This window comes from uncultured Salinibacterium sp. (assembly GCF_963974405.1).
Taxonomy (GTDB): domain Bacteria; phylum Actinomycetota; class Actinomycetes; order Actinomycetales; family Microbacteriaceae; genus Rhodoglobus.
The window spans coordinates 229694-285977 of record NZ_CAXBBH010000001.1; the positions used below are offsets into that span (position 1 = coordinate 229694).

Consider the following 56284-nt stretch of genomic DNA (forward strand, 5'->3'; position numbering starts at 1 on the left):
GCCTTTGATGGCACGAACGTCGCTCTTAATACTTTCAATCGTGTCGGTGGGCGCTGGTGGGGTTCCCTTTTTGACGAGGGTGACACCCACTGCAACGAGAATCGCCACAATAACCAGCAGGATGCCGGCAACGATGAGTGCTGCCGCCCACGCGGGCACTATTTCCGCAAAACCAAGAACCGCGGCGGCGATGAGAACCATGAGTGCGAAGAGTGCAAAGAATGCAGCCCCCACAAACAGCCCGATGCCGATTCCAGCGTTCTTGAGCTTGCCGACCATTTCGTTCTTGAGCGATTCAATCTCGCCGCGGATGAGTTCGCCGAGAAGGCGCGGCACATCGGCGATGAGTGCAGCAAGCGAACGTTTCGGTTCGCGCTGAGGGTCTGTTTTCGGTGATTCACCGTGCATGGCAGCCCTACTTAGAGTTGGTGGACTTCGTCGCTGATGCCGATGACGAAGACTTCTTGGCGGCAGGCTTCTTCTTCGCGGCGCTCGACGTCGATGACTTCGACGCGGTACTGCTCGCTGTAGTGCGACTGTTGCTTGAGTTGCTCGCAACCTGCTTGACAACCTTCTTGGCACCGTCTGCGAGGAACTCCGCGACCTCAGGGGCCTTGTCTTTCACATAGTCTTCAGCGTTGTGGCGCTGTTGCGTGATGCGCGGATCATTCCACAGCTTGCTGGCGGTGGCCTTGATCTTTTCGTACTTTTCGCGGCCAGCGCGGGTGCCCAGCACGTAGCCGATGCCGAGTCCTACGACGAGGAGGATCTTGCCCTTCATGGTGAACTCCGATTCCTGTTGGCGTTTAGTTCTTCCAACATACTCGGGATAGCTGCACTTCGTGGTCAGGGTTTTCTGCTAACCCCCCGCTAATTACTGGGGCGCGGATGCCGCAGCAGCGGCCTTTGCGGCGGCCGGAAGCGCCTCGACAATCTTCGAAACCACGCCATCGTCGTGGGCTGCCGAGACGAACCACGCCTCAAACACACTCGGAGGCAACGAGACTCCCGACTCCAGCATCGAGTGGAAGAACGGTGCGTAGCGGTAGCCCTCTTGAGCTTTGACCTCCGCAAAGTTCAGCGGAGCATCCGCCGTGAACGCGAAGGAGAACAGGTTGCCCGCGTGCTGCACAACGTGCTCAACGCCCTCGGCGGAAAGTGCGGCCGATGTTTCGGCGGAAAGCGTTTCGGCAACCTGATTGAGTCGCGAATACACGGCGTCGTCTGCGAGCCGAAGCGTAGCGAGGCCGGCTGCGACAGCGACGGGGTTTCCGCTCAGGGTGCCCGCTTGATAAACCGGGCCGAGAGGCGCAAGCAGTTCCATGATGCGAGCCGAACCGCCCAGGGCAGCCAAGGGCATCCCGCCGCCGATGACTTTGCCGAAGGTGAAGAGGTCGGGAACCCAGCGTGCACTGGTGTCACCGGTTGTAGCCGTGGCGGCGGCACGAGCATCCAAGCCCCAGTAGCCGGCGGGGTCAACGCGGAAGCCCGTGAGAACCTCGTCACTGATGGCAAGAGCGCCGTGTTCGTGGGCGATGCGCACGATGGTTTCATTGAAGCCGGGCTGCGGGGCGAGAACGCCCATGTTCGCGGCGGCGGCTTCGAAGATGATGCCGGCAATGTCGTGACCGTGTTCGGCGAAGACCTGCTCGAGGGCGGCGACGTTGTTGTACTCGATCACGAGCGTCTGAGCTGCGGTCTCGGCGGTCACGCCAGCAGAGCCCGGCATCGAAAGCGTCGCGAGGCCAGAACCGGCTTCGGCGAGAAGCCCATCGGAGTGACCGTGGTAGTGACCGGCGAACTTCACGAGCAGGCGACGACCAGTAGCACCACGGGCCAAGCGGATCGCCGTCATGGTCGCTTCGGTGCCGGTCGAGACGAGGCGCAAGCGCTCGATCGGGCTCACTGAACCGACGCTAATGCGAGCACGCACGAGTTCGGCGAGTTCAGTCTCGGCGGGAGTGGACGCTCCAAAGCCGAGGCCGCGTGACGCTGCTTGCTGAACGGCGTCGATCACTTCGGGATGAGCGTGGCCAAGGATGGCAGGACCCCAGGAGTTGACGAGGTCGATGTACGACCGGCCCTCAACATCCGTCACATATGAGCCGGAGGCTTTCACGTAGAAGCGGGGCGTTCCGCCGACCGAGCCGAACGCGCGCACGGGCGAGTTGACACCGCCCGGAAGCACGCCGCGGGCGCGCTCGAAGGACTGCTGGTTGGTAGCGGGGGCGGCGGTCGAGGTCGTGTCGCTCATCGGCGTAGCCATTCTGCAAGCTCTGCTGCGTAGTAGGTGAGAACCGCTTCGGCGCCGGCTCGTTGGATGCTGAGCACTGATTCTTCGATAGCGCGGCGGCGGTCGATCCAGCCGTTCGCTGCGGCGGCCTCGATCATGGCGTATTCGCCGGAGACTTGGTAGGCCCACACGGGCACGCTGCTGATGGCGCTCGCATCGGCGAGCACGTCGAGGAAGCTCATGGCGGGCTTGACCATGACGATGTCTGCGCCCTCCTCGATGTCGAGCTCGACTTCACGAATGCCTTCGCGGCGGTTCGCGGGGTTCTGCTGATAGGCGCGACGGTCGCCCTCGAGCGAGGACTGCACTGCTTCGCGGAATGGGCCATAGAACGCCGACGCATACTTCGCGGCGTAACCGAGCAAGGGGGTGTCAGTGTGACCGGCGTCGTCGAGCGCCTCGCGCACGGCGGCAACCTGGCCATCCATCATTCCGCTGAGGCCGAGCAATTGCGACCCGGCTTCGGCCTGAGCGACACCCATTTCGCGGTAGCGCTCGAGTGAAGCATCGTTGTCGACGATCAGCTCAGTCTCACCGGTCGCGAGATTGGTGCGCTTGCGCAGAACCCCGCAGTGACCGTGGTCGGTGAATTCGTCCAAGCAGAGATCGGTTTGCACCACGAGGGCGTCACCGGCCTCGGCGACAGCCGCGCGCGTGGCGACGTTGAGGATTCCGTTCGGATCAATCGCGCCTGAACCTTCGGCATCCTTGTGCTCGGGAACACCAAACAGCATGACGCCACCGACACCCAACTCAGCGGCTTCAGCAATCGCGCGCCGCATCGAGTCGAGCGAATGCTGCTGCACTCCCGGCATCGAACTAATCGCTGTGGGCTCGCTGAGTCCTTCGCGCACGAACATCGGCAGAATCAGTTGGCTGGGGTGGGTGCGGGTTTCGGCGACCAAGCGACGCATCGCCGGGGTCGACCGCAAACGGCGGGGGCGGATGATCACGCCCGGGCCCCCGTGAGATCCCCGGCACCCTGTGCCAGAAGTTCGTCGGCGACCCGCTGTGCTGCCTCGCGCGCTGGGTCTTCGACATCGTTGACGTACAGCGCGTGGGAGCTCGTGAGATACCGCGAACCATCGAGGGCGTAGACCCGGGCATCCAAGAACAGGAGGCCGTCGTCGATGATGGCGTGGGCTCCGAGGGGAGCCGAGCATCCGGCATCGAGTAGGGCCAGAACGTAGCGCTCGGCTTCGGTCTTGGTGCGGCTGGGCTTGTGGTCGAGCACGCTGACGAGTTTTTCGTCGCCGTCGCGCACCTCAATGGCGAGCGCTCCTTGGCCGGGAGCGGTTGGCCAGCCCGCGATGCCGAGGTATTCGGTGATGGCAGCGGCACGACCGGCGCGGGCGAGGCCGGCGGCGGCAAGGATGACGGCATCCAGTTCACCGTTGGGCACCTTGGCGAGTCGTGAATCGATGTTGCCGCGAATGTCGACGACCTCAAGATCGGGGCGACGCGAACGCAACTGTGCTTGGCGACGCGGTGAACCGGTGCCAACGCGAGCACCGACGGGAAGAGTGTCGAGAGTGAGTTCATCGCGCGCACACAGAACGTCGCGCTCATCGGCACGCTTCGGTACTGCCGCGATCGTAAGGCCGGGCACGTTGGCGGTCGGCAAGTCTTTCAAGGAGTGAACAACAACATCGCATTCGCCCGCGAGCAGCGCTTCACGAAGCGCATTCGCGAACACACCCTGGCCGCCGATCGTGGAGAGCGACTCGGTCGATCGGTCGCCCTGCGTCGAGATCGGAATGATCTCTGTCTCCACGCCGGTTTTGCTTTCGAGCGCGCGCGCCACGGTCGTGGTTTGCGCCATCGCGAGAGTGCTCCCTCGCGTGCCAATACGAATCACGGTCACGGTGCTACCCCCGCGGCTGCAGGCTTAAAGCCGAGCCGCACATTCTCACAGCACCCGGGACGACACACGTCGTACCAGGGACCGAGCTTGGTCAGTGCGGGGCGATCTGCCACCGGCACTCCATCCCGACGCTCCAACACGAGGTCGACAAGACCCGTGACGAAGGCCGGATGCACGCCTGGCGTCGGAACGCGCACGGCAAACATGTTGTGGCCGCCCGCCGTTTCGAGCGCCTCGGTGTCGAGATCCCACTTCACTTCCATGTGGTCAGAAATGAAGCCGACCGGAACAATCACTACAGCTTCGATGCCATCGGCGGCGAGCGCATCAATCGCATCGTTGATGTCGGGCTCGAGCCACGGCATCGAGGGCGGCCCACTGCGCGACTGGTACACGAGACTGTGCGCCGGCAGCGTTGCGCCCGGATTCTCGCTCGATTGCGCCGCCATGACTACTTCTGAGACAGCGAGGTGCTGGGCGGCATACGCGCCACCCTCACCGAAACCACGCGATTCTGGCCCGCTCTTGGCGGCATCCGTCGACGGGATTGAGTGCGTGGCAAAAAGAACGTGGGTCTTCTCGGGGGCAATGCCCTGAGCGGCGACCTTCGCGAGGCCCTCCCGAACACCGTCGATGAACGGCTGAACAAAACCGGGGTGGTCGAAGAACTGGCGAACCTTGTCAATCTGGATCGTGCCTTCGAGGCCGGTCTGCTCGAGCGCGATTGCGTAGTCTTCGCGGTACTGGCGGCAGCTTGAGTAGGAGCTGTAGGCGCTCGTGCCGACGGCGATGAGCTTCTTATAGCCGCGCTCATTGGCCTCGGTGAGTGCATCACTGAGGTAGGGGTTCCAGTTGCGGTTTCCCCACAGCACCGGCAGATCGATTCCGCGGCGAGCGAGCTCCGCTTCGAGAGCAGCCTTCAGCTCACGGTTCTGGTCATTGATCGGGCTGACGCCACCGAATGCACGGTAGTGATGAGCGACCTCTTCGAGACGCTCCTCGGGGATTCCGCGGCCGCGCGTGACGTTGCGCAAGAACGGAATGACATCGTCTTGACCCTCGGGCCCACCAAAACTGGCGAGCAGAATGGCATCGTAGGCGACGGCTTCTTCAACGTGTTCAGGGCCGGATGCCGCGGCATCCGTTGCGCCCAGAATGCGAGTCACGACAGCACCTCGGCAATCTCATCGAGGGCAATGCGACGACCTGTGTAGAACGGGATCTCTTCACGCACATGACGACGAGCTTCTGTCTGACGCAAGTGACGCATGAGGTCGACAAGGTCAACGAGTTCGGGAGCCTCGAGCGCGAGCATCCACTCGTAGTCTCCGAGCGCAAAGCTCGCGACGGTATTGGCGAGAACCTGAGGCATCTCGGAACCCTTGATGCCGTGGTCGCGCAGCATCTTGCCGCGTTCGGCGTCGGGCAGCAGGTACCACTCGTAGCTACGCACGAAGGGGTAAACCGTGAGCCACGCTTCGGGCTCTTTGCCGCGCATGAACGCGGGCATGTGGCTCTTCGAGAACTCAGCGTCGCGGTGCACGCCCATGGCGTTCCAAGTGGGAAGCAACGAGGTGAGCGGCTCGCTGCGACGCAATTCGCGCAGGGCCCACTGGATGTTCTCGGGGTTGTCGCCGTGCAACCAGATCATGATGTCGGCGTCGGCACGCATGCCGGAGACATCATAGAAGCCACGCACGGTGACTCCGCGGGCTTCAACCGCGGCAACGGCAGGAGCGAGGTCGCCGGCACCAGCCGGACGGTGCGGATCACGACGGAACACCGCCCACAGTGCGTAGCCCAAAACTTCGGTGGTGGTGTCGACGTCAGTCATGTCTTCCATTCTCTCCCGGGCCTTCTGGGCAAACTGGGAGAATACCTGTGAGTTAGGTGAACCTAACTAGTTTACCTCTTTGGCTGTGCGGTCCGGCTCGTCGTCAGCGGGTGCGTGATCGTCGTCGCCCGCGTCGTCATCGGCGAGAGCAAGCAATCGATCGACGGCAGCGTTGGCGTGCGTGACGATACCAGCCAGCCCGCTTCCCCCCACAGTTTCGCCGACGACGACCACACCATCCGTGCGTTCGGCGGCGGCTAGCGGGGCAGGGCGAATCCACTCGCGGCGGGCGAAATCGATGACCGCCTCTGCGGGAAGCGAGACGCCCAAGAGCACTTCGGCATCGCGGCGAGCGACCTCGGCAAGGTCACCAGCCGGCACTTCGTTGTAGGAGAGGCGCACGACGTGGCGCCCCTCCGCCTGCTCCTTGAGCCACTGCCATTTCGCCGTTGCGTGCGTGAGTGCGCGAGCGGAAACCTTGGTGCAGCCGGGAGCGACGAGCACCCCCGATCCGCGCGGTTCGGCATCCAGTTCTGGTGCGTCGAGCACAAGAGTGGCGAGCGTCACGGTGCGACCGCGAACCGGAGCGAGAATGCCGGGGGCAGCCACGATCACTGTTCCATCGAGTTCCGCGAGCGCCTCTGCACTCTCGATCCGGCGCCCGAATTCGATAACGACGCCGTAGGTCGTGAGGTCGGCGGCGAGCTCAGTGACAAGACGGTTGATTCCACCACGGATGCCCTGAACTGCCGTTCCGGCGGGCATCGACTCGCGCATCGATCGCACCGCTGCCGCCAGCGAACCGTGCAGCGCGAGGCGTTCCTTGAGCGTTGCGACGCGCACAAGCGGCACGTCGTTCGGGTGCAGCGAGTACACGCCATGCACGACAGGGGCGACAAGCTTCTCCACGACGGCCTTACCCATGCGTCGACGCACAAGCGCGCCGAGAGAAACGTCAGTGCGTTTGCCGAACCACGGAATCAGCGAATCGAGCTGAGCGCGAAAAGCGCCGCCCATACCAATGACCGCGATGGTGTCCTTGTCGAGCGGCGTCGCCGGGATGCCAAGAATGCCGGTGGCGGGCAAGGGCAGGGCCGCGCCATCCACGGGCTGAAGCCACGCACCTTCGTCGCTCGGCGACACAATGTCATCGCCGAGGCCCAACTCGCGAGCGAGGTCGGCAACAGTATTGCTGCGGGTGGCGAAGCTTTCGGCTCCGACATCCAGATTGATTCCACCGACGAGGTGGGATGCGACGGTGCCGCCGAGATGGTCGCTTGCCTCAATGAGGCGCACTGTCCGCCCCGCCATCGCGAGTCGACGCGCAGCAACAAGCCCTGCGATGCCACCACCGACGACGGTGAATTCTGTCGTGCTCACGCGCACTACCCTTCCTGGTGAACGAGCTCCACGATCTTCGTGAGCACATCCGGATCAGTGTCGGGGCCGACTCCATGGCCGAGATTCACGACGTGAGAGGGAGCGACGCGACCGCGGCTCATAACGTCGCGCACGTGAGCTTCGAGCACATGCCAAGGGGCACCGAGCAAGGCAGGGTCAATGTTGCCCTGAAGGGGAACGCCACCACCCAGACGACGATCGGCCTCATCGAGCGGGATGCGCCAGTCGACACCCATCACGTCGGCACCGATCGAATGCATCGCCTTCAGCACCTCACCGCTGCCGACACCAAAATGAACCTTCGGCACGTCATACCCGCGCAAGTGCGACAGCGCGCGCTTAGAGTGCGGGGCAACCCGACGCACATACTGCTGCTCCGAGAGCGAACCAACCCACGAATCAAAGAGCTGAGCGGCCGAAGCGCCCGCCTCAATCTGGGCCTTCAAAAACTCGCCAGCGATGTCGGCACACCAGTTGAGCAGCGTCGCCCACGTCTGGGGGTCGGAGTACATGAGCGTGCGGGCACGCTGCTGGTCTTTGCTCGGGCCGCCCTCAACCATGTACGACGCGAGAGTGAATGGTGCTCCAGCGAAACCAATGAGCGGAGTGTTTCCGAGCTGAGCAACAGTTTGCGCGACAGCCTCACGGATGGGGGCAAACGCGGCAGGGTCAATGGGGTGCAGCTTGGCGACATCCGCAGCGGTGCGCACGGGGCTAGCAAAGACGGGCCCACGACCGGGAACAATCTCAACCTCAACACCGGCGAGCTTCGCGGGGATGACGATGTCGCTAAAGAATATGGCGGCATCAACTTTGTGTCGACGCACAGGCTGCATCGTGATCTCGCTGGCAAGATCGGGCGTCAAACACGCCTCAAGCATCTCGTTGCCTTCGCGCAGTTTGCGGTACTCGGGAAGCGAGCGGCCGGCTTGGCGCATAAACCAGACGGGGGTGGTTTCGGGGCGATCACCGCGGTAGGCCCGGATGATAGGCGAGTTAGCTGTGCGGCCGTCGAGAAGAGGATGGTCAGTATTCAGGGTCACGGGGTTAACATTAGGTTGTGCTCCTGTGTCTTAGCTCGAATCATCGCAACGCGAGCTTAGACGTACTCGAAAGTCTGTCTGAGGTCGCCGCTGCGGCTACTAATGACCTCGTTTCGACCAATGATTTCGTTGCCGGAGCGGTTCTCGTGGCCACGTGCAACCGCTTCGAGGCCTACCTCGACGTCGAAGAACCCCTCACCGCTGGTTCGGCCATCACCGTCTGCTCGCTGCTCGAATCACTGAGTGAGCGCACCGGCCTTAGCGTCGACACCCTCCATTCCTCTATCGCCGTTCATGAGGGGGCGGATGCCGCAGCTCACCTCTTTGCGGTGACCTCGGGTCTTGAGTCCGTCGTGATCGGTGAAGCTGAAATCTCTGGCCAGGTCAGCCGTGCTCTCGATCAGGCTCGCAAGGATGGCACCACTACCCGCGACCTCGAGCGCCTCTTTCAGCGCGCAACGCACACGAGTCGCGGCATCAAGAACAACACCGCCATCGGCGGGGCAGGCAAGTCCCTCGTGCGCCTTGCGCTCGAACTGGCCTCAAGCCGTGTTGCCGACTGGTCGACCGCGAGCGTTCTTGTCGTCGGCACCGGCCGTTACGCCGTCACCACCGTCAACGCGCTACGCGACAAGGGCGCCCTCGATCTGCGCGTCTTCTCCCCCTCGGGCCGCGACGCTGCGTTCGCCCTCAAGCACGGCCTCACCCCCAGCGAAGACTTCGACGTTGACGTCATCGTCACGTGTACCGCGAGCGCCGTTCTCGGCACCGAACGATTCTCGGCCGCCAGCAAGTGCCTCGTGCTCGACCTCGGCCTCCCCCGCAACGTTGACCCCGCCGTGGGCCAGCTCGACGGCGTTGACCTGCTCGACCTCGAAACCATCAGCCTGCACGCACCACTCGAAGAGCTGAACGCGCATGCGGATGCTCGCGACCTGGTTCGCACGGCCGCCCACGAATTCGCTGCCGAAAGCCAGGCGGAGCCAGCCATCGTTGCTCTTCGCAAGCACCACTTCGCCCTCCTTGAGGCGGAGATCGCTCGCGCCACCGCGCGCGGAGCTGGCGAAGAAACTATTTCTGCCCTCCGACACTTGGGCGGGGTGCTGCTGCACGGGCCGTCGGTGCGAGCGCGCGAGTTTGCGGCTGAAGGCCGAGTCGCTGAGTTCGATGCTGCTCTTTCTGCTTTGTACAACATCCCTGTCGAACGTTCGTCGAAGTCGGCGGATGCTCGGGCACGGCCGCACACGGCCTAGCCTGAGCTTTACCGGGCTCCGCCCGTCGCATCTCCCTCTGAGCTAAGGGTCACTGATGAAACCGTTCGAGTTCCGAAGTCCGATTCACACCGAGCGCCTCATTCTTCGCTCGTTGACGCTCAGCGATCACGACATTGATGACCTGTATGCGCAGCAGTCGAACGCAGAACTCACGCAGTACATGCTCTACGAGCCCCGCGACCGTGACACCGTTATCGAAAAAGTCACGGAGTGGACAGAACGCGAAGTGCTGGCCGAGAGCGGCGATTACCTTCAATTGGCCATTGAGCTCGCGGATGCACTGCCTCCGCTCCCCGATTCAGACGCTATCCGGCGCCCGGTCATGATCGGCACGCTGTATTTCAAGATCGAGAGCGCCGAGGATTCGAATGCTGAGATCGGCTGGGCGCTACATCCCCATTTTCAAGGGAAGGGCTTTGCCAAGGAGGCGGCGTCTGCGCTGCTCGATCTCGCCTTTGGTGAGTTAGAGCTTCATCGCGTCTTCGCGAATCTCGATCCCCGCAACGACGATTCGGTTCGACTGTGCCTGGCACTCGGAATGAGCCATGAGGCACATCATGTCGAAGACATGTGGTTCAAGGGTGCGTGGGCCGACACGGGAATCTACGCGATTCTTGATCGCGAATGGCGAGCTCGCGCCGCCGAATAGTCGCTCTCACGCTCCGCACTAGAGGCTCGTTCGCGTTGCGGTTTTTTTGTGCCCACCGTTAAACGGTTTGGCTCCGAACACCTCAATGAACCAACACAACCACACGAAAGCGAACTATGGCTGAGCACGTCGTACTTTTTGCTGGGCCCATGGGCTCCGGTAAAACGACCGCAATTCGCAGTCTCAGCGAAATCGATGTCGTGTCCACAGAGGCTACCAACACCGATCGCGCTACCGCCGATAAAGAGACCACTACTGTCGCGCTCGACTACGGCGAGATCACCATTGATGACGTGACGAAGGTGCGACTTTATGGAGTTCCGGGGCAGAAACGCTTCGACTTCATGTGGTCGATTTTGGCGGGCCGCGCACGTGGTCTACTGCTTCTCATCAACAACGATGCCCCCGACTCTGTCGCACTGCTCATCGAATACCTCAACGACTTCCGCGAATTACACGCCCGCGGCGCAGTCGTGATCGGCGTCACCAAGTCTGATGTCTCGGAAACTCCCAGCGTTGCCGAGTACTCAGCCGCCCTCACCGCCGCCGTGCCCGAACAACTCATTCCCGTTTTCACCGTCGACCCGCGCAATACAGAAGAGATGCGCACGCTGCTCTTGAGCCTGGTTGCCAGCGTAGAAATGCGCGAACTCCTTGCCCCCGCACCTGAAAAGATCTGATGAACCACCCCATCGCACCAGCCGCACCCACCGTCGTTCCTTCCCACCTCAACCCTGCCCATATCGAGGCAGGAAACCGCACTCTCGCGGAGATGCAAGATCTCGCGAGTTCGCTGACTTTCGCCGCCATGCTTACCGACGACGGCTTCGAAATTGTTCACCTCAAAGGTTCCCAAGCCGATGGTGGGCGCTTCGCCAGCATGTCCAGCTCAGTGCAGGCCCTCAGCGACGCTGTCGCCCACGAACTCAAAATCGGCACGAACGAGTACGTGATCATCGCGTCTGAGCTCGGCCACGTCATCCAGCTACGAGTCCAAGGGCACCCCATCGTGCTCGCGGCGCTATTCGACACTCATGAAACTTTGGGCAAGGGCCTTTCGATCGCACGCATTGCCGCGCGTCGGATGGCCGCGCTCATTGCGTAACCACGCACCACACACAGCAGCACTCAACCCGAAACCTAAACGGAGAACACCATGTCAAACATCAACGAAATCCTCGCAAACCTTCTTGAGACCGACGGCGCTATGGCAGCTGCACTCGTCGATAGCGGCTCGGGAATGCTCCTCGGCAGCGCCGGCAGCGGCATTGACCTCGATGCCGCAGCAGCCGGCAACACCGAAGTTGTTCGCGCCAAGCTCAAGACCATGAAGGCGCTGGGCCTCAACGACACGATCGATGACATCCTCATCACGCTGTCGAGCCAGTACCACATCATCCGCCCCTTGGCTTCAAACCCCGAGGTCTTCATCTACTTCGTACTCGACAAGGCGAAGTCGAACCTCGCCCTCGCCCGCATCAACGTCAAGACCGCCGACTCAAACCTCGGCCTCTAACAATGACACGTGCTGTGGCGGTCAACCCTGACCGCCACAGCGCGCTCACTCCCCAGAAAGACTCACTATGACCGACGGCTTCGAGGTTCCCGCGGGGTGGTATCGCGACCCCTTAGGTGGCGCTCACCTCCGCTGGTGGAATGCGAAATCGTGGACCGAGCACACCGCCCAACTCGATAGCTCACCCCTACCGCCATCGGGCGCCGTCAACAACGCTGCCCACGATGTTGGGGCCGCTACGACTGCACGCGAGCCCGAGGTCATCGTGCTCCACCCGTCATCGATCAAGCGCACCACTCGAGGCGCCGAAGCCGCGTCTGTCGAGTCGTCGACAACGAACACTCGCGGGTCGGATGACACGACGACCGTCACGAAGGAACCAACGCGGGCCAGCCTTCGAGCGGCAGCCGCGGCCGCAGAACCTCGCCAATCGGGTTTCTCCGATATCGCGCTGACGGCCGATACCTGGAACAAACTCAATAGAGCCATCACGGATGCGACCAACTCCGCCAACGAACCGCTCGTCGAACTTCGCTTCTCTGACGCCCCCACTCTGGTTATTGACCCTCGCGGTAGTGCTTATTGGTGGGCGGATTCCATCGACAGTCTGGCGACCGCGTCTATTGATGGCGACGTCAAGACCGTTGCCCGCCCTTTCGGCATTCCCCAGAACGAGGCAGGTCGCGACTGGGAGCCTCTCGTGTGGCTCATCGGCACTCATGCCGAGCCCGAATCTTTTGATCCGTTGAGTTTGTCTGGCGCGCGGTTCAAATTGCGGCGCTGGCCTAACCTGACGACGCTGAGCCACAGCAGTGAGCAGATGGCGATGACGGCCATGCTCGGTGCCGCGTACTTGACCGTCACTGAACTTTCTTCTCTCGCGAAGGTCGACGTTGATGACGCCCGTCGTCTCATTTCAACGTTCGAGCTGATGGGTCTTTTGACCCACACCATTGACACCATTGCCGATGAGGCGCGCCAACCAATCGCTATGGACCCGGCAAAAGAGAGCATCTTCTCTCGTTTGAAGTCACGCTTCAGCCGCTAACGGTTCGACACTGGGCGACTAGTGCACGTACTCCATGAGGTCGTAGCCGAAGGTTCGCAGCGCATCGATGACGTGCAAGCGAGAGTGCATGCTTGAGTCGTCGAATTGAATGGATGCCGCATAGGCGACCGCTCGCTTGTTACCTCTCAGCGCGCCGGCCTCCGCTCGCACGCCCCGATCGATGCCTGTTTTGTTGACCAGCAGAGTGTTGTGGTCGGCTCCCCGATGAGCGAGAGGGTCGAGCCCGAACGCGCTCGACACTAGTGAGAGGTCTGTATTGAGCGAGAGCCAACCGAGCACACGCTGGCTCGCGATGGAGCTGACGATCTCGCCGCGTGCCAGGGCTCCGAAAAGCCAGCTCAGTTCGACGGCCGAGCCGACAGAGAGCTGGGGTGCGTCGTCGGGTCCGCGGGTGTCTCGCACGAGATCGAGTAGTGCTGTCTTGGTGAGCCCGAGGGATTCGGTGCGAGCTCGCACGGCATCCAGCCCGATGAGACGCAACAGCATGTTGGTTGCGAGGTTGTCGCTCGTCGCGCCGACGAGAGCAGCGAGGTCGGCGACGGGGAGCGAGGGCGCTTGCAAGTGCTGCCACAGCCCGGCGGCACCAACGGAGGAGCCCGGTACTTTGTCGAGGATGCCGTAGGGGGCGAAGTCGCGGTTGTCGAAGCGAGCGGACACTTCGATGAGCAGCAAAATCTTGCCGATGCTCGCGGTGGGCAGCGCCACCCGGTCGTCAATGCTGAGCAGCGTACGGCCGCTGTTGATGTCGACGGCACTGGCGGAAACGTGCACGCTGCGGTTAGAAAGCTTGAGCTTTCCGAGCGCAGCGAAGGTGCTGGTGAAGTTGGGTTCTTCGCCAGCTCCGGCGTGCTTCGCGACTCGGGGGGTGCGAATGCGACTCCGGCGTTCTCGGGTTTGCTCGATCTCTACCAAATAGTGACGCGATCTTTCGGGTCAAGCCACAGTGAATCAGATTCAGTCACACCAAATGTCTCATAGAACGCATCGATGTTGCGAACAATCTGGTTGCAGCGGAACTCGTTGGGCGAGTGGGGGTCGATCGCGAGCAGACGAATCACTTCTTCATCGCGGCCCTTCTGCTGCCACGATTGCGCCCACGACATGAAGAACCGTTGCGCGCCGGTAAGGCCATCGACGACGGGTGCTTCTGCTCCGTCAAGCGAGATTTGGTAGGCCTTCCACGCAATCGCGAGCCCACCAAGGTCTCCGATGTTTTCGCCGATCGTGAGCGAACCATTGACGTGGTGTTCTGGCACTTGAGCCGGGGCGAGAGCGTTGTACTGATCAATCAGGGATTTTGTGCGCTCTTCGAATGCGGCTTTGTCTTCTGGCGTCCACCAGTCGATCAACCGTCCATCACCGTCGTACTTGGCGCCCTGGTCATCGAAGCCGTGACCGATCTCGTGGCCGATAACGGCACCAATGGCACCGTAGTTCGCTGCGTCATCCCGCGACTCGTCAAAGAACGGGTACTGCAGAATGGCGGCGGGGAACACGATCTCGTTGAAACCGGGGTTGTAATAGGCGTTGATGGTTTGCGGAGTCATGAACCACTCGTCGCGGTCGAGTTCTTTGCCGATCTTGCCCAGTTCGCGCTGAAATTCGAACTCATTGGCGGCACGCACGTTGCCAGCCAGGTCGTCGGCGCTGATCTCCAGGCTGGAGTAGTCGCGCCACTTCACGGGAAAACCGATCTTGGGCGTGAACTTGTCGAGCTTCTCGAGCGCGCGCTGCTGAGTGGTTGGCGTCATCCACGCCAAGCCGGTGATCGACTGGCGGTAGGCCTCAACGAGGTTGGCGACCAGCACATCCATTGCCGACTTCGCGGTTGGCGGGAAGTGACGATCGACGTAGATCTTGCCGACGGCTTCGCCGAGCACGCCCTCGACCAGTGACACTCCTCGCTTCCACCGCGCGCGTAGTTGAGGGGTGCCCGAGAGGGTGCGACCGTAAAAGTCAAAGTTGGCTTCGACAAAGTCGCCCGAGAGGTAGGCGGCGTTGGTGCGGATTACTTGCCACGCAAGCCAGTCGCGCCAGGCCTGCAGGTGGTCGTCACTCAATACCGACTCGAGTCCTTGAGCAAAGCTGGGTTGGCGCACAACGACCTCGTCGAAGGCGTGGGCGGGGACATCAATCGCGTCGAGCCACACTGAGAGGTCCACCGCGCCGGCGAGGTCGTTCGCTGCCTGCCACGTCATGGGGTTGTACGTCTTTTCGCTATCGCGGTTAGCGACGTTGTCCCAGTGCTTCGACGCGATCTCGGTTTCGAGAGCGACAATGCGGGCGGCACGCTCAGCGGGAGCATCGAGGTCGGCGAGCGTGAGCATCCGCTCAATGAAAGTGCCGTACTTGCTGAGCACGTCGGCGAACTTCTCATCGCGATAGTACGACTCGTCGGGAAGGCCGAGGCCGCCCTGTTCGAGAAAGACGAGGTAGCGCTCGGGGTTGCCGGGGTCGTTATCGACGAAGAGTTGGAAGAATCCACTCGTGCCACCGCGCTCAAGGCGGCCGAGCGTGCTCAGGAGGGTGGAGATCGAGTCGACAGCAGCTGCTTCAGCCAGTTGCGCTGTAATGGGGGTTGCGCCCAATTCATCGGCGCGCGCTTCATCGAGGAAGCTGGCGTAGAGGTCGCCAACCTTGCGCTCTTCGGTGCCGGGCTGCGCCGACTGCGATTCGATAATGATGTCGCGAACAGCCTCTTCAGCCTCTTCAGCAAGCACCATGAACGATCCGTAGCGGGCTTTGTCGGAAGGGATTTCGGTGCGGTCGATCCACGCGCCGTTCACATGACGATAAAGGTCGTCTTGAGGGCGCACCTTCGGGTCGAGATCGTTGACGGCAATTCCGGATGACAATGAAGATTCGGCACTCATGCACCCCAGCCTAGAGCTTTCTTCACAAGGATTAGCTGCGAATCTGAGACCAGTGGAGAGACCTACTATTAAGCGATGACCGCCCACCACTCGGCCTCCAACGCTGCGCAGTATCCGCATGGCCTCAGCCATCGGCAGGTGCTGTCGTGGCGCAACGCGATCGCAATCCTCTTCACGCTCGCGGGATTCTCTTTCGCCAGTTGGGTCGGTCGCATCCCGACAGTGCGCGACGCCTTTGACGCCAGTCATTCAGAAATTGGTGTGCTGCTTTTTGGTCTCGCGATTGGCTCGATTCTCGGCTTGCTCGTTGCCGGCCGACTGGTCGACCGGTTCGGCGCACGCGCCGTAGTGAGCGTGTGCGTGCTGCTTTTCTTCGGGGCTCTTGCCGCAACCGCAATCATCATCGGCGTCTTCGGCAGCTTCATCGGCGCGGTATTTTCACTCGCAGTACTTGGGCTCTCCTTTAGCACCTATGACGTTGCTATCAATCTTTCCGGTGCCGCGAACGAACGACTTCTCGGCCGTTCAACAATGCCAACGCTGCACGGCTTCTACAGCCTCGGAACGATGGCTGGCGCAGGATTCGGCGCGGGGGCCGAAGCGCTCCACATTCCTCTCGCCCTCCATCTCTCGGTGGTTGCCGGGATCGCTTTCATCACCGCCATGATCGTCTTGCGATTCGTGCTGCCCGAAACCCTTGCGGATGCCCCACTCAACACTCAAGAGATCAAAATCGCTTCGGGTGAGCTGGCTGCGCCGAAACTGCGCAGCGTGTGGCGAGAACCACGCACGATCATGATTGGCGTCATCGTGTTGGGAATGGCCTTCGCGGAAGGCACAGCTGTGGACTGGCTCGCGCTGGCCATGGTCGATGGCTACGAGCTCGATAATGCTTTCGGCACCCTCATCTTCGGTGTGTTCGTCACGGCGATGACCGTTACGCGTTTCCTGGGAGTGCGTGCCCTTGACCGTTTCGGACGCGTTCCGGTGCTGCGGGCATCCGCTGGGCTCGCCGGTGTAGGGCTGCTGCTCGTCATCTTTTCGCCCGTCGTTGTGCTCGCTGTAATCGGTACCGCACTGTGGGGTGCCGGTGCTGCACTCGGCTTCCCGGTGGGCATTTCAGCCGCCGCCGACGAACCCAAACGAGCCACTGCGCGAGTGACCGCCGTGGCCACGATCGCCTACGGCGCGACGCTCATCGGCCCGCCCATGATCGGCGTGCTCAGCGATCAGGTCGGCGTTCTCAACGCACTACTCGTGATCGTGGTACTTACATTTGTGTCGGGAATCCTCTCGCCCGCCGCCCGCGAGCTAGCGGGGCGGCACGCACGGATCCTGATCGATTTTGCGTCGCCGGGCACAACATCCGCTGCGGTGAGCATCGCCACGACCGAAGTGGAGATCATTTCGCTCGACGACGAGACACCGCCGCCTCCCCTGCACCGTTAGGCTCGACGGGTGCGACTTGTCATAGCCAAATGTTCCGTTGATTACGCGGGCCGTCTTAGCGCCCACCTTCCCCTCGCCACCCGGCTGTTGTTGCTGAAGGCTGACGGCAGTGTTCTCGTGCACTCCGATGCGCTCTCCTACAAGCCGCTCAACTGGATGAGCCCGCCCTGTGTGCTTTCCACTCTTGAGCCCGAAGCCGAGCAGTCGGATGCCGGAGTCACCGAAATTTGGAAAGTCGCCCACACCAAGTCGGCCGACATGCTCATCGTCTCGATCCACGAAATCCTGCACGATTCCAGCCACGAGCTGGGCGTCGACCCCGGACTGCAAAAGGATGGCGTCGAGGCTCACTTGCAGAAGCTGCTTGCCGAACACATCGATATTCTGGGTGACGGCTACCGTCTTGTGCGCCGCGAATACATGACGGCCATCGGACCGGTCGATATTCTTGCGACCGATGAGAACGGCGCGAGCGTTGCCGTTGAGCTCAAGCGCCGCGGCGATATCGATGGCGTTGAGCAGTTGACGCGCTACCTCGAGCTGATGAACCGTGACCCGCTGCTGGCTCCCGTCACCGGCATTTTTGCGGCCCAAGAAATCAAGCCGCAGGCACGCACCCTGGCGAAGGATCGCGGCATCCGCTGTGTGCTGTTGGATTACGACGAGATGCGCGGACTCGACGACCCCAACATGCGATTGTTCTAGTCTTCAGGCACACGCCCTAGGCTGGTAGCGATGGCTACTCACTGGACTTGCATTCTCGTTGACCTTGACGGCACGATCGCTGACTCGGCGCCCGGAATTACGGCGTCGCTCTCCTATATGTTCGAGGAGATGGGCCACCCGGTTCCCTCAGCAGAAGAGCTGCGCGCCTACGTTGGCCCACCCATTGTTGACTCGTTTCGCGACCGCGCTGGATTCACTCCCGTGGAGGCAGCTCAGGCACTCTCTATCTATCGTCGGCACTATATGGAGGGAAACAACGCCCACGGCAGCGACATCTTCCCCGGCATGCCCGAGGTTCTCAAGACGCTACATGCGAGCGGCATTCCGCTGTCGCTGGCGACCTCGAAGCCCGAGTTTCCGGCATCCGTGATTCTGGATCACGCGAACCTCACGCAGTACTTCCGTGTGATGGCTGGCGCCTCGATCGACGAGATTCGAAGTGCCAAGAAGGATGTTGTCGCTGAAGCGATCACGCGCCTGAAGATGATCGGCGCTGACGTCAGCAACCCGGTCATGATTGGCGACCGCAACTACGACATTGAGGGAGCCGCCGAACACGGCATCCCCACGATCTATGTTGACTGGGGTTACGGCAACCCCGGCGAATCTGAGGGCTCGCTCGCTGTCGTCTCGAAGGCCGAAGAATTGCTGCCGCTGCTGCTGCCTAGCTAGCGACCCAAACTCTCCACCACGCGGCCGTAAACGCTGGGCAGTCGCGCAGCGAGCGGCACGATGGCTCGGCGCAGCGGTGAGTTCGCAGCGGCCACGAGCCCGGTGGTGAGCATCCGAAAGTCGCGGGTGATGCGTCGCCATTCGTGTTCGTACCGTTCGGGTTCGCCGGCAACAATGCACTCGATGGCGGCGCGGGCCTCAGCCAGCCCTAAGCGGATGCCCTCCCCCGTGATCGCATCGACATAGCCAGCGGCATCCCCGACGAGCAACACTCGGCCAGAACGCTGCCCGGTCGTGTTCTGCAACAGCGGGCCCGCACCTTGGACGCTCGAGGTGGTGGTCAGGCCGCGCAGACGTTCGGCGAGCGCCGGCACACTCGCAATCGCCTGCTCGAATGAGGTTCCGCGTGGCCCCAGCACGGCAATACCCACCTCGGTGTCGCCCACCGGCGTCACATAGACCTCCGCGTTCGCCGCCCAGTGCACCTCCACGAGATCAGTCCACGGTTCAACCTCAAAGTGCTGCCGGATGCCGAACCGCCGAGAATCATGTCGCCTCACGCGGCGAGGGCGCGCGGCCAGGCCAACCAGCTCGCGCACCGTGGAGTGCAGACCATCGCAACCGAGCATCCACTGCCCTTCGATGGTGCGACCGTCAGCGAGGTGCGCGGATACCGCGCCCGACCGCGCTTCCACCCCGCCCTGGCTGCCGTCGCCATGCTGCTCGATCGCCACCACCTTGCCGTGCTCAAACTCGACCCCGAGAGCGGCCGCCCGTTCGCTCAGCGCCCCGTGAAGTTCGGTGCGACGAACGCCGAGCGCGGCATCCGAAGCGAAGCGGTGTTCGGCGATGTGGGTGCCGTCGTGATAGCTGATGCCGGCGATCCGGCGACCGCGCGGGTGGACCCCGAGGGCGGCGAGCTCGGTGACGGCGCCGGGCATGACTCCTTCGCCGCAGGCCTTGTCGATGGTTCCCGTGCGGGGTTCGATCACGAGGGCGGTGAGCTCGTGCATCCGCGCGTTGATGGCAGCGGCGAGACCGATGGGCCCGCCACCGACCACGATCACATCAGCGGAGCGGCTCATGGTGTCAGTTCGCGCAGAGCTCGGTTTTCGGTCGGGATGCGGAACGCCAGCAGCAGCACTGCATTCAGCACGGTGAACACGATCGCGGTGACCCAGGCGGTGTGCACAAGCGGCAACGCAATGCCCTCGATCGCCACGACGAGATAGTTCGGATGCGGCAGCCAGGTCAGACGGTACGGCCCACGGTTCTGCACGCGACCGGCTCCCGGCACCACAATCACGCGGGTGTTCCACTGAGCACCGAGCGAGTTGATGATCCAGTAGCGTGCCACCTGGCAGAGCAGGGTGATGACGAGCATCGGGATTCCGAGCCACAACAGGAAGGGGCGATCGGCGACAATCACTTCGACAACGCAAGCGATCAGCAGTCCGGTGTGCAGGGCCACCATCCACGGAAAATGCTTCTGGCCATACTCGCGCCCGCCACGCTCGAAGGCGGCGGCGGCGTTGCGCTTGGAGATGCGCAACTCATAGAGGCGTTCCATACCGGTGCCGAGAATGAGGGCGATGTAGGCGATGAGGCTCATGCGTGCGGCTCCTTCATGCTGGCCACTCCACGAGAACGAATTCTGCACTCACGCCCGGGCCGAGAGCAAACGCGAGAGCATGACTACCTGGGGCTGGCGCCGGGTCAGAGCTCAGGGCATCCGCGAGCACGTGCAGCACGGCCGCCGACGAGAGGTTGCCGACGCGGGCGAGACAGTCCCAACTGCTTTGCAGGTCACTGCGCTCAAGCCCGAGCGAACTCTCGAACGCTTCGAGCACGCGAGGGCCACCCGGATGCGCGAGCCAGTTGTCAACATCCGCAATCGTCAGGCCGTTGCTGCGCAAGAATTCGCTGACCGCGGCAGGAAAACTGTTCTGAATCACATCGGCGACGCCAGCGCTCAGCACAATCTCGAAGCCGGTACCTCCAACGTTCCACCCGATGACGTCGTGGCTGTCGGGGATAAAGGTGCTTCGAGTGTCAACAATGCGAGGGCCAGCTTCGCTTCGGTTCTCCCCCACCATCACGACCGCAGCGGCACCATCGCCGAACAGCCCAGTGGCCACAAAATTCGCCATCGTGTGGTCACCGCGCTGCAAAGTGAGCGAGCAGAGCTCGACGCTCAGAAGCACACCGACTTCGTCCGGATGCCCGACCAAATAGTCATGCACGCGGGCCAAGCCCGCGGCCCCCGCCACACAGCCCAACCCGAAGGAGGGAAGCCGTTTCACGTCGGGTCGCAGTCCCAGCCGTGGAATCAGCAAGGCGTCGATCGAGGGTGCCGACATTCCGGTCACGGAGGTAAACATGACGTAGTCGACGTCGCGCGGGGTGAGCCCGGCATCCGCGAGCGCTGTCGTCAATGCCCGGTCGAGCAGGTCGGTGGCGACGCGAATGAACTCGTTGTTGCTGTCGCGAAAGGTGCCGAGGTCGCGGTAGCGCTCAAGCGGGAGGGCAGTGTGTCGACGTTGGATGCCGCTGGCTCCGTGCATCCGTTCGATGACGGCCTGGTGGGAGGGCGTTGCCGACAGCAGCGGGCCAAGCTCGGCCGTGATTTCGGCTTGCGAGTAGTTGTATTCCGGCACCACGGGAGCGACGGCCGCGACTCCGCTCATTTAGTGAAGCTATCACGCGTCGAGATCATTAGCGCCAGTGTCGTTTCTCGATCGTGCCCACTGCCCTGAGTTGCCGGGGATGCCAAGCTCTCCTCGTCGTTTCTGTGCAGAAACCTTCGCTCTCGAAGAATTTGTTGCGGTAGGCGAGTTCGCGCTCATTTCTAGGGCCCTCTCACGGTTGGGTCCGTCTATTGCTCGTCGCGATGCCTCTGCAGCTTCGCGTGAAATTCCGTAGCCAAGGGCGACCTGTATCCAGCCGCTCGTGCGTTCCGCGACATCACGCACAAGTGCAGAAGCCTCGTCGTAGCTGAGCCGGAACGCGTCGTGGGCGTCACGCAATTCGCGGATGTCGCGGCCATACCGTTCGCCGCCCTCAACGATGGGCGTTGCCTCGACCTGCTCTGGTCGTCGGTTGGGTTCGAGGTCGAACACCGGCGACAACTTCCAGCCGTTGTAGTCGCGGAGAAACCCATGATTGCGAAAGTGATCGTCGACGTTGCCGATGAGCAGACTTAGCGCAATCCGACGGAATAGCTCCGCTTGGTCATCCCGTGGCGCGGGACTGTATTGGGCGAGCGTGTCAGATATGTCGCTGTACGACAGCGTCTGATCGTCACCTTTCGTTGTCAATGAATGTGCGCTGATGTAACCGATTCGTCGACCCTTGTCGCGATCAAACCGGCGACTGAGAAGAATCGACTGCGACTCCGAAAGACGTATGAGGTCGAACGCTGGGGTGTCGATACCGGCAGCTTTGGCCAATGCAAGCGCCGTAGCTTCCCACGCCATCGGGTCGTGAAACTCGGTTTCTCGAGCGAACTTCGCCAGCCACAAATCGCCGCCATTCCTGACGGTTGCTTTGGGGCGCGCACCCCCGGCGCTGGTGCCAGCATCTATGAGTATCCGAAGTTCTGGATCCGTCGCTTCGCCAGCTTCAAAGGCACGGGCAGCAGCGACAATTTTTTCCAAGTCGTGCACTTCGGCAACTTCATGACTGCGGGCTCCCAGATATGCGCCGTGCACATCACGAAATCGGAGCGCCCCCTGCCGGGTAGCGTCGTTGACGTGCGTGAGAAAGTCGAACGTCGTGCGGGCCGAGGTTCCCGCGCGGATGATTCGTTTGCCCCACGCGTCAGGCATGGAGTCACCAAGCGCGCCGAGAATGTCCCGGCCAGACCACGTGCGAATGGGTCCTCCCGTGCGCGGCATGTCCGGGGAGAGATCGTAGCCACGCGGATCGGTAAGGTAGCCGTCGGCGTATCGAAAGACGAGCGAGTTGGCAGCAGAGACAACGGCTCCTTCGCTGGCAACGGTGCCTGTGAGAACTTCGGCGCCGTCGGGGAGAACAAGATGGACCTCCGCGGCGGAGAGCCGGTCAGTCATTACTCTTCCTCGATTTGCTTGGATGAGCGGGGAATCCGCACGCGCTCGACGCTTGCGCGCGCAAGGTTGCGGGAGCCGAAGTCGCTCGCAATCGGATCAGAGGCGTCAACCACCGCAGCAAGGATGCCGACAGCCCGCATGACCGCGAGCAAATTCTCGGAAGATGTAGAGCGGCCCGTTTCGATCGCTCGGAGGGTGTCGCGGGATACACCAGCACGTTCTGCTGTGATCTGTGCAGTCAGCCCAGAAATCTTGCGCCACGACCTGATGTTGCGACCGAGACGCTCCATCTCCCGCACAAGAACCGCACTCTGAGATGCCATCTCGCTCCTTCAATTAGTGCCGTGGTATATCGGCACTATAACATGTTGTGACGATAATTTACGGCACTAATACCTGAGCTGCTGAGAAACAAAGGAACCCTATCCGCGGCGGTAGGCACGCCACGCCCGCCAGGCTCCGGTCGACCACAGTGCCCACAAAACGAGCACCGGTTGGAAGGGCATCCGAATCCACCGTTTGAGGTCGGTGTCGAGGCCGAGTGAGTCGACCTGATTCACGAGTTGAGAGATATTGCCGGGGTAGATCGCGATGAAGAATGCCGCGGCAACCCAACCGACGAGTGGGCGGTACTTTTTGGAGAAGATGAGCGCACTACCAAGAGCGATCTCGACGACACCGGATGCGACGACCACAAAGTCTTGGTCGAATGGTTGCCAATCCGGCACTTGGGCTTGAAAATCTTGGCGGGCAAAAGTGAGGTGGCTGATGCCCGCGAAGACGAGGGAAGCGCCGAGGGCTATGCGGCCGACCCGGCGTCCGATACGGCTCGCGCGGGAGGGCTCTTCGATCGCAGTGGTGGCTCTGGCGGGGTCAGTGCGCTCTGGTGTCTGCTCCATCTCCTCATTCTGGTGGTGCGTGCTGCGCATCTGCCGAGGGCGGCCCAATCGGCACGCCGCGAGCGCAGCTCGGATGCGCGGGGCCACACTGGTCGCATGACTGAAGCCACCGCGTCATCCCCTGCTCGCCCGTCGCTACTGCAGCACTGGAACGCGAAGGGCATCACCTTCGCCGTCCTCTCCCTCGTCGGCTTGGTCGGCACGTGGTTCTTCAATGCGCTGGCCATCGTGCAGATGCGCAACTTCTTCGGCGACTGGTTCGGCAGCGGCCCCGCCGTCAGTTCTTTGGGCGTCGATCTCTTGGTGGTCGCGGTCGCGGGCAGCATCCTGATCATCGTCGAAGCACGCAGGCTCGGGATGAAGCGGGCCTGGCTCTACATCGTGCTGTCAGGCATCACGGCCTTCGCGTTCACCTTCCCCTTGTTTCTCGCGATGCGCGAGCGCAAGCTCGTGGAACTCGGGCGCCGCTAGCGCGCACTCGCTTGACAGCATCCGCGAGAAGAAGGTGGGAGAATCGCAGGATGAAGATCCTCTCGATTCAGTCCGCAGTCGCGTTCGGCCATGTCGGCAACTCTGCCGCGGTGTTCCCGTTGCAGCGCATCGGCGTTGAGGTGTTGCCGGTGTATACGGTCAACTTCTCCAACCACACGGGCTATGGCGCGTGGCGTGGCCCGATGATCGATCCGAGCGATGTCTCGGAGGTCATCGCGGGCATCGAAGATCGCGGAGTCTTCCCCCAGATCGATGTGATCCTCTCGGGCTACCAGGGCGGCGAGGGCATCGGCGATGTCATCATCGACACCGTTGCGCGAGTGAAGGCAGCAAACCCGAACGCTCTCTACGCGTGCGATCCCGTGATGGGGAATGCGAAATCCGGATGCTTCGTCGCCCCGGCTATCCCGGTCTTGCTGCGTGAACGCGTGGTTCCTGTCGCCGACATCATCACCCCGAATCAGTTCGAGCTCGGCTTTCTCACTGACACTGAGCCAGACACCATCGAGTCGACGCTTGCCTCGGCCGACCTCGCCCGCGCCATGGGGCCGAGCACGATTGTGGTCACGAGCGTTGAGCGGCCCGACGCAGAGGCCGACACCATCGAAATGATGGTCGTGACGGATGCCGGAGCCTGGATCGTGCAAACCCCGCGACTGCCGATGAAGGCCAACGGTTCCGGTGACGTGACCGCCGCCCTCTTCACCGCCCACTTCACGCGCACCGGCGATGCCGCCGATGCTCTCGCTCGCACAGCATCCAGTGTCTTCGACCTACTCACCACGACTCTTGAGTCTGGCGAACGCGAACTCCAGCTCGTCGAATCGCAAGAGTTCTACGCTAACCCGCGGATGCAGTTCACTGCGCGCCAGGTTCGCTAGCGCTCGGCCTCAGAGCCCTGCGCGCTCGAGAATCTCGTCCCAGTAGATTTCGGCCTCAGCCTCGGTGTGCGCGTTCGCGGCGACACGCTGGTAGTCCGCGATGAGCGCCTCAGACTGCGGCATGTAGCGACGCACCCATCCATCTTTATCGTCACGCCAGTATCCGATGAGAGCGAGCCGGTTGGCCGGCATCCCATGCTCATTTCTGAAGTGTTTGCGCAGAGCTCGCCCAATCGAAGCCTCCCCAGCGAACCAGATGTAGCCGTTGCCCGCGGGGATCTCGCATGCGAGCGCCGCGTCGGCGAGTTGGGACGCCCGGTGCCCATTGCCGCCGATCCTCCAGTCAATTGACGCAGCGCCCGAGTGCGCGAGCACGTCGTCAGCGTGGGGAACCTCGGCGATCGCATGCACGGGCATTTCGGGTGGCAGTTCCTCGAGAATGCGGAGAAGAGCGGGCACTCCGGGGAGATCCGCGACGAGCAGCATCCAGTCGGTGTCAGTCGGCGGGCTGTACCACGCTCGCGTTCCCCACATTCCGAGCGTTTGACCTGGTGTTGCGTTTCGCGCCCAGGATGCCGCGAGGCCGTCGCCGTGGTCGACAAAGTCGATCGTGATCCGGTCACCGTTCCAGCGCCGCACCGTGTAGTTGCGCGATTCACGCTCCGAACCCGGTTCGTGGTGGGCGAGCACTCCATCCTTCATCGTCATCAATGGCGGCGACTCCTCGCCGTCAGCCGGGAAGTAGAGGTGAACGACCTCATCCGGAAGACCACTTGACGAGAGCGCGCCCGGTCCCTCAACACAAAACTCGACGCGAATGAACGACGGAGACAGACGGATGCTGCCTACAACGCGTGCGAGGACATAGACGTTTTCGCCAGTCGAGAGACCAGACACGTTCTGCTCTACTGCTGTTCGCCAGGCTCGATGAACATCGTCTCGATGTCATCGAGGATCATGTTCAGGGCGATCGGGTCCGAAGCGTTCCAGACACTCGCATCGACCCAGTGCACTCGGTCGTTCTTCACCGCCGACAGTGTGGGCCATAGCGGGGTTGAGGTGATTGCATCCTTCTCGGCTTCAGCGCCGTCATCGGTGTAGACGAACAGGGTGTCGGCGGAGTCGAGAAGGTTGAGGGTCTCTTCGGTGAGGTCGATGCGGAATGCGCTGGGGTCTTGCTGTCCCTCGGGCTGTGCGAGGCCGACGCCGCGGAACGCAATGCTCTCGCCCGTTCCGACGCGAATTGAGTAAGCACCGCCGTCGCTCAGACGCACGGCCGAGACGGGAAGGTTGTCGAGCCCGGCGGAGTCAACGCGCTCGTGCAGCTCGATCATCCGGTCATTGAGCTTTTTCATTAGGGCGTCGCCCTCATCGGCCTTGCCCAACACTGCGGCGATCGACTGGATGCCGTTCGACACGTCTTCGATCGAGACACCGTCGTTGTACGCAAAGCCATAGGTAGGGATGCCGCTCGCCGCGATACGGTCGTACGTTTCCTTGTTCCAGGCCTCGTCACCCTCCCCGTCGTAGCCTGCGACCACAATGACGAGGTCAGGTTCCTGCGCGAGGATTCTCTCGATGTCGGGCGCAAATCCTCCGCCCTCTCCTGCGATGTTCTCGATATCGGCGCTGCCCGACAGGTGTTCCGGCAGCGCGAGAGGGTTGAATGATGCGGCAAGGGGCTGCACATCGAGGGACAACATCAGTGACAGAGAGATGGGGTCGGCTGCCACAACGCGAAGGGGCTCGGCGGGCACTTCGACCTCGCCGAAGTAGTCCTCGACGGTGATGGTCGCAGCCGCGGCATCTGCCTCGTCGCCGGGCGCCGAAGAGCACCCGGCGAGAGCAAGCGCCGCCACGGTCAGAGTCGCCGTGACTGCGGCAAGCGTGCGGCTGCGGGTACGCAGAGTTGTCGAAGGGGCAGAATGCATCATGTCAATCCTCGGAAAGTGACCCGCGAGCGTGACGAACTGTGCACGTCGAGGCAAGCGGGAAGCGGGCGTAGTAAGATAAGGCTATCCTAAGTTAGTACATCGCAAGCTCGTCGCCAGACACTGCCCCGTGAGGACCCGAACCATGTCGCTGTCCGATCTCGCACGCCTAACGCGGCGGGCCACGGCGGCATCAGATGACGGACCTTCGCGCTCACGCATAAAGAGACGGCACGCAATTGCTGTCGCCCTCGACGCCGCCCTCGTGCTGACCCCACTTGCCGTGGGAGGTGTGATCCTGGGCGGGCTGTTGTCGGGAGGTACCAGCCTCGGTTCCGCAGATGTCGCGGTTTTCGCAGCAGCGGCAATCCTCCTCAGCCTCGCGGTGGGCCTCGGACCGGTGCGCTCTCGCGTAGCCTCTCGCGCCGGGCGCCCCGTCATAGCGCAGTCGACGCGTCAAGCTCGCCTCAGAGTGATCATGTTCCTTGCCCTCGTCGTCGTTTTGCTCGCACTCGCCAGCCTTGCAATCGGCTCGCGCGCGCTCGGGATCGGCGAGGTGCTCACGGCCCTACTGCCGCCATACGGCGAATCAACCACAGATGCCGCGCTCATCGTGCGCGAGCTTCGCGCACCGCGAACGGTTCTCGGGCTGGCCGTGGGTGCCGCTCTCGGCGTGGCCGGTGCGACGATTCAAGGTCACACCCGAAACCCTCTCGCCGACCCCGGCCTTCTCGGGGTAAGCGCGGGAGCCACCTGTGCCGTCGTGCTCGGTATCTTTGTGTTGGGCTTATCGACACCCTTGGAGTACATCTGGCTCGCCTTCGCAGGAGCCCTTCTCGCGAGCCTGGCCGTTTTTACGGTGGCTGCGGTGAGCGGTGGGAGCTCGCCTCTCACGTTGATACTTACCGGGGCGGTGTTGTCCGCGATCCTTGCCTCAGTCACGAGCGCGATCGTCCTCATCGATGAAGCTAGCTTTGACGTCTACCGATTCTGGGTTGTGGGTTCTCTCGCCGGTCGAGATTCCGACATACTCCTGCCCCTTCTGCCTTTTATCGTTGCTGGGCTGATCCTGGCTCTTGCTTGCGCGCCAGGGCTCAACCTCCTTGCGACCGGTGGCGACGTTGCGCGCGCATTGGGACTAAACGTGACGGTACATCGCATGCTCGGCATCGCATCCATCACGCTTCTCGCCGGTGCTGCGACTGCAGCGTGCGGACCGATCGGCTTCATTGGCCTAGTCGCCCCCCACGTGGCCCGCGCGCTCGTCGGCAACGACTACCGGTGGTCGCTTCCCGTTGCAGCGCTCTCCGGCGCGGCGCTACTGCTCGCTGGTGATGTAGTCGGACGCGTTGTAGCTAGGCCCGCCGAACTTCAAGTCGGAATCGTCGTCGCGTTGATCGGCGCACCGTTTCTCGTCGCGCTCATTCGCCGACGAAAGCTGACACAGCTATGAGTCTCCTCAAGTTGCAGAGCGCCAAGGTTGCCGAACGCACCGCCCACGAGCGCGGAACCCCACGAGTGCTACGCCTGGGCCGCGGCTCACTCCGGTGGCGCCCCCGAACGATTGCCGTGGCATTCATCCTGCTGCTCGGCCTCGCGTCTCTGGCGACCCTCAGTCTCGCGCAGGGCGCATACTCCGTGCCCCCCGATCAGGTCCTTGCTGCCTTCTTCGGCTCAGGAAGTGACGTCGTACGCTACGCGGTCGTCGAACTTCGCCTGCCTCGCACCCTCACGGGAATTGTGGTGGGGTTCGCGCTCGGCATCTCAGGAGCACTCACTCAGACGGTCACCCGCAACCCGATAGCGAGCCCCGATGTGCTCGGAGTCACGGCGGGAGCGAGCCTCGGCGCGGTGTCGGTGATCGCTCTAGGCACACCATTCGCGGCATCCCCGTTGAGCGTTCCCGCAGCGGCACTCCTGGGGGGCCTTCTCACCGCAGCAGTCATCTTCGCGTTGTCGTGGCGCCGCGGTGCCGACTCACTGCGACTGATCCTTACGGGCATCGCCGTCAACGCGGCCGTTGTTGCGATGGTGAGCTGGATGCTGGTGGTAGCTCAGCTGTCGCGTGCCGTCTCAGCAAATGTCTGGCTTGTTGGTTCTCTCGAAGGTTCAAACTGGACGAGCGTCACGCCGGCGGTCATCGCGACAGCAATCTTGGCCCTCCTTACGCTGACTGTTGCGCGCGCTCTGCCTGCTCTGGCGCTCGGTCCGGACACCGCGGCTGCACTCGGAGTCTCACCGCGACAGACGCGGACAATCCTGCTACTACTCTCCGTCGCCCTCGCAGCAATCGGAGTCGCTGCGGCGGGACCGATAGGGTTCATCGCCTTTGCCGCCCCGCAAATTGCTCTGCGGGTTTTCAAGACGCCTTCACCCCCTCTGTTCTGCTCCGGATTGCTTGGCGCTCTCCTCATCACCGGGAGCGACCTGCTGCTGCGCGTAGCGTCACCGGTACCGCTCCCCGTCGGCATCATGACGACACTTATCGGAGCACCGTTCTTGATCTACCTCATCATTCGAACCACCAGGAGAAGATCCGCATGACCGGTTTCTCGTCATCGCCACTAGTCGGCCGCGATCTCGCTATCGGTTACTCGCAGAAACTCATCATCGACGGACTCGATGTGAGCATCGCAGACGGTGAAATCACCACCATCATCGGCCCGAACGGATGTGGCAAGTCCACCCTGCTGCGAGGGCTGGGTCGCCTCCTCCGCCCGAGCCGGGGACAAGTGCTACTCGAGGGCAGGGATATCAGCACCTTGAGATCCCGCGATGTCGCTCGCACGCTCAGCGTTCTCCCACAGTCCCCCTCGGCTCCCGAGGGAATCACGGTCGCCGACCTCGTTGCTCGGGGACGGCATCCACACCAAAGCTGGCTGCAACAGTGGTCGTCAACTGACGAGAACGAAACCGAAGCCGCCATGGAACTCACCGGGATGATGGAGTTGCGCGACCGACCGCTGGAGGAACTCTCGGGCGGTCAGCGGCAACGGGCGTGGATCGCGATGACGCTCGCCCAAGACACGTCAGTTCTGCTTCTCGACGAACCAACGACGTACCTTGACCTCGCGCACGCGATCGAAGTGCTCGAGCTCGTCGACCACCTCAACCGCGAATTGAATCGAACGGTTGTCATGGTGTTGCACGATCTCAACCTTGCCGCTCGCTACAGCGATCGCATTATCGCTATGCAAGATGGGGCGATCAAATGCATCGGCACTCCCGAGGAGATCCTCACTCAAGAACGTCTACTGGATATCTTCGGGCTAGAAGCGACAGTGCTCCACGACAGTGAGGGCACCCCGATCGTCGTGCCCTTATCTGGACGACGCCGTGCCGCTACGAGGACTGCATAGCGGCACGAGGTCGTCTGCACGAAAAAAGCTCTTCACCAAGAAAAACCTGGAGAAGAGCTTTTTACGTTACGTGCGCGAGGGGGGACTTGAACCCCCACGTCCTTTCGAACACACGGACCTGAACCGTGCGCGTCTACCAATTCCGCCACTCACGCGTGGTCTGAGTTAACACTCAACTGAGTGAGATTATCACAGCGCCGGACCGTTCAACGACTTGCCCACGGCATCGAAGGGAAAGAAGTTTGGTGAGTATTCACAGCTTCGTCATATAGTGTCGATAGCTGTCCGTGTGCCTAAACGCCACGGGTTCAACCAGACTTGATCCGAAACTGTCTTACCCGACAGACCACACCCCTGGGGGTTACCGCGTGAAACGAATGCTGACACTCAGCGCAATCATGGCTGTTGTCGTGAGCGTGACTGTTCCAGCTGCTGCGCACATGGAACCTTCATCGCGCGACATTGAGTCCACCGCTTCTGCAGCTTCGGCATCCGCAATCTTGCAGCAGTCCGCTGCTGTCGCCACAACCGAGCCCGCTCAAAGCGTGCCAATTCAGTCCTTCGCATCCTCTGTTGAAACTGAAATCAAGGCCGCAACGCGCGACGTTCTCACGATTAAAGAGCCAGAGCCCGAGCCCGTCTATTCGGGTCCGTCAGGTTCATTTGCTGGCACCTATGACGGTGCATTCGCCGGATTCTTGGCCGTCTGGCCCGCAAATGCTCCCGTAAACGACGGCTTCGGCTACCGCGGATCAGAGTTCCACGGCGGCATCGACATCATGACCGGCAGCGGAGCCACCATCGTTTCGGCATCCCCCGGCGTGGTTACCCAAGTCACTTACGGTGGCGGCTGGGGCCAGTACGTAAAGATCGACCACGGTAGTGGAGTTTCCACTCTCTACGCGCACATGATCGCAGGATCACAGATGGTTTCCCCCGGCCAAACTGTTGCCGCCGGAACCCCCATCGGCCTCAGTGGTTCGACCGGCTACGTCACCGTCGCCCACCTCCACTTTGAGACCTACATCAACGGCACTCGTGTTGACCCCATGGGCCTACTTCCGTAATCGCTCGACCCTGAGTAACGGGTTAGCCGCAGACACCGGCTAACATCGACGTACTACAACGAGCCACTACGAGGAGAGCTTTGGGTCTTCTGGACAACTTTGAACGAGGTCTCGAACGTGCTGTAAACGGCGCGTTCGCCAAGACCTTCAAAAGTGGTCTGCAACCCGTCGAAATTACCAGCGCACTGCGCCGCGAACTCGACACGCAGGCCGCTGTTGTGTCCCGCGACCGCATCCTCGTGCCCAACAACTTCACCGTGCGCCTCAGTGACACCGACTATCAGCGCATGTCTGGGCTGGGCAGCACACTGATTTCTGAGCTCACAGAGCTCGTGCAGCGCCACGCTACCGCGCAGCACTACTCCTTCTCCGGCGGCATCACCATTACGCTCGCCCCCGACAACTCGCTCAGCCAAGGCATGATCGAAGTCGACTCGGTCAACGTCAAAGGCACGGTTGCCTGGACTCCCGTCATCGATATCAACGGAACACGGCACACCCTTGTTCATTCCCGCACCATCATCGGGCGGGGCAGCGAAGCTGACATCACAGTTGATGACAACGGCATCTCTCGCAAACATGTCGAAATCTTGTGGGACGGTTCACGAGCCGAAGTGAATGACCTCAACTCCACAAATGGCTCCAAACTAAACGGATCTCCCGTTTCTCGCGCACCACTCGCGCCAGAATCCGTGATTGATATCGGTCGAACCCGTATCGTGTTCCGTGTGCTTGCCCAATCTGCAGATGTCGACCAGCCCGCTGATCGCCGCAACGACCGGGGGTTCACCCTGTGAGTGAACTCACCCTCCTCTTGCTGCGCGTCGCGTTCCTCGCCATCATGTGGGGCTTCATTTTTGCGATCGTATACGCGTTGCGCTCTGATCTCTTCGGAGAAAAGGTGCGCCGGATGCCCGTGCAAAGCGCAGCTCAGGCGCAACAGGCGCCCTCAACTCCGCCCGCTCCGGCCGCCGCGCAGCCCACTCGACCTGTGGCGCCGGCCCCCGCGTCCGGGAGCTCTCTCGATGCCACTCGTCTGGTGATTGTTTCTGGATCAAAAGAGGGGCTCGAGATCTCGCTCCCCGAGGAACAATTGACGATCGGTCGCTCAAGTGAGTCGGGTCTTGTTATCCGCGACGACTACACGTCCACACATCACGCTCGACTCTTGCGCTGGGCCGATAGCTGGGTTGTTCAAGACCTTGACTCCACGAACGGCACCTTCCTCGCTGGGCAACGTGTGAGTGTTCCGACGCCAATTCCGTTGAACACGCCGATCAAGATCGGCACAACTAGCTTCGAACTGCGACGGTAATTGGATGGCCAATTCGGGCAACAGCGCTGCCGCATCCCATGTGGGCAAGGTTCGGGCTAATAACCAGGACAGTGCTTACGCCGGTAGCCACCTCTTTATTGTCGCGGACGGTATGGGTGGCCACGCAGGTGGCGATGTTGCTTCGGCTATCACGATCAAGCACGTTGTTGAAGCCGACCATAGCTTCGAGTCGGCAGATGATGCCGCTCAGGTGTTGCACGACACTCTTCTTGCCGCAAACGCCATCCTCTCCGACACGGTTATTGAGCACAATGAGCTCACGGGAATGGGCACGACTGTCAGCGGAATGATCCGCGTTGGCAACAAGATGGCCATGGCGCACATCGGCGACTCGCGCATCTATTTGCTGCGTCAGGGTGAGATGACCCAAATGACGCACGACCACACGTTCGTGCAGCGACTTGTCGAGAGTGGCCGCATCACGCTCGAAGAGGCTGCCGTGCATCCGCGACGTTCAGTTCTGATGCGTGTGTTGGGAGACGTTGATGCGTCCCCCGAGATCGACACCGAAGTTTTCGCTACCGAGCCTGGTGACCGCTGGTTGCTCTGCTCCGATGGTCTGAGCAGTTTCGTTACTGAAGACAAGATCGCAGCAACCCTTCGCCGCGTCACGGATGTGCGCGTTGCCACCGAACGCCTCGTCCAGGCGAGCCTCGATCAGGGCGCCCCTGACAATGTAACCGTCGTGCTGGTCGATATCGGCGACGACGAGTCTTCCGCCCACGAGCCGCCGCTCATGGTGGGCTCTGCAGCATCACCGCTCTCGTTCGAGCCGACGATCGTCAAGAAGCCGGTGCGTCTGCCGAACCTTCTGTTGCACCCGCTCAAAACAACGCAGCCTGACGATAGTCACTTCGAGCCAGAGTCTGACGAGTACTATCAGGCGATCATTCGCGAAGACCGCCGTCGAGTTCGCCGACGCCGCATCTCGTGGATCACCTTCATCACCCTCACGATTGCTGCAATCGCTGCCGGGCTCATCCTCGGCTACCAATACACGCAGCAGCAACACTATGTGGGCATCGAAGATGGCCATGTCGCCATCTATCAGGGCGTTCAGCAAGACATTGGCCCAATTTCGATGTCGCACGTCTACCAAGTCACTGACGTTCGTGTCGTTGATTTGCCCCTCTACTTGCGTGCGAGTGTTGAAAACACCATCAACGCGAACGACCTTGAGGATGCGCGCCGCATCGTAGGAATGTTGTCTGATGCCCAAATCCCCTAGCGCCGACGCTCGCGCCTCGACTTCGGCCGGCCCGCGAGCGATTACCGAGAATATCCGCTTGAAGCTACGTGTGCCCGCACGCCTGCGCAATCTCGAGTTGGCTCTGATCATTGTTGCGATCGGAATCAATCTGGGGGCGATTGCTCTCGTTCAACTGGGTGCGATTGGCCGCCTCGGCTTCACCGTTCTGGGGCTGTCTGCGCTGCTCGGCGTGCTGGTTTTCGCCATGCACATCACTCTGCGGATAACAGCGCGAGATGCTGATCCTTTGATCTTGCCGATCATCACAGTGCTCAACGGGCTCGGTATTGCGATGATTTATCGCATCGATCTGGCCGATGAGGTTACCGGCTGGAGCAGCGGCGGTATTCGTCAGATTGTTTGGACAGGCATTGCCATCATCATCGCCATGTCGGTGTTGATCATCATTAAGAATCACCGAGTGCTGCAGCGCTACCGATACATCGCCATGTTCGGCGGTATTGCGCTGCTACTGCTGCCGCTGGCGCCCGTCATTGGTGACACCCGTTTCGGTGCTCGCCTGTGGGTTCAGATTGGCGCGTTTTCGTTCCAGCCTGGCGAACTCGCGAAGATCGCTTTGGCGATCTTCTTCGCCGGCTACCTGGTGTCCGCGCGTGACTCGCTCTCGATGGTGGGCCGCAAGTTCCTCGGGATGACCTTCCCACGCGCCCGAGACCTCGGCCCTATCATCGTTGTCTTCGTTGCTTCCATGCTCGTGTTGATCTTCCAACGCGATATGGGTACAGCACTGCTCTACTTCGGTCTTTTTCTCGTGATGATCTATGTCGCAACAGGGCGCTCAAGCTGGATTCTGCTGGGAATGGCCATGTTCTTGGGCGGCGCTTTTGTCGCCAGCCAGTACCTCACCTACATTTCCGGCCGTATTGATGCCTGGCTTGACCCCTTTAACCCGGAAGTATATGACGCCACGGGAGGCAGCTTCCAACTGGTGCAGGGCTTGTTCGGTCTCGCTGACGGTGGGCTCATCGGCACCGGGCTTGGGCGCGGCAGCCCCGAGATCACGCCTCTCGCTGAAAGCGACTACATCGTCGCTTCCTTGGGCGAAGAGCTCGGCCTTATCGGCATCTTCGCAATTCTGGCGTTGTACCTTCTCTTTGTGTCTCGTGGATTCCGTATCGGCTTCGCCGGTCAAGATGATTTCGGCCGCCTCTTGGGTGTCGGCCTCGCGTTCGTGATCGCGCTGCAAGTCTTCGTGGTGATCGGCGGCGTCACACGAGTCATCCCCTTGACCGGACTCACAACACCGTTCTTGGCAGCCGGTGGTTCCTCTCTTGTTGCTAACTGGATCATTGCTGCACTCCTGCTGCGTCTCTCTGACACGGTGCGCCACCAGCCGCAGTTGGTCATTGAGCCTTCGATCGAGAACCGATTGGTGGTGGGCCAGTGAACCGCGAACTTAAGCGCGTGAGCACCGTTGTGCTGCTCATGTTCGTGAGCCTGTTCATTTCCAGCTCTGTCATTCAGGTTGTGACCGCCGATCAGCTTCAAGCGGATGGTCGAAACGTTCGCACTCTTTACGCAAGCTATTCGGCCGAACGTGGCCCCATCTTGGTCAATGGCGAACCCATCGCATACTCAGAACCTGTGGATGACGAGTTCAAGTTCTTGCGCGTGTACCCGAAAGCCGAGTTGTACGCTCCTGTCACTGGCTACCTCACGCTGAATCAGGGCAATACGGGGCTCGAGAGTTCGCTCAACGATTACCTCAGCGGTTCGTCGAACGACCAGTTCTTCGATCAGGTCAACTCGATTCTTACCGGCCAGAACCCCACCGGGGCCGCGGTTGAGCTCACCTTAGATCCCGCTGTCCAACAAGCGGCGTGGGATGCTCTGGGCGACCTCAAGGGTGCAGTCGTAGCAATCAACCCGAAGACTGGCGAGATTCTCGCGATGGTCTCTAAGCCCTCGTACGACCCCAACGAATTAGCTGTGCACAACACGAGCGACGTCATCGATGCTTACGACCGTTTGCTGAATGACCCAGATGAGCCGTTCTTCAACCGCACGCTTGCTGGGCCCCTGGATCCTCCCGGCTCCACTTTCAAACTCGTCGTAGCGGCAGCCGCGCTCGAAAGTGGAAACTTCACTCCGGACAGCACCTTCCCTAACCCTGCAGAGCTTCAACTTCCGGAGAGCACGTTCAGGATCAGCAATGCTGACAGCGGCACGTGTGGCCCGGGCTCGACGGCAACCATCGCCACGGCCATCCGGCTCTCCTGCAACATTCCCTTCGCTCAGTTGGGCGACGCCCTCGGGTCGAATGCTATTCGCGAGCAGGCTAACAAGTTCGGGTTCAACGAGAGCGTCTCTGTGCCCCTCAACTCGACCGAAAGTGTGTACCCCCGCGCGCTCGACCGTCCCCAGACAATGCTTTCGGCATTCGGTCAGTCGAGCGTTCGTGCTTCCCCACTGCAGATGGCAATGGTGTCCATGGCAATTGCCAACAGCGGCACCATCATGCAACCTAATCTTGTTGAGAGCATCGTGTCTTCCGATCTCACAACTATCGAGTCCTTCGAACCGACGCTGTTCAATCAGGCAATCAGTCCGCAAACCGCGGCCGCACTCACCCAGATGATGGTGGATGGGGTCAACAACGGTGCAGCGAACACTGCCGCCATTGATGGCGTTCAGGTCGCAGGAAAGACCGGTACAGCAGAGAACGGAGAAGGGGAACCGTACACGTTGTGGTTCACTGGATTCGCGCCGGCAAATGATCCAGAAGTTGTAGTTGCAGTAGTGGTGCAGGATGGTGGCGGACTGGGTCAGTCCGGAACCTCGAGCGGGCTTTCCGCACCAATTGGGCGTCAAGTACTAGAGGCGGTGCTAAACAGATGAGACCGACCAGTGGACTCACTTTCGGTGGCAGATACCAACTGTCCAGTCGCGTAGCGATCGGCGGAATGGGCGAGGTGTGGGAAGCCACAGACCTCGTTATCGGTCGTACGGTCGCGATTAAGATCCTCAAGGATGAGTATCTTGGCGACCCCGGGTTCCTTGAGCGGTTCCGTGCTGAAGCACGTCATGCTGCCCTCGTCAACCACGAAGGCATCGCCAACGTCTTCGACTACGGCGAGGAAGAGGGCAGCGCCTACCTCGTCATGGAACTCGTCCCTGGCGAAGCGCTCAGTGCCATTCTTGAACGCGAACGAGTCCTCGATCCCGATCGCGTTCTCGACATGGTCGCGCAAACTGCGGCCGCACTTCAAGCTGCCCATGCGGCAGGGCTTGTTCACCGCGATATCAAGCCCGGCAACCTCCTCATCACGCCCGAGGGCCGCGTCAAGATCACCGACTTTGGTATTGCGCGTATTGCCGACCAAGTGCCGTTGACGGCAACCGGTCAGGTGATGGGAACTGTTCAGTACCTCTCGCCTGAACAGGCCAGCGGTCACCCCGCATCCCCCACTACAGACATTTACTCGCTCGGAATCGTCGCGTACGAAGCCCTCGCCGGCCGTCGTCCGTTTACAGGCGAATCCCAAGTGGCGATCGCGATGGCTCAAATCAATGAGACTCCACCCGAGTTGCCGATCACGGTCGCAGAGCCGGTTCGAAACCTTGTTTATGCGTGCCTGGCTAAGTCGCCCGGCGATCGCCCGGCATCCGCGTCGCACTTGTCACGGGCTGCACAGTCGTTGCGCCGTGGGGATATTGCCGCCGCCGCGGCTGCTGTACCCGGAATCTTGGGAGATAACTCCCATGCCGCGACGGTCGGGCTCAACTACGGTAATGCCACGCAGGCCACGCGCGTCTTGACGACCGCCGGGGCCGCTGGTGAACAAACGACAACCACGGAGGTAGCTGCCGATTCAAAGCGGCGCAACCCGTGGACGTGGCCCATTGTTGCCCTCATCTCGCTGCTTGCCGTTGTGCTCATCGGTGCGATCATTGCACTTCTGGCCAGCCCCGGCGACGAGGAGCCGGTGCCGACGAACACCTCGACGTCGTCTTCGGCAGCGCCCGAGCCCGAGCCGACATCCACGTTGGTGGCTCTGACAGAGGAAGAGCTCCTCGATCGCAAACAGGATGCGGTGGAGCAACTCCTGACTGAAAAGGGGCTTGTTCTGGATGCCCAAGTTGGCACGGCAGCTACCTCCGCAGAGCAGGTCGGTTTCTCCTACCGGGCTGCGCCCACGGGTAACGTCGCAAAGGGCGAGACCATCACGGTCTACTTCTACGACGAGGTCCCCGTTGTGCCCACGCCACCACAGCCTCAGGCAAACCTCCTTGAGCCATCTGGCCCTTACGAGCCGGGTGACACCGTGACGGTCAAGTGGAACACCTACGGGGACTGCCCTGTCGGGCATCCGCGCACCGGCTACAGCTTCCTCGTTCAGGGGGGACCGAGCGCCGGCTCGTCCACCTATGGACCGGGCGAAACGGAGTTCGAGATCACCCTCGCGAACGATCCAAGTGTCGAAACCAAGATCTCGTATTCGGTATCGTGCACCGATCTGTCGTCACCCGCGTCAGAGCAAGTGATCGTGAGCGTTACCGCTCCGTAAGCAAAGTTCGACTTAGCCAGCGGATAGACTGAGGCGGTACTTTCCGTAATAACAATCAGGAGTGAAACAGTGAGCGAAGGCGTTGCACAGGGCGTACGCCAGCTCGCTGGACGGTACCAAATTGGCGAGCTTCTCGGTCATGGCGGAATGGCCGATGTTCACTTGGGAATGGATTCACGGCTCGGTCGCCGCGTCGCTATCAAGTTGCTCAAGCCGACACTTGCCAATGATCCTGCCTTCCGTACTCGGTTCCGTCGAGAAGCTCATGATGCCGCCAAGATGGCGCACCCCACAATCGTGCGTATCTTTGATGCCGGTGAAGAGTCGGTAATCGACCCTTCTGGTCACGAGACGCTCATTCCGTTCATCATCATGGAGTACGTCGACGGCCGGCTTTTGAAAGATATGGTTGCCGACGGGCCGATTGCTCCTGAAGAAGCAACACGCATCGTTTCGCAAGTACTCACTGCGCTGGAATACTCACACCGTGCCGGCGTAGTTCACCGCGACATCAAGCCAGGCAACATCATGGTCACCGCGAGTGGTCAAGTAAAAGTCATGGACTTTGGCATCGCCCGTGCCGTCTCCGACTCTGCTGCCACGATCGCGGAGTCCAGCGCTATCGTGGGTACCGCTCAGTACTTCTCCCCCGAACAAGCTCGTGGTGAAGGGGTGGATGCACGTTCCGACCTCTACTCCACAGGCGTCGTTCTGTTTGAGCTTCTTACCGGTCAGCCTCCGTTCAGCGGAGAGAACCCGGTCGCTGTTGCCTACAAGCACGTCAACTCTGAGCCGGTCCCGCCAAGCACGACGATAGCCGCGGTTTCTCCCGCGCTCGACGCTGTTGTGTTGCGCTCACTCGCAAAAGACCGTTTCGATCGCTATCAGAGCGCGGCAGAGTTCCGCACCGACGTCGAGGCGGCAGCTGCGGGTTCTGTTCCGGATCGCAAGCAACTCGCCCCCAACGACTTCAACTCCACTCTCTTCGGGGTCAACCCCAACGCGACTGCGGGCAGTGATGCAACTTTCCGCCAGCTCGCTGTCGATGAAAACGACCGTACCCCGCGCACCCAGAATCGTCCGCCTGTAGCGTGGATCTGGGGTGGTATCGCGGTCATGGCGGTCATTATCGTTTCGGTGGTGGTCTGGGCGTTCAGCCTCAGCCCCGCGCAATTGACCGGCACATCAGCGGTCGATATTCCTGATGTTGCCTCGATGACCTACGACGAGGGTGCAGCACTGCTCACCGAGCTAGAGCTGGTTCCGAAGCGCGTCGACCAGGCGAGTGAAACCGTCGAAGAGGGTGTCATCATCCGCACTGATCCTGGCCCAGGCCAGACGGTCGCTCTCGGCTTCGAAGTCCAAGTGATTGTTTCCTTGGGCCGCTCTCCCGTCACGGTGCCCAATGTCGCAAACATGCAGGAAGACGCTGCGATCGCATTGCTCGAGTCGGCAGGACTCGTTTACGGGTCTACTTCGCAGACCTACTCCCCCAATCTCAAGAAGGGGACGGTCGTCAGTTCTGATCCGCGCGGTGATGCCGAGCGCACCGCCGACGGCGAGATTATCCGCGAGGGTGAGACGGTCAACCTTGTTGTCTCGAATGGTCTCGTGCAGGTTCCGGATGTCACGGGCAAGGATATTGGCGAGGCCAACAGCACGCTGACGGGCCTGCAGTTAAGCGTCAGGCTGAACGCAGACTTCGGATGCTCGGGCAACGTCGTCAGCTACCAGTCGATTGTGGGCGACCAAGCACAGAAGTCCGAAGTCACACTTCAGTACTGCGCCGGGTAGTTACCTCAACGTACATCACGGATTATTCAGCTACCGCCACGAGGCGCCCGCCATAGCTCCACACGGGCACAAAGAAGAGCAGTAGCGCTAGTTGTGAACGAGCGGCGTAAGTGTCTTCGCCAGAGCAGGAGCCTCGGGCATCCCCACTCGCGACAACCAGTTGCCAAGCATGAGATATCCGCCCTCAGTTAAGACTGACTCCGGATGGAATTGCACGCCGTACACCGGCATAGTGGCGTGTTGGATTCCCATGATCACTCCGCCTAGCGTGCGCGCTGTCACGACAAGTTCTTCCGGAACTGTGCCATCCACAATCGCAAGCGAGTGATATCGAGTAGCGGTGAAGGGCTGAGGCATGTCACGGAAAATGAGACTGTCATCATGTTCGATCTTCGACGTCTTGCCGTGCATCAGCTCGTCGGCATGTGTCACTGTGGCTCCGAGCGCCTCAGCAATGGCCTGGTGCCCAAGACACACTCCAAAAAGCGGTTTACCCGTGGCGATTGCTGCGTGCACAATCGGGATGCTCACTCCTGCGTCGGCCGGCGTGCCGGGACCGGGCGAGAGCAGCACGGCGTCGTACTCCGCAATTGTTGCGGCCGCGTCATCCGCGCTGAAAGCATCGTTGCGAACAACCTCCGTTGTCGCCCCGAGCTCAAGAAGATAGCCATTAAGGGTGTAAACAAAGCTGTCGTAGTTGTCGATGACGAGTATGCGGGTCACTGTTGCACCGTCGCATCCAACGGAGTGACCATCGGGAGAACCCAGGGAAAGACCCACGTAAAGAGGGCGGCAACAGCTGCCGCAGCGAGAATGAGCAAGAGAAGAACTCTCACGAGCGCTGGGCCCGGGAGTACACGCCAGAGTGCTGCATACATCAGCCAGCTCCTTCGAGGTTGTTCACGATAGCGGCGATTTCAGAGGGAGCGCCCTCCGACCGGGGGTACCAGGTGTCATACACGGCATACGCGATTATTCGCTCGTCGGCGGTGTAGATCGGGTTGCAACTGGTGAGAGTCATGATGCGGTCACTGGCAACAGCTCCGTCAAACTGTGGAACCGGATTGAGAACTCCAACGCCGGATGCCGGGACATACTCCAGCGACCGGAAGACGTAGCGATACCACCCGGCTTCAGTCTCGACATAAACACTGTCACCCAGCTGGAGCTTGTTGATGTCATAGAACGGATTACCCCACCCGGTACGGTGCGCGGCTACAGCGAAGTTGCCCACCTCGCCCGGCATTTGGGTGCCCGTGTAGTGGCCAACTCCGCGGGTGTTGAGCACGCGCTCGAGGCTTACGCTTTCGGCGATGGGGCGGGTGTAGTCGGCGCCGAATCGAGGCACGATGAGCGTTCCAAAAACTTGGGCCTCGCCCGGCGCTTCATCGACGATGGGAACACCGGGGTCGGCGCGTTCGTCGGGAGCAAGCTTTACGGCTTCGCCTTTGTTCCACTGTTGGCTCTGCTCTAGCGCTTCATCACGCTGGGTATTGCTCACAAAGATGTTGTTCACCCAGGTCTGCCAGACAAGAAAGAGAAGCACAACGACGCCGGCGGTAATGAAGATCTCGCCGAGGACTCCAATAAAAGAAGCTCGGCGGCGGGGTTTCGCCCTGCGCCTCGATCGGCGGCCGTCTTCGAGAACCATAGGCGCAATTCTATCCGCAGTCTCTTGCTCGTTTCCGCTCAGCCGTTCTTCACTCAGGGCGTTCGCGCTAGAATCTCTCCCATGGCCCGTAATTCTGCAGAAAAGTCACCGTCACGTCCCGCTGAAGACGCACCCAACGCGGTCTGGTTCAAGCCCGTCATGTTCGGCTTCATGCTGATTGGGCTCGCTTGGATCATCGTGTTCTACGTCAGCAACCAGCAGTTGCCTGTTGCGTCACTCGGCAGCTGGAACATTCTTGTTGGTTTCGGCATCCTCTTCATTGGATTCCTCATGACAACTCGGTGGCGTTAGAAATTACACGCGTGTAGTTATACCCAGTGTTAATAAACCTGTGGATAACTTTTAGTCACTTATAGAACGAAGATTCTCACAAGTGTCAGGGCGATCAGTGCCGCGGCGACGAGAGCCACGAGCGCAATCTCCGAATTCGCGGATCTCTTGTTGCGCTGTCGTAAGAAGACGAGCGCGAGCACCGCTCCCGTAATGAGTCCGCCAACGTGAGCTTCCCAAGAAATGTTGAGCCCTGGGATAAAGCCGGCGACAAGGTTGATCACAAGAACAATGAGCAGCACCCGATTGTTCACGCCCATGCGGCGCTGAATAACAAAGAATGCGGCAACAATTCCGAAAATGGCCCCGGATGCTCCGAGCACAACGGATCCAGGCGCAATAAGCAACACGGCAACTGACCCGCCAAGGGCGCTGATCAAATAGAGCGCGATGAAGCGAGCTCGTCCCAAGGGAATCTCAAGCGCGCGCCCGAAAATGAAGAGCGTAAACATGTTGAAGCCGATGTGGAAAATTCCACTCGTCGAGTGCAGGAATGCCGAGGTAATCATGCGCCACGGCTCAACCGCTGTCAGGGGCGGGTAGTAGACGAGCGCTTGAGTGACGCCTGATCCCGGGATCAGTTGCAGCAGGAACACCGCAATTGTCAACGCCATCAGCGTGTAGGTGACGACGGGCTTGCCTCGCGAGGAGCGAGCGGCGCGAACCAAGACTGGTTTGCGCTTCGGCCCGTTAGCGCGGGCCTCTTTTATACATTCGGGGCAATGTACGCCCACAGCTGCCTGCGTTTGGCAGCTGGGGCATACGGTGCGCCCACATCGCTGGCAGAGAGTGAAACTTTGCCGGTCTGGATGCCGATAGCAGTAGTTACCGCTGGCATCCGGCGATGTGGTCACGAAGGTTAGACCTCGTCGATCGTGACGCTCTCGATGACAACGTCAGTGAGCGGCTTGTCGCTACCGTCGGTGTCAACTGCTTCGATCGCGTCGACAACCTTCTTCGACTCGTCGTCAGCTACAGCACCGAAAATGGTGTGCTTGCCCTGAAGCCACGGAGTGGCGACGGTGGTGATGAAGAACTGCGAACCGTTGGTTCCCTTGCCGCCACGCGTGCCGGCGTTTGCCATCGCGAGAATGTACGGGGCCGAGAAGTTGAGCTCGGGGTGAATTTCGTCGTCGAAGTTGTAGCCAGGACCGCCGATACCCTTACCTAGAGGGTCGCCACCTTGAAGCATGAACTGCTTGATGATGCGGTGGAAAATGACACCATCGTAGAGAGGCGCGGTGGTCTTTTGACCAGTAGCCGGGTGGGTCCATTCGATATCGCCCTTAGCGAGACCAACGAAGTTTGCAACGGTCTTCGGGGCGTGGTTGCCGAAGAGGTTGAGGCGGATTTCTCCGAGGTTCGTCTTGATCGTGGCAACTGCGGTGTGTTGAGACATAAGGTCAATTCTTACATAGCCAACCTGAGCCTCGGAGACCAGTTATTCAGGGTGCTCACAGGCAAAGCAGTGCGGACTCGGAACGCGCCGTGGCAGTATGGAGTCACCGTTCGACCATCTTTGGAGGTTTCCCGTGGCACTAACTCGCAAACGCCGGAAAGAACTCAAGCGCTTGAAAGGTCAAGCTGAAGACCTGTGGAATGACCAAAAGGAGCTGCTCGACCATGCTTCCGCGGTTGTACGAGAGGCGAGCCAACAGGCCGCCAACTACGCTCGTGAAGAAGTCAGCCCCAAGATTCACAGCACGATCGACACTCGAGTGAAGCCCGTTGTGTCCTCATCCGTCGCTGGCGCCCGCTCAGCGGCCGAAAGCACGCGCAACAAGGTCAAGGGCGACATCCTGCCCGCCGTAACCTCAGCGCTTGGCACAGCCCTCGCGGCAATCGAGGTAGCGAAGAACCAGCAGGTTCGGGATGCTTTTGCTCGCGTATCTGACCTCGCGACCACAGCGGGCGAAAAGACGGGGCTCGTTAAACCACAGCCGAAGTCAGCTGGGTTCGGTCGCTACATCCTCATCGGCGTTGGCGTAGTTGCGGCCGTAGGAGTCGCATACGCCGCGTGGCAGACGTTGCGCGCAGATGACGACCTCTGGATCGACGACGAAGCAGAGACTGCATAGCTTCTTTCTGCTGCTCACCAAATGCGGTGTAGCCACAACCTCTGTACGGCTCTGGCCCGGTTCCGATTGGAACCGGGCCAGAGCCGTTTTGTAATAGTTTTCATAGTGTGATAATGCACGCTATATCGCGTGGTAGTGTTGCCAAACGGGAGCCGTTCTTCGTGGGAACATCTCGTTTCTCCACGTACCCGTCCTATTGGGCTGGCGTTCCCATGAAATCTAATACTCGTCCGCGCAGAAATTCCGTCGCCAGATCAGCCGCTGTGGTTGCCATTACCGGCCTTCTTCTTCTCACTGCAAGCCCTAGCTGGGCAGCAACTTCAATCGATGGTCCGATCAATCTGGGTACCGCGTCTCAATTCGGGGTTCTCGGTGCCAGCGCGATCACGAACACCGGACCGACGACGGTGGCCGGCGATATTGGTGTCAGCCCAGACTCTGCGATCACCGGGTTCACTGGGCCGCCGGATGGCAGTTTCACCGGGACACAGACCACTTCGCCGATTCCGTAGCGTCTCAAGCACAAGTAGACCTCACCACGGCCTACAACACCGCGGCGAGCCTGACGCCCACCACGTCGGGACTCAGTGATCTCACTGGACTCTCGCTCACCCCCGGCGTGTATTCGGGTGGCGAGCTTTCATTGTCAGGGAACCTCACCTTGAGCGGCAGTGCTTCCTCGGTGTGGGTGTTTCAAGCCGCAAGTACTCTCATCACAGGTTCCGCAAGCAACATCACCGTGACCGGTGGAGCCAGCTCGTGCAACGTTTTCTGGCAAGTGGGTAGCTCGGCGACGCTCGGAGACAACTCTTTGATGGTCGGCACAGTGCTGGCGAAACAATCCATTAGTGCTTTGACAAGTGCAACTGTCGAAGGAAGACTTCTCGCCAGCACAGGGGCAGTCACCCTGGACTCCAACCCGATAACCGTTCCCTCGGGATGTTCGACAACGTTTGGAACGGTCACCACTAGCCCGACAATAACCTCGACGGCACCACCTGCATCCACAGTAGACACGCCCTACTCATTCACAATCACCGCCAGTGGAACGCCAACAGCGACATTCTGGTTCACTCCCCTCCGGCCTGACATTGAATTCAGCATCCGGGCTTGTTTCAGGAACGCCAACTACCGTCCGCTCGTTTTCATTCACAATCACTGCGAGCAATGGGGCATCCCCGTCGAGCTCAGCTAGCTACGTGCTAGTCGTTTCTTCGCTCGAGGATCTCCTGCCCGCCACCGGCAATGAACCCGCCTTCGCGGCCGTGATTGGGGCGGCGCTTCTCATCCTGACCGGCGGCACACTCATGCTGCTCAAACGCCACAAGCGGTCGCACAGCAATTGATCGCGGCGCAGCCACAAAGTCGTTAACGCGAAAACCCCGGCCAGTAATCTGGCCGGGGTTTTCGTTGTCGTGCTGTGGAGCCTAGGGGAATCGAACCCCTGACCTCCTGCTTGCAAAGCAGGCGCTCTACCAATTGAGCTAAGGCCCCAATTAAGGAATCTCTTGTGAAGATTCCAGTGGGGGTACGTGGACTTGAACCACGGACCTCTTCGTTATCAGCGAAGCGCTCTAACCGCCTGAGCTATACCCCCGTTGGGCAGATACGAGAGTACCGCATTCTGACCGTTTGGCGTAATCGACTAGTTATTGGTGAAACCCACGAGGATTCCGCCGGTCAGTCGGACGCTGAAGTTATAAAGCATACTCGCAATTGCACCGAGCGCAGTACCAACTAGAACATTGAGAACTGCGACCACGAGCGAGAATCCAGCCACCTGTCCCAGAGAGAAGCTCGTGGCAACACTGAACGTCTCATCGCTGAGAACGTCACGGAAAATCTCGTCGAGCTTTCCGAAGATTCCCGTGGAATTCAGAACGATCCAGATCAAGAGAGAGGCGACGACAAGAACGATTCCCAGCGACACTGCCACAAGGAATGAGAACTTTACAGCCGACCAGAAGTCGATGTACACCAGCTTGAGGCGAACCTGTTTAACCGATGTTTGGCGCTGCGACTTGCGCTGCAGCTTCTCCGCGACACTACTCATCTACCGACTCGTCCTTCCCAGCAGGGGCATCTTCACTCGGAACACTATCGTTCCCAGCTTCAAGTTCTTTGTTCTCTAGATTTCGTTCGCTGTTTCGCGCGATTGCAATGATCTTGTCTTCCGCTGCAAACCGGGCGAAAACGACGCCCATAGTGTCACGACCCTTGGCCGGAACCTCAGCGACAGAAGAGCGTACCACCTTGCCACTGGCAAGAACCACAAGAACTTCGTCTTCGTCCCCGACCATCAGGGCACCCGCCAAGTCACCGCGAGTTCCGTCGAGTTTGGCAACCTTGATACCCAAGCCGCCACGGCCCTGAACGCGGTACTGATCGGCAGCAGTACGCTTCGCGAACCCGCCCTCGGTTACCACGAACACAAAACCGCTTTCCGGAACCACGCTCGCACTGAGAAGCTGGTCCTCCTCACGGAAGCTCATTCCCATTACACCGGAGGTGGAACGCCCCATCGGTCGGAGTGCTTCGTCGGATGCCGTGAACCGAATCGACATTCCCTTGCGCGAAACCAGCAAGACATCATCCGTGTTTTCGACGAGCATTGCCGAAACGAGTTCGTCACCCTCGCGGAGGTTCACCGCGATAATTCCGCCACTGCGGTTGGTGTCGTAGTCCGCTAGCGCAGTCTTCTTCACGAGACCATTGAGGGTCGCGAGCACCAGGTAGGTCGACTGCTCATAATCACGGATGTCGAGAATCTGCGCGATCTCTTCGCCTGGCTGAAGCGCCAAGAAGTTGGCAACGTGCTGGCCCTTGGCGTCACGGCCACCCTCTTGCAATTCGTAGGCCTTCGCGCGATAAACACGACCAGTATTCGTGAAGAACAACAACCAGTGGTGGGTCGTAGTCACGAAGAGATGATCAACCACATCATCAGCGCGGAGTTGAGCGCCCTTGACTCCCTTGCCGCCGCGGTGTTGGCTGCGGTAGTTGTCACTGCGCGTGCGCTTCACGTAGCCGCCGCGAGTGACGGTGACCACCATCTCCTCTTCGGGGATGAGGTCTTCCATGCTCATATCGCCGTCGAAACCCATCATGATTTCGGTGCGGCGATCGTCACCATATTTGGCGAGAAGCTCGGTCAGTTCTTCGCTGACAATGTTGCTCTGGCGTTCCTTGCTAGCAATGATCGCCTTGAAATCAACAATCTGAGTCTCGATCTCGTCGTGCTCATCGATGATCTTCTGGCGTTCTAGTGCCGCGAGGCGACGAAGCTGCATGTCAAGAATCGCGCGAGCTTGAATCTCGTCAATGTCGAGTAGTTCAATAAGCCCGGTGCGGGCATCTTCGACGGTCGGTGAACGACGGATGAGCGCAATAACCTCATCCAGAGCATCCAGAGCCTTCAGATAACCACGCAAAATGTGGGCGCGCTCTTCGGCCTTGCGCAGACGGAACTCGGTACGGCGAACAATAACTTCGATCTGGTGGGTAGCCCACTCAGTGATGAAGCCGTCAATCGAGAGCGTGCGCGGGATGCCGTCAACGATCGCGAGCATGTTCGCGCCGAAGTTTTCCTGCAGCTGCGTGTGCTTGTAGAGGTTGTTGAGAACAACCTTGGCTACGGCATCGCGCTTGAGCACGATGACGAGGCGCTGGCCGGTACGGCCCGACGTCTCATCACGGATGTCGGCGATGCCGGCGAGCTTGCCATCCTTGACGAGATCCGCAATTTTCAGGGCCAGATTATCGGGGTTGACCTGATATGGCAGTTCAGTGACGACGAGGCAGGTGCGACCCTGAAGCTCTTCGACATTAACCACTGCGCGCATCGTGATCGATCCGCGCCCAGTGCGGTACGCATCCTGTATCCCCTTGACACCCAAGATCTGGGCGCCGGTCGGGAAGTCTGGTCCCTTGATGCGCTGAATGAGTGCTTCGACGAGTTCTTCGTGGCTAGCATCGGGGTTTGCTAGGTGCCAGAGTGCACCCTCCCCCACCTCGCGCAGGTTGTGCGGCGGGATGTTCGTAGCCATACCGACCGCGATACCCACCGAACCATTGACGAGCAGGTTGGGAAAACGGCTCGGCAGAACTGTGGGTTCCTGGGTGCGACCGTCGTAGTTGTCTTGAAAGTCGACGGTGTCTTCTTCAATGTCCCGAACCATCTCCATGGCCAGCGGGGCCATCTTGGTTTCGGTATAACGGTGAGCTGCAGCGCCGTCGTTTCCGGGAGACCCGAAGTTTCCCTGGCCTAGGGCCAACGGGTAACGCAGGCTCCACGGCTGAACGAGACGAACGAGTGCGTCGTACACCGAGGAGTCACCGTGCGGATGGAACTGTCCCATGACGTCACCGATGACACGGGTGCACTTGGAGAAACCCTTGTCTGGGCGGTATCCACCGTCGTACATCGCATAAATAACGCGACGGTGCACTGGCTTCAAACCATCGCGCACCTCAGGAAGCGCACGGCCCACGATGACGCTCATCGCATAGTCGAGGTAGGAGCGTTGCATCTCCAGTTGAAGGTCGACCTGGTTGATCTTGTCGTGCCGGTCGTCTACGGGTGCGTCTTCGAAGGTCTTCTTCGGAGTTTCTTCGTCAGCCATTAAATTTCAGTTCCAGTCTGTATCTGTCGCGAGTGCGGGCGCCGTGAGCTCGGTTGGAGCTAGATGTCTAAGAAGCGGACGTCTTTGGCATTGCGCTGGATGAAGTTTCGGCGAGACTCGACGTCTTCGCCCATGAGAGTCGAGAAGATTTCGTCCGCCGCGGCAGCGTCATCCAATGTGACTTGAAGAAGCGTGCGAGTTGCAGGATCCATCGTGGTTTCCCAGAGTTCCTTGTAGTCCATCTCACCGAGACCCTTGTAACGCTGGATGCCGTTGTCCTTGGGCATGCGCTTGCCTTCTGAGAGTCCCAGTTCTGTTAACGCATCGCGCTCAGCGTCGCTATACACGTACTGATGCTGCGCGTTGCTCCATTTGAGACGGTAGAGCGGTGGCTGCGCGAGGTAGACATAACCCAAATCAATGAGCGGACGCATATAGCGGAAGAGCAGGGTGAGCAGCAATGTCGTGATGTGCTGGCCATCAACATCGGCATCAGCCATCAAAACGATCTTGTGGTACCGAGCCTTTTCGGGATCGAAGTCCTCACCTACACCGGCACCGAACGCCGTGATCATCGCCTGGACTTCAGCATTTCCGAGAGCTCGATCGAGGCGCGCCTTTTCTACGTTAAGGATTTTGCCTCGGAGCGGAAGGATCGCCTGGAACTCGGGGTTACGGCCCTGAACTGCGGAGCCGCCTGCCGAGTCACCCTCAACCATGAAGATTTCGGAAAGCGAGGGATCTTTGCTCGAGCAGTCGCGCAACTTTCCGGGCATTCCGCTCGATTCGAGAAGTCCCTTGCGGCGAGTTTGTTCGCGCGCCTTGCGAGCTGCAAGTCGAGCCTGCGAGGCCTGAATTGCTTTGCGAATAACATCGCGCGCTTGCGTGGGGTTGCGGTCGAACCAGTCACCGAGCTGTTGTCCCGCAATGCGCTGAACAAACGCCTTGGCTTCGGTATTACCGAGCTTGGTTTTGGTTTGGCCTTCGAACTGAGGTTCGCCAAGCTTGATCGAAATGACCGCGGTCAGTCCTTCACGAACGTCGTCACCAGAAAGGTTCTCGTCCTTTTCCTTGATGATGTTTTTCTCGCGCGCGTAACGATTAACCAGAGTGGTGAGTGCCGCACGGAAACCCTCTTCGTGGGTTCCACCCTCGTGAGTGTTGATGGTGTTGGCGTAGGTGTGAACACTCTCGGAGTATCCACCCGTCCACTGCATCGCAACTTCAAGCGAAATCTTCTTTTCGGTGTCTTCCGACTCGAACGCAATAACATCCGGATGAATGAGTTCGTTCTTCTTTGTCTTATTCAAGTACTCGACGTAGTCAACAAGGCCACGCTCATACATGTAGCTCTCGGAAATTTCTTCTTCACCGCGCTCATCGGTGATTGTGATGCGCAGCCCCTTGTTAAGGAACGCCATCTGCTGGAAGCGCGCGCGCAGCGTTTCAAAATCGAACTCAACTGTTTCGAACGTCTCTTTGCTCGGCCAGAAAGTCTGCTGGGTTCCGGTTTCTTCAGTGCTTTCGCCTTGAACAAGGGGTGCAGTGGGAACACCGTTCTCGAATCCGATGCTCCATACGTGGCCTTGGCGACGAACTTCGGTTTCAACTTTCTCTGACAGCGCGTTAACAACGGAGATACCCACACCGTGGAGTCCACCCGATACGGCGTAGCCGCCGCCGCCGAATTTTCCACCGGCGTGCAGAATCGTCATGACCACTTCGACAGTTGACTTTTGTTCTTGCTGGTTCAGGTCTACCGGAATACCACGGCCGTTATCGCGAACGCGAACGGAACCATCTTTGCGAATCCACACATTGATGTTGTCGCAGTAGCCAGCGAGAGCTTCGTCAACAGAGTTGTCGACAACTTCATAAACCAAATGGTGCAAACCGCGTGGCCCGGTGGAGCCGATGTACATACCGGGACGCTTGCGTACCGCTTCGAGACCCTCAAGGATCTGAATTTGATCGGCACCGTAGCTGTCTGCGGCAACGTGACCGTTGGCAATAATCTGGCTCTCGGGCACGTCGTTCGAGGGTGTCGATGTCATCTGAAGTTAGGCTCCTGCCGCTAGTTCACACTCGCCATTCAGAGCAGATAACTCCATAGGGAGGTGCGTCCGACGGCTAATGAGATTCTAACAAATTCCGAGCGCCCGCGGCGGTCAAATAGCGTTCTGCGGGAGTTTCTTTAGCGGCGTGACCTATTTTGTCTCCCTAGCCGTAAGTATCGCGCGGGCCCCTACCTGGAATTGATCTGGGGCCTCTTTTCCACGAAGGGGCGTTGGGGCCTTCAAAGCGAACCGATTCCACGCCTGCTTCTGGATGTTGCTGAGCAATCGTCGTAGTGATCTGTCCGCGCATCAGTCGCAACTGTGTCGCCCACGCCGTCGAATCACATCGGATGGTCAACACGCCCTCCTCGATTCCTACCGGCTCTGAATGCTCCGCTGTTTCGGCACCAACGATGGTCGTCCACGCAAGAATGAGTTCCGATCGCGCAAGCGGCGATTTCCATCCCATGTTTGACGTTAAGCTATCCATCACATCGCCAAGCCCATGGGGGTCGCGCCCGGGAGCGAAGGGAACGCTGGTTCCTGGTTCCTTCGTATTTCTCTTGCGCGCCATATACGAACGTTTTGTTGCGTCACCAAAAACATCGCGAAAACGTAGATATACCGCGACATGCTCATCGACGTTCGGATCACGTTCATTCACTTGAAATCACCTTGCCGGCTTGAATTCGCACAACGTTAGCCGCGAGCTCGGCCGGCACATCACCATAGACCGCAGCCGTAATGAGAACTTGCTCAAAACCAGAAATAGAACTTGCTAGCCGTTCTCGCCGTGATTGATCCAATTCTGCGAAAACGTCATCCAAGATGAGTACAGGATCGCCAGCTGCGGAGTCTCGACGAAGTAATTCTGCAGACGCTAGTTTGAGAGCAAGAGCGAACGACCAGGATTCGCCGTGACTTGCATAGCCGCGAGCTGGCAATCCGTTAAGACCAAAAATGAGGTCATCGCGGTGGGGACCGACGAGGGTGATCGCGCGGTCTCGTTCTGCTTTTCTAACTGAAGCTAGCGCTGCAGTGAACGCCGCGGTCGCGTCAGCGACTGAAATTATTTCGCCGACGTCATTTGTTGCTACGGCGTTGTCCGGATCATCCTGCCGAGAAATAACACTCAATGAGTTGGCGAGTGACGCACCGTGGTCGGCTCCCACAATCCGTTCATAAGCACGCGCAACTTCGGGACTGAGATCTGCCACGAGAGCGCTTCGTGCACTGATAATTTCTGACCCGAATGCGATCAGACGTTCATCCCACACATCAAGAGTGCTCAGCTGCGTGTCTCGGACCCCGGATGCTCTCGCCGACTTTAACAGCATGTTGCGTTGTTTCACTACACGTTCGTAGTCACTCATTACGCCGCTAAAGCGCGGTGATCGCAGCACAAGAAGGTCATCGATAAAGCGGCGTCGACCTGAAGGTTCTCCTCGAACGAGAGCAAGGTCTTCTGGCGCAAATAAGACGCTCGAAAAGTACCGCGGAAGCTCTCGAGTTCGGATGACGGAACGATTGATCTGAGCTCGGTTGGCCCCGGAACGATTAATTTGCACCTCGGCCAAGAACTTGCGCTCATTGTGTTCAAGTCTCACCCTGACAATCGCAGCATCCATCGATTGACGCACCATCGCATGATCGGTGGAAACTCGATGAGAACCGAGAGTGCTGAGAAAACCCAGCGCTTCGACCAGGTTGGTTTTACCTTGGCCATTCGATCCAACAATGAGCGTTGGCCCTGGAACAAGTTCGAGTGTGAGCTCTCTGTAATTACGAAAGTCCTTGAGCTCGACGTGAGTTACGCGCATCGCGGCAAAGCTTAGTTCTTGCGGACGCTATGCCCGCCGAACTGATTGCGGAGAGCTGCGACAGCCTTCATTGAGGGCGAATCTGCTTGACGTGATACAAAACGCGCAAATATTGCTGCACTAATAGTCGGAACCGCGACTGCTTGGTTGAGTGCCTCGTGCACTGTCCAACGGCCCTCGCCCGAATCCTCAACGTAACCAGCAATATCAGCGAACTCAGGATCTTCTTCTAGGGCTTTCACCAACAGTTCAAGAAGCCATGATCTCACTACCGTTCCACGCTGCCATGCTTTAAACGTTCCAGGAACATCCTCGATGAGATCTTTACGACTATCGAGGAGTTCGAATCCTTCAGCCCACGCCTGCATCAACGCATATTCGATGCCGTTGTGAACCATTTTGGCGTAGTGACCGGCACCGACGGGCCCCGCATGAACAAAGCCCTCATCCCGTGGTCCTTCAGGGCGAAGTGCATCAAAAATGGGCATAGCGCGTTCGATATCGTCTTTGTCGCCGCCGGCCATCAGCCCATAGCCGTTGTCGAGTCCCCAAATGCCGCCAGAAACTCCGACATCCACAAAAGAGATTTTCAATTTCGCTAGTTGGTCTCGGTGCAATTGATCATCAGTAAACCGGGTATTACCACCATCGATTACCAAGTCACCGGGTTCAAGAAGCGCAGATACATCCGTAATTACAGAATCAGTTATCGCCCCAGACGGAACCATGACCCACACAACGCGCGGCGTCGGAAGGTCATCCACTAGATCCGTTAGTTCGGCTACATCGCTCACTTCAGTATTCGGGTCATACCCCGTCACTGTGAGACCTGCAGCTCGCATGCGTTCACGCATGTTGCTGCCCATTTTGCCGAGCCCAACAATTCCGATGTGCATGGTGTCTGCCATGAGTTACCTCAACAATAGGTTGGGCTGCAGCAGGTACTTGTAGTTGTCGCTGCCTGGTTGATCCTTGGATGACTGGCTCGTGATCAAGACCGGGCCAGGCTTATTGGGGTTCTCAGTCTTCGTGAATGAAATACGCACGAATTCAGAGTGGACCGAGCTGAGGCCATCAATCAAGAACTGGGGTTTCAACGAAACGACGGTGTCGTCACCGGTCAAGAAAGCATCGATGGTTTCAGACGCTTGGGCCTGCTCGGATCCGATTGCCTCGAGAGTTACCCCCTCATCGGTGAAAGTAAATCGCAAGGCTGCTTCACGTTCGAGCACAAGTGAAACTCGTCGGACAGCTTCAATGAGCTCTCCAGTGTTCATGACGGCGAAGTTATCCACAGTCTCGGGAAAAAGTCGGCGAACCGGTGGAAAGTTTCCCTTAATCAGCAACGAGGTCACTGTTTTCTTCTCTGCCTGGAACGCAATCAGCTCACGCTCATCGGTGCTAGTGATGGCCACTGAAATCTCACCACTGTTTCCGAAAGTCTTACCGACCTCCATCAGAGTCTTTGCCGGCACGAGTGCTGTTGCCGACTCAACTCCGGATGCCCCGGCATCCCATTCGATGTCACGAACAGCCACACGGTAACGATCGGTAGCAACAAGCGAAATGTTGTTCTGTGAAACTTCGAGCTGCACACCTGTGATCACCGGGGTCACATCATCGCGAGACGCAGCGACGGCTACTTGCGAAATTGCTGCGGAGAACAGGTCAGCTTTTAGTGTGCCAACCTTGTCAGAAATTTGAGGAAGGCTTGGGTACTCTTCCACGGGCATGCTTGAGAGTGTGAAATGACCGGTACCGCACGCGACAATGATCTTGTTCTCTTCGGTGCTAAAACGCACGGGGGCGTTGGGCAGTCGGCTCGCAATGTCTGCCAAGAGCTTGCCTGAAACGAGAATGCGACCAGGCTCTTCAACCTCTGCGACGATCTGGGTTCGAGCTGAAACTTCGTAGTCGAAAGACGACAACGTCAGGCCTTCATCAGTGGCTTCGATCAAGACACCGCTCAAAATGGGCAACGTCGTTCGCTGCGGCAGCAGTTTTACCGCAAACGAAACCGCCTCGCTGAAGACGTCACGATTGACCTGAAACTTCATGAACTACCCCTAACCGGATCACGCTCTGGCAGTTAATACTGGCACAGCCAATCCACTTGCGAACTACAGGTTATTTGGGATTCAAATTTCATTCTTTAAAGGTCACACTCTTAACCACTGTGGATTGTGTGTATAACTCTGTGAATTTCTTGTAATTGCTGGAAACTACATCAGTGTGACTTGTTGACGAGACGTGGAGAACAATCGCACTCTTCGTGAAAACTCGAGTTACAGGAATTCTCAATTCCACAGAAAGTTTTTTGTGGTCAACAATCTTTCCGGCGAGTTGAAGAGGTTATCCCCAAGTTATCCCCAAGTGGGAAAACCTATTTTTGGCTGAATCGGTGATTTTGTTTGATGCGACTGGTGAGCTCGGTGACCTGGTTATAGATCGAGCGGCGTTCTTTCATGAGTTCGGTGATCTTCTTATTGGCGTACATCACAGTGGTGTGGTCGCGATTGCCGAAGAGCTGACCGATCTTGGGTAGCGAGAGATTTGTCATCTCTCGGCAGAGGTACATTGCAATCTGACGTGCGGTAGCTACAGCCTGCGAACGGGACGAACCGTAGAGGTCGTCAACGGTGAGCTTGAAGTAGTCAGCTGTGTGATTGATGATGTCGACCGGGGCGATCACGTTGTCTTCATCAAGAGTGATGAGGTCTTTGAGTACGGTTTGAACCAAGGCCATATCGACTTCTGTGCGATTGAGGCTTGCGAACGCCGTGACACGAATTAGCGTGCCCTCGAGTTCCCGGATGTTGGAGGAGACCTTCGACGCCATGAACTCGAGGATGTCGTTGCCCACCTGCATCTTCTCGCTCTGGGCCTTCTTACGCAGAATTGCAATGCGAGTTTCGAGGTCAGGAGCTTGTACATCAGTAATCAGGCCCCACTCGAAGCGTGATCGCATCCGGTCTTCAAAACCCGTGAGGTGTTTGGGCGGAAGGTCGCTGGTGATGACCACCTGTTTGTTGTGGTCGTGAAGCGTATTGAAGGTGTGAAAGAACGCCTCTTGAGTCGAGTCTTTACCCTGCAAAAACTGGATGTCGTCAATCAGGAGGATATCGATCTCGCGGTAGCGAGATTGGAATACCGAAGCACGGTTATTGGCAATTGAGTTGATGAAGTCATTGGTGAACTCTTCTGAGCTGACGTAGCGCACACGGATGCCTGGGTAGAGGCTCTCGGCGTAGTGACCAATTGCATGCAAGAGGTGAGTCTTGCCGAGACCGGATCCGCCATAAATGAAGAGAGGGTTGTATGCCTTTGCCGGGGCCTCTGCGACTGCAACTGCTGCCGCGTGTGCGAAACGGTTTGAGCCGCCGATTACAAAATTGTCGAAGCTGTATTTGGGATTCAGTCTCGAGTCACTTCGTC

Annotated in this window: 59 protein-coding genes and 3 tRNA genes (2 of these 62 cut by a window edge); 26 read left to right on the forward strand and 36 right to left on the reverse strand. The window is 59.8% G+C overall.

Annotated elements, in window-relative coordinates; genetic code table 11:
• From AACZ26_RS01015 to hemE, 9 genes are all read right to left on the reverse strand, one after another.
• Positions 1-408, reverse strand: partial view of a phage holin family protein gene (locus AACZ26_RS01015; protein WP_339618449.1) — the 5' portion only. Its footprint begins 21 nt before the window's first position; only the first 408 of its 429 coding nucleotides appear in the window; its start codon is at positions 406-408; the stop codon falls past the left edge of the window.
• Positions 409-415: 7 nt separating this feature from the next.
• Complete coding sequence (locus AACZ26_RS01020; protein ID WP_339618451.1) at positions 416-781, reverse strand: YtxH domain-containing protein; 366 nt, start codon at positions 779-781, stop codon at positions 416-418.
• Between the two features lie 93 nt (positions 782-874).
• Complete coding sequence (locus AACZ26_RS01025) at positions 875-2254, reverse strand: glutamate-1-semialdehyde 2,1-aminomutase (protein WP_339618452.1); 1380 nt, start codon at positions 2252-2254, stop codon at positions 875-877.
• Complete coding sequence (hemB, locus tag AACZ26_RS01030; protein WP_339618453.1) at positions 2251-3246, reverse strand: porphobilinogen synthase; 996 nt, start codon at positions 3244-3246, stop codon at positions 2251-2253. Before hemB ends, AACZ26_RS01025 begins: the two co-directional genes overlap by 4 nt.
• Entirely contained in the window at positions 3243-4157 is a 915-nt protein-coding gene (gene hemC, locus AACZ26_RS01035) for a hydroxymethylbilane synthase (protein ID WP_339618454.1), read from the reverse strand. Before hemC ends, hemB begins: the two co-directional genes overlap by 4 nt.
• Positions 4154-5314, reverse strand: a complete 1161-nt coding sequence (locus AACZ26_RS01040; RefSeq protein ID WP_339620609.1) for a ferrochelatase — start codon at positions 5312-5314, stop codon at positions 4154-4156. Before AACZ26_RS01040 ends, hemC begins: the two co-directional genes overlap by 4 nt.
• Positions 5315-5319: 5 nt before the next feature.
• On the reverse strand, positions 5320-5991 hold the full coding sequence (gene hemQ / locus AACZ26_RS01045) for a hydrogen peroxide-dependent heme synthase (RefSeq protein ID WP_339618455.1): 672 nt from the start codon (positions 5989-5991) through the stop codon (positions 5320-5322).
• Positions 5992-6057: 66 nt separating this feature from the next.
• Complete coding sequence (locus AACZ26_RS01050) at positions 6058-7371, reverse strand: FAD-dependent oxidoreductase (protein ID WP_339618456.1); 1314 nt, start codon at positions 7369-7371, stop codon at positions 6058-6060.
• 5 nt (positions 7372-7376) lie between these two features.
• Complete coding sequence (gene hemE, locus AACZ26_RS01055; protein ID WP_339618457.1) at positions 7377-8435, reverse strand: uroporphyrinogen decarboxylase; 1059 nt, start codon at positions 8433-8435, stop codon at positions 7377-7379.
• A gap of 17 nt (positions 8436-8452) precedes the next feature.
• Here hemE and AACZ26_RS01060 point away from each other — a divergent pair, with 17 nt between their 5' ends.
• The 6 genes from AACZ26_RS01060 (at position 8453) to AACZ26_RS01085 (ending at position 12922) form a co-directional block, all read left to right on the forward strand.
• A complete protein-coding gene (locus AACZ26_RS01060) occupies positions 8453-9688 on the forward strand; it encodes a glutamyl-tRNA reductase (protein WP_339618458.1) in 1236 nt (411 codons plus the stop codon).
• 55 nt (positions 9689-9743) lie between these two features.
• Positions 9744-10358: a GNAT family protein gene (locus tag AACZ26_RS01065; RefSeq protein WP_339618459.1), complete on the forward strand. Its 615-nt coding sequence runs from the start codon at positions 9744-9746 to the stop codon at positions 10356-10358.
• 116 nt (positions 10359-10474) lie between these two features.
• Positions 10475-11038 carry an ATP/GTP-binding protein gene (locus tag AACZ26_RS01070; RefSeq protein ID WP_339618460.1) on the forward strand — a complete coding sequence of 188 codons (564 nt, stop codon included), beginning with the start codon at positions 10475-10477 and terminating at the stop codon, positions 11036-11038.
• Positions 11038-11463 (forward strand): roadblock/LC7 domain-containing protein, encoded by a 426-nt coding sequence (locus tag AACZ26_RS01075; RefSeq protein ID WP_339618461.1) that lies wholly within the window; start codon positions 11038-11040, stop codon positions 11461-11463. The genes AACZ26_RS01070 and AACZ26_RS01075 overlap by 1 nt, the downstream gene beginning before the upstream one ends.
• A gap of 51 nt (positions 11464-11514) precedes the next feature.
• On the forward strand, positions 11515-11874 hold the full coding sequence (locus AACZ26_RS01080) for a hypothetical protein (protein WP_339618462.1): 360 nt from the start codon (positions 11515-11517) through the stop codon (positions 11872-11874).
• Between the two features lie 67 nt (positions 11875-11941).
• Positions 11942-12922 (forward strand): DUF2510 domain-containing protein, encoded by a 981-nt coding sequence (locus tag AACZ26_RS01085; RefSeq protein WP_339618463.1) that lies wholly within the window; start codon positions 11942-11944, stop codon positions 12920-12922.
• 18 nt (positions 12923-12940) lie between these two features.
• On the opposite strand, the gene AACZ26_RS01090 is transcribed toward AACZ26_RS01085, so the two are convergent.
• Positions 12941-13855: a serine hydrolase gene (locus AACZ26_RS01090; protein ID WP_339618464.1), complete on the reverse strand. Its 915-nt coding sequence runs from the start codon at positions 13853-13855 to the stop codon at positions 12941-12943.
• A complete protein-coding gene (locus AACZ26_RS01095; RefSeq protein WP_339618465.1) occupies positions 13849-15816 on the reverse strand; it encodes a M13-type metalloendopeptidase in 1968 nt (655 codons plus the stop codon). Before AACZ26_RS01095 ends, AACZ26_RS01090 begins: the two co-directional genes overlap by 7 nt.
• Before the next feature lie 75 nt (positions 15817-15891).
• Between AACZ26_RS01095 and AACZ26_RS01100 the strand changes: the two genes are divergently transcribed.
• Genes AACZ26_RS01100 through AACZ26_RS01110 form a run of 3 tightly spaced genes read left to right on the forward strand, consistent with a single transcriptional unit; the run spans position 15892 to position 18663 of the window.
• Entirely contained in the window at positions 15892-17265 is a 1374-nt protein-coding gene (locus tag AACZ26_RS01100) for an MFS transporter (protein ID WP_339618467.1), read from the forward strand.
• Between the two features lie 9 nt (positions 17266-17274).
• Entirely contained in the window at positions 17275-17970 is a 696-nt protein-coding gene (nucS, locus tag AACZ26_RS01105) for an endonuclease NucS (protein ID WP_100387736.1), read from the forward strand.
• A 30-nt stretch (positions 17971-18000) separates the two neighbouring features.
• On the forward strand, positions 18001-18663 hold the full coding sequence (locus tag AACZ26_RS01110; protein WP_339618468.1) for an HAD hydrolase-like protein: 663 nt from the start codon (positions 18001-18003) through the stop codon (positions 18661-18663).
• Here the strand turns inward: AACZ26_RS01110 and AACZ26_RS01115 are convergent.
• The 6 genes from AACZ26_RS01115 to AACZ26_RS01140 form a co-directional block, all read right to left on the reverse strand.
• Positions 18660-19748: an NAD(P)/FAD-dependent oxidoreductase gene (locus tag AACZ26_RS01115; protein ID WP_339618469.1), complete on the reverse strand. Its 1089-nt coding sequence runs from the start codon at positions 19746-19748 to the stop codon at positions 18660-18662. The genes AACZ26_RS01110 and AACZ26_RS01115 overlap by 4 nt on opposite strands.
• The gene (locus tag AACZ26_RS01120) at positions 19745-20275 is read right to left on the reverse strand and encodes an isoprenylcysteine carboxylmethyltransferase family protein (RefSeq protein ID WP_339618471.1); all 531 of its coding nucleotides are present in this window, start codon (positions 20273-20275) and stop codon (positions 19745-19747) included. Before AACZ26_RS01120 ends, AACZ26_RS01115 begins: the two co-directional genes overlap by 4 nt.
• 13 nt (positions 20276-20288) lie before the next feature.
• Positions 20289-21350, reverse strand: a complete 1062-nt coding sequence (locus tag AACZ26_RS01125) for a 3-oxoacyl-[acyl-carrier-protein] synthase III C-terminal domain-containing protein (protein ID WP_339618474.1) — start codon at positions 21348-21350, stop codon at positions 20289-20291.
• A 12-nt stretch (positions 21351-21362) separates the two neighbouring features.
• Complete coding sequence (locus AACZ26_RS01130; protein WP_339618475.1) at positions 21363-22733, reverse strand: type II toxin-antitoxin system HipA family toxin; 1371 nt, start codon at positions 22731-22733, stop codon at positions 21363-21365.
• A complete protein-coding gene (locus tag AACZ26_RS01135) occupies positions 22733-23056 on the reverse strand; it encodes a helix-turn-helix transcriptional regulator (protein ID WP_339618476.1) in 324 nt (107 codons plus the stop codon). The genes AACZ26_RS01130 and AACZ26_RS01135 overlap by 1 nt, the downstream gene beginning before the upstream one ends.
• Positions 23057-23155: 99 nt before the next feature.
• A complete protein-coding gene (locus AACZ26_RS01140; RefSeq protein ID WP_339618477.1) occupies positions 23156-23632 on the reverse strand; it encodes a MauE/DoxX family redox-associated membrane protein in 477 nt (158 codons plus the stop codon).
• 96 nt (positions 23633-23728) lie between these two features.
• Between AACZ26_RS01140 and AACZ26_RS01145 the strand changes: the two genes are divergently transcribed.
• Positions 23729-24103, forward strand: a complete 375-nt coding sequence (locus tag AACZ26_RS01145) for a DUF2834 domain-containing protein (RefSeq protein WP_339618478.1) — start codon at positions 23729-23731, stop codon at positions 24101-24103.
• Positions 24104-24153: 50 nt separating this feature from the next.
• Positions 24154-25005, forward strand: coding sequence for a pyridoxal kinase PdxY (gene pdxY / locus AACZ26_RS01150; RefSeq protein WP_339618479.1), 852 nt, complete (start codon positions 24154-24156; stop codon positions 25003-25005).
• Between the two features lie 9 nt (positions 25006-25014).
• Here pdxY and AACZ26_RS01155 read toward each other — a convergent pair whose 3' ends face one another.
• Both AACZ26_RS01155 and AACZ26_RS01160 read right to left on the reverse strand, forming a co-directional pair.
• Positions 25015-25902: a siderophore-interacting protein gene (locus AACZ26_RS01155; protein WP_339618480.1), complete on the reverse strand. Its 888-nt coding sequence runs from the start codon at positions 25900-25902 to the stop codon at positions 25015-25017.
• An 8-nt stretch (positions 25903-25910) separates the two neighbouring features.
• A complete protein-coding gene (locus tag AACZ26_RS01160) occupies positions 25911-26939 on the reverse strand; it encodes an ABC transporter substrate-binding protein (RefSeq protein WP_339618482.1) in 1029 nt (342 codons plus the stop codon).
• A gap of 142 nt (positions 26940-27081) precedes the next feature.
• On the opposite strand from AACZ26_RS01160, the gene AACZ26_RS01165 reads away from it, so the two are divergent.
• Genes AACZ26_RS01165 through AACZ26_RS01175 form a run of 3 tightly spaced genes read left to right on the forward strand, consistent with a single transcriptional unit; the run spans position 27082 to position 30295 of the window.
• The gene (locus AACZ26_RS01165) at positions 27082-28389 is read left to right on the forward strand and encodes an iron ABC transporter permease (protein WP_339618483.1); all 1308 of its coding nucleotides are present in this window, start codon (positions 27082-27084) and stop codon (positions 28387-28389) included.
• On the forward strand, positions 28386-29480 hold the full coding sequence (locus AACZ26_RS01170; protein WP_339618484.1) for an iron chelate uptake ABC transporter family permease subunit: 1095 nt from the start codon (positions 28386-28388) through the stop codon (positions 29478-29480). Before AACZ26_RS01165 ends, AACZ26_RS01170 begins: the two co-directional genes overlap by 4 nt.
• The gene (locus AACZ26_RS01175) at positions 29477-30295 is read left to right on the forward strand and encodes an ABC transporter ATP-binding protein (RefSeq protein ID WP_339618485.1); all 819 of its coding nucleotides are present in this window, start codon (positions 29477-29479) and stop codon (positions 30293-30295) included. The genes AACZ26_RS01170 and AACZ26_RS01175 overlap by 4 nt, the downstream gene beginning before the upstream one ends.
• A gap of 71 nt (positions 30296-30366) precedes the next feature.
• Here AACZ26_RS01175 and AACZ26_RS01180 read toward each other — a convergent pair.
• Positions 30367-30450 (reverse strand) — tRNA-Leu (locus tag AACZ26_RS01180).
• Between the two features lie 222 nt (positions 30451-30672).
• Between AACZ26_RS01180 and AACZ26_RS01185 the strand changes: the two genes are divergently transcribed.
• From AACZ26_RS01185 to pknB, 8 genes are all read left to right on the forward strand, one after another.
• Positions 30673-31362: a M23 family metallopeptidase gene (locus AACZ26_RS01185; RefSeq protein ID WP_339618486.1), complete on the forward strand. Its 690-nt coding sequence runs from the start codon at positions 30673-30675 to the stop codon at positions 31360-31362.
• A gap of 80 nt (positions 31363-31442) precedes the next feature.
• The gene (locus tag AACZ26_RS01190; protein WP_339618487.1) at positions 31443-32159 is read left to right on the forward strand and encodes a DUF3662 and FHA domain-containing protein; all 717 of its coding nucleotides are present in this window, start codon (positions 31443-31445) and stop codon (positions 32157-32159) included.
• Positions 32156-32677, forward strand: coding sequence for an FHA domain-containing protein (locus AACZ26_RS01195; RefSeq protein ID WP_339618488.1), 522 nt, complete (start codon positions 32156-32158; stop codon positions 32675-32677). The genes AACZ26_RS01190 and AACZ26_RS01195 overlap by 4 nt, the downstream gene beginning before the upstream one ends.
• 4 nt (positions 32678-32681) lie before the next feature.
• The gene (locus AACZ26_RS01200) at positions 32682-33926 is read left to right on the forward strand and encodes a PP2C family serine/threonine-protein phosphatase (RefSeq protein WP_339618489.1); all 1245 of its coding nucleotides are present in this window, start codon (positions 32682-32684) and stop codon (positions 33924-33926) included.
• Complete coding sequence (locus AACZ26_RS01205; protein ID WP_339618490.1) at positions 33910-35355, forward strand: FtsW/RodA/SpoVE family cell cycle protein; 1446 nt, start codon at positions 33910-33912, stop codon at positions 35353-35355. The genes AACZ26_RS01200 and AACZ26_RS01205 overlap by 17 nt, the downstream gene beginning before the upstream one ends.
• The gene (locus AACZ26_RS01210) at positions 35352-36806 is read left to right on the forward strand and encodes a penicillin-binding transpeptidase domain-containing protein (RefSeq protein ID WP_339618491.1); all 1455 of its coding nucleotides are present in this window, start codon (positions 35352-35354) and stop codon (positions 36804-36806) included. Before AACZ26_RS01205 ends, AACZ26_RS01210 begins: the two co-directional genes overlap by 4 nt.
• A complete protein-coding gene (locus AACZ26_RS01215; protein ID WP_339618492.1) occupies positions 36803-38476 on the forward strand; it encodes a protein kinase in 1674 nt (557 codons plus the stop codon). The genes AACZ26_RS01210 and AACZ26_RS01215 overlap by 4 nt, the downstream gene beginning before the upstream one ends.
• 69 nt (positions 38477-38545) lie before the next feature.
• Complete coding sequence (pknB, locus tag AACZ26_RS01220; RefSeq protein WP_339618494.1) at positions 38546-40270, forward strand: Stk1 family PASTA domain-containing Ser/Thr kinase; 1725 nt, start codon at positions 38546-38548, stop codon at positions 40268-40270.
• An 87-nt stretch (positions 40271-40357) separates the two neighbouring features.
• Here the strand turns inward: pknB and AACZ26_RS01225 are convergent, their stop codons facing one another.
• From AACZ26_RS01225 to AACZ26_RS01235, 3 genes are read right to left on the reverse strand one after another with little or no spacing between them, the layout of a single operon-like run.
• The gene (locus tag AACZ26_RS01225; RefSeq protein WP_339618495.1) at positions 40358-40993 is read right to left on the reverse strand and encodes a gamma-glutamyl-gamma-aminobutyrate hydrolase family protein; all 636 of its coding nucleotides are present in this window, start codon (positions 40991-40993) and stop codon (positions 40358-40360) included.
• Positions 40990-41148 (reverse strand): hypothetical protein, encoded by a 159-nt coding sequence (locus AACZ26_RS01230; RefSeq protein ID WP_339618497.1) that lies wholly within the window; start codon positions 41146-41148, stop codon positions 40990-40992. The genes AACZ26_RS01225 and AACZ26_RS01230 overlap by 4 nt, the downstream gene beginning before the upstream one ends.
• Positions 41148-41921: a class E sortase gene (locus AACZ26_RS01235; RefSeq protein WP_339618498.1), complete on the reverse strand. Its 774-nt coding sequence runs from the start codon at positions 41919-41921 to the stop codon at positions 41148-41150. Before AACZ26_RS01235 ends, AACZ26_RS01230 begins: the two co-directional genes overlap by 1 nt.
• An 81-nt stretch (positions 41922-42002) precedes the next feature.
• Between AACZ26_RS01235 and AACZ26_RS01240 the strand changes: the two genes are divergently transcribed.
• Entirely contained in the window at positions 42003-42233 is a 231-nt protein-coding gene (locus AACZ26_RS01240) for a cell division protein CrgA (protein WP_100387768.1), read from the forward strand.
• A gap of 59 nt (positions 42234-42292) precedes the next feature.
• Here the strand turns inward: AACZ26_RS01240 and AACZ26_RS01245 are convergent, their stop codons facing one another.
• Together AACZ26_RS01245 and AACZ26_RS01250 are read right to left on the reverse strand one after the other, a co-directional pair.
• Positions 42293-42940, reverse strand: a complete 648-nt coding sequence (locus AACZ26_RS01245; protein WP_339618501.1) for a rhomboid family intramembrane serine protease — start codon at positions 42938-42940, stop codon at positions 42293-42295.
• A 191-nt stretch (positions 42941-43131) separates the two neighbouring features.
• On the reverse strand, positions 43132-43671 hold the full coding sequence (locus AACZ26_RS01250; protein WP_339618503.1) for a peptidylprolyl isomerase: 540 nt from the start codon (positions 43669-43671) through the stop codon (positions 43132-43134).
• 133 nt (positions 43672-43804) lie between these two features.
• Between AACZ26_RS01250 and AACZ26_RS01255 the strand changes: the two genes are divergently transcribed.
• Both AACZ26_RS01255 and AACZ26_RS01260 read left to right on the forward strand, forming a co-directional pair.
• Complete coding sequence (locus AACZ26_RS01255; RefSeq protein ID WP_339618505.1) at positions 43805-44350, forward strand: hypothetical protein; 546 nt, start codon at positions 43805-43807, stop codon at positions 44348-44350.
• A gap of 113 nt (positions 44351-44463) precedes the next feature.
• Entirely contained in the window at positions 44464-44862 is a 399-nt protein-coding gene (locus tag AACZ26_RS01260; protein WP_339618507.1) for an ice-binding family protein, read from the forward strand.
• A gap of 181 nt (positions 44863-45043) precedes the next feature.
• Here AACZ26_RS01260 and AACZ26_RS01265 read toward each other — a convergent pair whose 3' ends face one another.
• The gene (locus AACZ26_RS01265) at positions 45044-45367 is read right to left on the reverse strand and encodes a hypothetical protein (protein WP_339618509.1); all 324 of its coding nucleotides are present in this window, start codon (positions 45365-45367) and stop codon (positions 45044-45046) included.
• A gap of 26 nt (positions 45368-45393) precedes the next feature.
• Here AACZ26_RS01265 and AACZ26_RS01270 point away from each other — a divergent pair, with 26 nt between their 5' ends.
• Complete coding sequence (locus AACZ26_RS01270; RefSeq protein WP_339618510.1) at positions 45394-45696, forward strand: Ig domain-containing protein; 303 nt, start codon at positions 45394-45396, stop codon at positions 45694-45696.
• Between the two features lie 75 nt (positions 45697-45771).
• Here the strand turns inward: AACZ26_RS01270 and AACZ26_RS01275 are convergent.
• The 10 genes from AACZ26_RS01275 to dnaA form a co-directional block, all read right to left on the reverse strand.
• Positions 45772-45844, reverse strand: a tRNA-Ala gene (locus AACZ26_RS01275).
• Positions 45845-45873: 29 nt separating this feature from the next.
• Positions 45874-45947, reverse strand: a tRNA-Ile gene (locus tag AACZ26_RS01280).
• A gap of 48 nt (positions 45948-45995) precedes the next feature.
• A complete protein-coding gene (locus AACZ26_RS01285; RefSeq protein WP_339618511.1) occupies positions 45996-46403 on the reverse strand; it encodes a DUF3566 domain-containing protein in 408 nt (135 codons plus the stop codon).
• Positions 46396-48972: a DNA gyrase subunit A gene (gyrA, locus tag AACZ26_RS01290; RefSeq protein WP_339618512.1), complete on the reverse strand. Its 2577-nt coding sequence runs from the start codon at positions 48970-48972 to the stop codon at positions 46396-46398. The genes AACZ26_RS01285 and gyrA overlap by 8 nt, the downstream gene beginning before the upstream one ends.
• A gap of 59 nt (positions 48973-49031) precedes the next feature.
• Entirely contained in the window at positions 49032-51026 is a 1995-nt protein-coding gene (gene gyrB, locus AACZ26_RS01295) for a DNA topoisomerase (ATP-hydrolyzing) subunit B (protein WP_339618513.1), read from the reverse strand.
• 166 nt (positions 51027-51192) lie between these two features.
• Positions 51193-51693 carry a DciA family protein gene (locus tag AACZ26_RS01300; protein WP_339618514.1) on the reverse strand — a complete coding sequence of 167 codons (501 nt, stop codon included), beginning with the start codon at positions 51691-51693 and terminating at the stop codon, positions 51193-51195.
• On the reverse strand, positions 51686-52849 hold the full coding sequence (recF, locus tag AACZ26_RS01305; RefSeq protein WP_339618515.1) for a DNA replication/repair protein RecF: 1164 nt from the start codon (positions 52847-52849) through the stop codon (positions 51686-51688). The genes AACZ26_RS01300 and recF overlap by 8 nt, the downstream gene beginning before the upstream one ends.
• Positions 52850-52860: 11 nt before the next feature.
• Positions 52861-53745, reverse strand: a complete 885-nt coding sequence (gene gnd / locus AACZ26_RS01310; RefSeq protein ID WP_339620610.1) for a phosphogluconate dehydrogenase (NAD(+)-dependent, decarboxylating) — start codon at positions 53743-53745, stop codon at positions 52861-52863.
• Positions 53746-53760: 15 nt separating this feature from the next.
• Positions 53761-54906, reverse strand: a complete 1146-nt coding sequence (gene dnaN / locus AACZ26_RS01315; RefSeq protein WP_339618516.1) for a DNA polymerase III subunit beta — start codon at positions 54904-54906, stop codon at positions 53761-53763.
• A 326-nt stretch (positions 54907-55232) separates the two neighbouring features.
• Positions 55233-56284 carry the 3' portion of a chromosomal replication initiator protein DnaA gene (gene dnaA / locus AACZ26_RS01320; protein WP_339618517.1) on the reverse strand. Its footprint extends 364 nt past the window's final position, so only the last 1052 of its 1416 coding nucleotides appear in the window; its start codon lies off the right edge, out of view — the gene reads right to left on this strand; the stop codon is at positions 55233-55235.

Excerpts from the sequence above, each read along its gene's own strand:
- AACZ26_RS01075 (WP_339618461.1), top strand. The coding sequence starts at position 11,038 with ATGAACCACCCCATCGCACCAGCCGCACCCACCGTCGTTCCTTCCCAC.
- AACZ26_RS01115 (WP_339618469.1), bottom strand. The coding sequence starts at position 19,748 with ATGAGCCGCTCCGCTGATGTGATCGTGGTCGGTGGCGGGCCCATCGGT.
- gyrB (WP_339618513.1), bottom strand. The coding sequence starts at position 51,026 with ATGACATCGACACCCTCGAACGACGTGCCCGAGAGCCAGATTATTGCC.
- dnaN (WP_339618516.1), bottom strand. The coding sequence starts at position 54,906 with ATGAAGTTTCAGGTCAATCGTGACGTCTTCAGCGAGGCGGTTTCGTTT.
- AACZ26_RS01025 (WP_339618452.1), bottom strand. The coding sequence starts at position 2,254 with ATGAGCGACACGACCTCGACCGCCGCCCCCGCTACCAACCAGCAGTCC.
- AACZ26_RS01065 (WP_339618459.1), top strand. The coding sequence starts at position 9,744 with ATGAAACCGTTCGAGTTCCGAAGTCCGATTCACACCGAGCGCCTCATT.
- AACZ26_RS01250 (WP_339618503.1), bottom strand. The coding sequence starts at position 43,671 with ATGTCTCAACACACCGCAGTTGCCACGATCAAGACGAACCTCGGAGAA.
- AACZ26_RS01205 (WP_339618490.1), top strand. The coding sequence starts at position 33,910 with ATGCCCAAATCCCCTAGCGCCGACGCTCGCGCCTCGACTTCGGCCGGC.
- gyrA (WP_339618512.1), bottom strand. The coding sequence starts at position 48,972 with ATGGCTGACGAAGAAACTCCGAAGAAGACCTTCGAAGACGCACCCGTA.
- gnd (WP_339620610.1), bottom strand. The coding sequence starts at position 53,745 with ATGCACATCGGAATTGTTGGGCTCGGCAAAATGGGCAGCAACATGCGT.
- AACZ26_RS01095 (WP_339618465.1), bottom strand. The coding sequence starts at position 15,816 with ATGAGTGCCGAATCTTCATTGTCATCCGGAATTGCCGTCAACGATCTC.
- AACZ26_RS01200 (WP_339618489.1), top strand. The coding sequence starts at position 32,682 with ATGGCCAATTCGGGCAACAGCGCTGCCGCATCCCATGTGGGCAAGGTT.
- AACZ26_RS01140 (WP_339618477.1), bottom strand. The coding sequence starts at position 23,632 with ATGGAGCAGACACCAGAGCGCACTGACCCCGCCAGAGCCACCACTGCG.
- AACZ26_RS01215 (WP_339618492.1), top strand. The coding sequence starts at position 36,803 with ATGAGACCGACCAGTGGACTCACTTTCGGTGGCAGATACCAACTGTCC.
- AACZ26_RS01120 (WP_339618471.1), bottom strand. The coding sequence starts at position 20,275 with ATGAGCCTCATCGCCTACATCGCCCTCATTCTCGGCACCGGTATGGAA.
- AACZ26_RS01240 (WP_100387768.1), top strand. The coding sequence starts at position 42,003 with ATGGCCCGTAATTCTGCAGAAAAGTCACCGTCACGTCCCGCTGAAGAC.
- AACZ26_RS01125 (WP_339618474.1), bottom strand. The coding sequence starts at position 21,350 with ATGAGCGGAGTCGCGGCCGTCGCTCCCGTGGTGCCGGAATACAACTAC.
- AACZ26_RS01070 (WP_339618460.1), top strand. The coding sequence starts at position 10,475 with ATGGCTGAGCACGTCGTACTTTTTGCTGGGCCCATGGGCTCCGGTAAA.
- AACZ26_RS01100 (WP_339618467.1), top strand. The coding sequence starts at position 15,892 with ATGACCGCCCACCACTCGGCCTCCAACGCTGCGCAGTATCCGCATGGC.
- AACZ26_RS01165 (WP_339618483.1), top strand. The coding sequence starts at position 27,082 with ATGTCGCTGTCCGATCTCGCACGCCTAACGCGGCGGGCCACGGCGGCA.
- AACZ26_RS01135 (WP_339618476.1), bottom strand. The coding sequence starts at position 23,056 with ATGGCATCTCAGAGTGCGGTTCTTGTGCGGGAGATGGAGCGTCTCGGT.
- AACZ26_RS01170 (WP_339618484.1), top strand. The coding sequence starts at position 28,386 with ATGAGTCTCCTCAAGTTGCAGAGCGCCAAGGTTGCCGAACGCACCGCC.
- AACZ26_RS01085 (WP_339618463.1), top strand. The coding sequence starts at position 11,942 with ATGACCGACGGCTTCGAGGTTCCCGCGGGGTGGTATCGCGACCCCTTA.
- AACZ26_RS01260 (WP_339618507.1), top strand. The coding sequence starts at position 44,464 with ATGCACGCTATATCGCGTGGTAGTGTTGCCAAACGGGAGCCGTTCTTC.
- pdxY (WP_339618479.1), top strand. The coding sequence starts at position 24,154 with ATGAAGATCCTCTCGATTCAGTCCGCAGTCGCGTTCGGCCATGTCGGC.
- AACZ26_RS01230 (WP_339618497.1), bottom strand. The coding sequence starts at position 41,148 with ATGTATGCAGCACTCTGGCGTGTACTCCCGGGCCCAGCGCTCGTGAGA.
- AACZ26_RS01080 (WP_339618462.1), top strand. The coding sequence starts at position 11,515 with ATGTCAAACATCAACGAAATCCTCGCAAACCTTCTTGAGACCGACGGC.
- AACZ26_RS01185 (WP_339618486.1), top strand. The coding sequence starts at position 30,673 with ATGCTGACACTCAGCGCAATCATGGCTGTTGTCGTGAGCGTGACTGTT.
- AACZ26_RS01145 (WP_339618478.1), top strand. The coding sequence starts at position 23,729 with ATGACTGAAGCCACCGCGTCATCCCCTGCTCGCCCGTCGCTACTGCAG.
- AACZ26_RS01020 (WP_339618451.1), bottom strand. The coding sequence starts at position 781 with ATGAAGGGCAAGATCCTCCTCGTCGTAGGACTCGGCATCGGCTACGTG.
- AACZ26_RS01130 (WP_339618475.1), bottom strand. The coding sequence starts at position 22,733 with ATGACTGACCGGCTCTCCGCCGCGGAGGTCCATCTTGTTCTCCCCGAC.
- recF (WP_339618515.1), bottom strand. The coding sequence starts at position 52,849 with ATGCGCGTAACTCACGTCGAGCTCAAGGACTTTCGTAATTACAGAGAG.
- AACZ26_RS01285 (WP_339618511.1), bottom strand. The coding sequence starts at position 46,403 with ATGAGTAGTGTCGCGGAGAAGCTGCAGCGCAAGTCGCAGCGCCAAACA.
- AACZ26_RS01110 (WP_339618468.1), top strand. The coding sequence starts at position 18,001 with ATGGCTACTCACTGGACTTGCATTCTCGTTGACCTTGACGGCACGATC.
- AACZ26_RS01175 (WP_339618485.1), top strand. The coding sequence starts at position 29,477 with ATGACCGGTTTCTCGTCATCGCCACTAGTCGGCCGCGATCTCGCTATC.
- hemQ (WP_339618455.1), bottom strand. The coding sequence starts at position 5,991 with ATGACTGACGTCGACACCACCACCGAAGTTTTGGGCTACGCACTGTGG.
- AACZ26_RS01160 (WP_339618482.1), bottom strand. The coding sequence starts at position 26,939 with ATGATGCATTCTGCCCCTTCGACAACTCTGCGTACCCGCAGCCGCACG.
- AACZ26_RS01235 (WP_339618498.1), bottom strand. The coding sequence starts at position 41,921 with ATGGTTCTCGAAGACGGCCGCCGATCGAGGCGCAGGGCGAAACCCCGC.